Consider the following 57,671-nt stretch of genomic DNA (forward strand, 5'->3'; position numbering starts at 1 on the left):
GCGTTGTCCCGGTCAATCGCCTCGGCGCGCGGCGCGAGTTCCGCGTCGCACAGGCGCTTGACCGAGTTGCGCAGGGCGTCGATGTCGTCGTTGATGTGGGTATCAAAACTCATGTGTTCTCCGAAGCTGCGGGAGCGAAATGGGATAGGCAGATTATCGCGCGAAAGTCGTGGAGGCGAGATAGAGCGATCGATTGTTATTTTTTGGCGAAAACGTGAAACCAGCGTGTATGGTGGGCAAAGCGTAGCGTACCCACGCGTAACGTTGGCCGTGGGCACGCTTCGCTTTGCCCACCCTACGCCGCACAAAGACGCTGGAATCTCGTCCACTTGCCTTGATCAACCTCGGCTTGCTCCGAATCATCTCTCCTTGCCGGATCAAGGGGGCGGCACGCCTTTCAAGGCTCTCGGCGTCTTCGTTCTGGCTATTTCTTCGGTAGAGTGCTGCCAAATTCTCCAAGCTTTGTGCAACATCAGGGTGATCTATGCCGAGCGACTTCTCCCTGATCGACGGGGCAACTTTGAGAGGTTCGGCATCTGCATATTTTCCTTGAGCTTTGTACAGCATGCCGAGATTGTTCAAACTAGTCGCTACGTCAGGATGATTCGGCCCGAGTGAATTCTCCATGATTGCCAATGAACGCATGTAGAGAGGCTCGGCCAGCAAATACTGGCGTTGGTTCCGTCTGAAGCGCAAGATTGTTTAGACTCGTAGCCACGGAAGGATGATTTGGTCCCAAGCTCTTTTCCTCAATTGCGAGTGAGCGTTTGAAGAGTGGCTCCGCCAGCGCATATTGACGCTGGGCGCTGTATGTCGACCCAAGATTATTTAGACTTTTGGCAACTGCCGGATGGTCCGGGCCTAGGGCTTCCTCCCGGATCGCAAGTGCCCGCTTGTCGAGTGGCTCTGCGTCTGAGTATCTGCCTTGGACGCGGTACAGTTCGGCAAGATTCATAAGGCTATTGGCAACGCTTGGATGTGAGGGGCCAAGAGATTTCTCACGTATCGCCAGCGAACGCTTTTGGAGAGGCTCTGCCTTCGTATGATGTCCTTCCGTGACATATAGCGCAGCAAGATTACTTAAACTTGTTGCAACAGAAGGATCTTCAGGGCCGAGTACCTTTTCCTTAATAGAAAGTGAACGTGCGAGGAGGGGTTCGGCTTGCACATACTTACCTTGTTTCTCGTACGACATGCCAAGGTTATTCAAGGTCACAGCCAAAGAGGCATCTTCTTGGCCCAACTCCTTACTTTCCTAGATCGCGAGCGAGCGCTTGTAATGGGTCACAGCCAGCGAAAATTGGCCCAATGCTTCGTATTGCAATCCGAGATTGTTCAGCAGGATGCCAAAGTACGGATGCCGGTCGCCTAGTGCCACTTCCGCAAGTTGGAGGGCTTTTTTTTCCATGACAACCGCGCGATCATACTGACCCTTGTCGTAGAGGGCCATGGCTTCTTCATCCAAACTACGCCATGTATCTGACCCGACCACTTGCGTGCAGGCAGACATACCTGCGGTTAATGCAAGGTGGAGCAACAACAAAGCGATCGCTAGCTTGTTTGTATTCATCAGTTTTCGATCGCGCAGTTCAATTCGACAATCTGCTTGAGCGATTGTCACTTTGCCCCCATCCGAATCGCCCCATCGAGCCGAATCACTTCGCCGTTCAATACCTCGTTTTCCATGATGTGCTTGACCAGCGCCGCGTATTCGTCCGGTCGCCGGGCGGACGGGGAAACGGAATCTGCGCGCCGAGCGATGCACGGACCTCTTCCGACATGCCTTGCAGCATGGGCGTATCGAAAATGCCCGGTGCGATGGTCATGACGCGGATGCCGAGTTTCGCGAATTCACGCGCGATGGGCAGCGTCATGCCATTCACGCCGGCTTTCGAGGCGGAATAGGCGGCCTGACCGATCTGTCCCTCGAACGATGCGACAGATGACGTGTTGATGATCACGCCGCGTTCGCCGGAGGCGTTCGGTGTCTGAGTCGACATGGCATGCGCTGCGAGGCGAATGACGTTGAAGGTGCCGATCAGATTGATTTCCACCGCGCGGCGGAAATTCGCGAGCGAGTGGGGGCCATTTTACCGACCACGCGTTCCCCCGGCGCCACACCGGCGCAGTTCACCGCGCCGTGAAGTCCGCCGAATGCGGACAGGGCGAGATCAACCGCCGCCTGTACGCTTGCTTCGTCGCTGACATTGGTTTCCTGGAATCGCGCATGACTGCCGAGTTCGGTCGCCATTTTTCCGCCGGCGTCCTTGTTGATGTCGGCCAGAACCACATTGGCGCCATTGGCGACGAGCATGCGCGCGGTCGCGGCACCGAGGCCCGAGCCGCCACCGGTGATGAGGAAGGTTGAGTTTTGAATTTTCATTTTTAGGGGTGGGAAGTTGGTGAAGGAGAAGGAATGGTTGCGAGGGGGACGTCGTTTTCCTGCGCCCATTGGGCCCAGTGACTGACGCCGTACTGACGAAAGTATTCGACCAAGGCTGCGTGTGTGAATGCGACGCCGGACGCGGCTTCCACGCGCGCGACGAAATGTGGTTCCAAGGCCGCCAGCGCGACCCAGCCGTCGCTGGCTTCGTAGAAATTATAGCCGGGATGTCGACCCGCCAAGAGTCCGCCTTGGCACGTGAGTCCGTGTTGGTGCGGCCCGGCAAATGCGTTCGCTGCCGTCTCCAGCGATACGACAAGGCGATGGCCACGGCCGGTCTGTTGTGCAAGTCGTAGTGCGGCAAACGTTGCCGTGACGGCACGTTCGCTCCCCGCAAGATCGGCAATCAGCGTGGCCGGGAGCTGAGGCGGGGTTGCCAGCCCGGCGGCGGCAATGTAGGTGAGGTCGTGGCCGGCATCGTTTCCTGCGTCAGACCCTACGATCGCGATGTGGCAAAGACGCGGAAAGCGCGCCGACAGGGAGTCCCAGTTCAGTTTCAGGCGTTCGAGGGCCGCGTCGCGCTGTGATGTGAGGAGAATGTCCGCGTTTGCCAACAGTTCATCCAGCGTCGCGTGATCGGAAGCGGACTTCAGATTGAGCGCTCGAATTTCGATCCCCTGATGCAGTTCATCGTAGTAGCTGCGTGCGTACTGGCGCATGGGATCGCCGCCGAGCGCATCTGGTGGTTCAACCTTGATGACGGCCGCGCCAAAGTCTGCCAGGCGCCGCGCACAGGCTGGGCCGGGAAGATTGAGAGCGATGCTGACGACGCGAATTCCCGCAAGTGCCGCGGACAAAGTCGGAGTGCTAATATTTGTTTGTGTATTCATGAATGGATTATATGTCCGCGATCTTTCATCAGCTTGCCCCTGGCGTTACCGTTATTGAGCGCGGCTGGCTCAATTGCAATCAGATTGTCCTTGCGTCAAAAGATTGGAATGTCCTGATCGACAGTGGCTATGGACGTCATGCCGAGGCAACCCTTCGTCATGTGGCCGGTGCCTTGAGCGATGCGCCATTGCACTGGCTGATCAATACGCACTGTCACAGCGACCACATGGGGGGCAATCGCGCGCTGCGGGAGCATTACGACTGCCGCGTGACAATTCCCGCTGGCGAGGTGAAACATGTCGTGCCATGGACGGAACAGAGTTGCTGGTCCGAGGAGATGGATCAGTACGTGGAGGAATTCGAGTTTGACGACACCATGGTGGCGGGTGATACGTTTGAAGGCGGCGGCCAGCATTGGCAGGCCTACGCCGCACCGGGACACGACATGGATGCCCTGATGTTCTTTGCCAAGGGGCCGCGCATTCTCATCACCGGTGATGCGCTATGGGAGCGGGGACTGGGTTTCGTGTGGCCGGAAAAATATTACGTTGCCGATCCCAATCCCCATACGCGCGCCGCGCAAGCCGCGTTGAACACCATCGAGAAACTCAATCCGGCGATCGTGGTGCCAGGGCATGGTGCGCCATTTTCGGACGTGGCCAAGTCGCTTGCGGATGCTCGAAGCAAATTGACCGCTTTCGAGCGGGACCCGGTCAAAAATGCGCGCCACGTCGCCAAAAGCCTTTTCGTCTTCGCGCTTCTGGACAAGGGGGAGATAAAAGCGGCTGACGTGCCGGCGTATCTGCAATCGGTGCCGGTTTATCGACGGCTGCGTAATGAGTTTCTCAGCGGTACAAACGACGCGCTGGCGACACATATGATCAATGAACTGGTGGCAGCGAAGGCGCTGGCATTGGAAGATGGATTGGTCAGGCCGATGATGCGGGCGTAGGCGAAAGAAAATACAAACTCTAGCGCTGGTGCGGCGTTTCAGCCATTTGTGCCTTGAAAGGCGCGTCAGTGCTTGAGGTTTACCGGTCCGCCAGCATTCCGCAAAGGTACGAACACTTCAATCTGGCAAACCTCCGCGCGTGGCGCCGCGCGCGTTTTCCCGTGACCGTTACGCGCCGAATCGCTGTAAGCCCTGCAAATCAAGCACGGTCACGCTGCCGTAATCCACCCGCAGCATGCCGGCTTTTTCCAGCACCTGCAGTGCCTGATTCACGCGCTGGCGGGAGACGCCGGAGAGGAAACCGATTTCTTCCTGTGAGATCTGTATCTGACGGCCAATATCCGGGCAGAGTACCGGGTTGAACAAGACGGACAGCGATCGTGCCACGCGCGCGTCGGGTTCCAGCAATCGCTCGCTTTCAACCAGGGTGATGAACTGCCCCAGCCTTTCGTTCAACTGCGCCAGCAGGAAACGATTGAAGCCGAGATTGGTGTCCAGCAAGCGATTGAACGTGGCGCGCGGCATGTATGCGATGCGACTGGCGCGCAGCGCGAGGATGTCGTATTTGCGAAGTTCGTCTTTTAACAGCGAGCCCTCACCAAACCAGCCACCTGAAGGCACACCGGTAAGCGTGGTGAGCTTTCCGCTGGCAGAAAGATTGCTCATCTTCACCAGGCCGTCAATCACGCCGATCCAGCATCCGACCGGCTCGCCTTTGCGGCAAACATAGCCGCCAGCCGGCACATTGCGCTCGATCACTTCGCACGCAACGCGCTGCAGTTCTTCAGCCGATAAATTCTCCGCCCAGCGGCAACTCGAGAGGAAGGTTGCCATGTCAGGCGATGACGTGATTTTTGTGCGGTGCAATAGAGAACTTGACATGTTGCTGTCAACTATACACGTGCCGAATTGCGTCCGGATCATGGGCGTTTGAACGCGATAATTCGCGCGTATCCGGCGTGTGGCCCGCTGCAAACGCGACTTTCTGGCGCATTCAATTCAGTCTTGGCCGAGAGCACAATTTCCTGCATTTGTCAGCCGGGCCTGGAGTAACATGAAACAGGAATTGAAATGTCCGCCGATTGTCGTTTGGGCGACAACCGGGCACGTTGCAGCTGGCTACACTGCTTGAAACAAGGCCGCGTGTATCGACATATCGAATGCGACGGTCAAACAAAATAATAACAGCCGAATTGAGGAGAATGCGATGCCAGGCATGGCGCCGCCCGTTCCAGTCGCGAGTCCCACCACCTTTCCGCGTTTGCTGCTAAAGCACGCCGCGGAACGTGGTGATCGCCCCGCATTGCGCGAAAAGGACCTGGGCATCTGGCAGACGTTCAGCTGGAGCCAAAGTGCCGCGGAAATTCGCGCGCTTGCGGGCGGTCTGGCTTCACTCGGATTCCGGCGCGGCGATGCATTGGCTATCATCGGTGAAAATCGGCCGCGTCTTTACTGGTCTATTACCGCCGCCCAATCGCTCGGTGGCATTCCGGTTCCGCTCTATCAGGATGCGGTGGCACAAGAGATGGTATTCGTGTTCCAGAATGCCGACATTGCCTGCGCGATCGTCGAGGATCAGGAACAGGTCGACAAGTTGCTGGAAATCCTGCCGCAATGCCCGAAGCTGACGCACATCATCTACGACGATCCGCGCGGACTGCGGCGCTATGGGCAGATGGAAGGGCAGGCGGAGCTCATCGGTTTCGACGAACTGCAGCGGCGCGGGCGCGAATTCAACGATGCGCATCCAGATCATTTCGAACAGGAAATCGAGAAAGGCAGGCCGGAAGATATCGCCGCACTTTTCTACACCTCGGGAACGACCGGCAGCCCCAAAGGCGTGGTGCTAACCCATGAAGCGATGATTGCGACGGGGCGCACCTATTGCGAATTCGAGCACCTTGATGCCGACGAAGAATTGCTGGCCTATTTGCCCATGGCCTGGATTGGCCAGAACCTGTTTTCGTATACCCAGTCGATGGTCGCGGGCTTCTGTGTATCGTGCCCCGAATCCGCCGAGACCGTGATGAGCGACATGCGGGAGATCGGGCCAACATATTACTTCGCGCCGCCGCGCGTGCTCGAAGGCTTGCTCACGTCCGTGATGATTCGCATGGAAGACGCGAGCTATCTCAAGCGCAAGGCGTTTCATTACTTCATGGATCTGGCGCGACGGGTGGGATCAAGGATTCTCGATGGCGAGCCAGTCAGTCTCACCGATCGCATCATGTATGCGGTGGGCGGCTTCACGGTCTATGGGCCGTTGCGTAATGCGCTAGGCATGAGCCGCGTGAAAGTGGCGTACACGGCGGGTGAAGCAATCGGCCCCGACCTGTTTGTGTTTTACCGTTCCATTGGCATCAACCTCAAGCAAATATACGGACAGACCGAGACCACGGTATATGTGTGTGTGCAGCCTAATGGCGCGGTGAGATCGGACACGGTGGGCCCTCCATTGCCGGGGTGTGAAATCAAGCTGTCGGGCGACGGTGAGATTCTGGTCAAGACGCCAGGTCTGTTCAAAGGCTATTTCAAGAACGCCGAAGCGACTACCGAGGCGATCGATGCCGATGGCTGGTTCCGGACCGGCGACGCCGGTTACTTTGATCACGATGGCCATCTGAAAATCATCGACCGCGCCAAGGATGTGGGCAGGCTGACGGATGCAACAATGTTCGCGCCGAAGTATCTTGAGAACAAGCTGAAATTCTTTACGCACATCAAGGAGGCGGTGGCGTTTGGCAATGGCCGGGATCATGCCACGGCCATGATCAATATCGACGTCAATGCGGTGGGCGATTGGGCCGAGCGACGCAATCTCGGTTATGCGGGCTATACCGATCTTGCCGCCAAGCCGGAGGTATATGAACTCGTCCGCGAATGTATTGAAAAGGTAAATCTCGATCTCGCGTGCGACCCGAAGTTGGCTACGTCGCAGATCAGGCGCTTCGTCATCCTGCACAAGGAACTTGATGCCGACGATGGTGAATTGACCCGCACACGGAAGGTGCGCCGAAACATCATCGCCGACAAGTATGAAAAGATCATTGACGCTTTGTACGGGTCGGCGCCGAGCGTGCAAATTGACGCGCTGGTGAAGTTCGAGGATGGCCGCAGCGGCATGATCCGCGCGGAGCTGAAGGTTGCGGACGCGAAAACGTATGGGCCATCGGAAGCCGCGCAGATGAACCGGAAGGCGGCATGATGACCGCTAACTCGGCAATGGCCGCCATGAGCGCAGTGATTCCGCCAAAACCAGGGCGCAAAACAGGTGAAGTCATACTTGCCCTTGAGGACATTTCGCTCGCTTTCGGTGGCGTGCAAGCCTTGTCACACATCAGCTTCGATGTGCGCGAACACGAGATCCGCGCCATCATCGGCCCGAACGGCGCCGGCAAAAGCTCAATGCTCAACGTGATCAATGGCGTCTACCATCCGCAACAAGGCACGATCCATTTCAAGGGCGAAAAGCGCCACCAGATGAATCCACACAAGGTGGCTTCGCAAGGGGTGGCGCGCACGTTCCAGAACATCGCACTGTTCAAAGGCATGAGCGTGCTGGACAATTTGATGGCTGGACGCAACCTGATGATGAAGACGGGCATTCTTCAGCAGGCGTTTTACTGGGGTGCTACCCAGCGGGAAGAATTGGCCCATCGCGCGCGCGTCGAGGAGATCATTGATTTCCTCGAAATCCAGGCGATTCGCAAGACGCCTGTTGGGCGCTTGCCGTACGGGCTGCAAAAGCGCGTTGAACTCGGGCGCGCGCTCGCCGCGGAACCGACATTGCTGCTGCTGGACGAACCCATGGCCGGCATGAATGTGGAAGAGAAACAGGACATGTGCCGGTTCGTGCTGGATGTGAATGAAGAGTTCGGCACAACCATCGTGTTGATCGAACACGACATGGGAGTTGTGATGGATATTTCCGATCGGGTCGTGGTGCTGGACTACGGCAAGAAAATCGGTGATGGCGTGCCCGATGATGTACGCAACAATCAGGCCGTCATCAATGCTTATCTGGGTGTGGGGCACTAATGGGGCCGTTCATTGAAGTCATCCTGGGGGGCCTCATGGCGGGCGTCCTGTATTCGCTGGTCGCGCTGGGCTTTGTGCTGATTTACAAGGCGTCGGGCGTATTCAATTTCGCGCAGGGCGCAATGGTGTTGTTCGCCGCGCTGGCATTCGCACGATTGTCGGAAAAAATGCCGATGCCAGTGGCATTTGTTCTGGCGATGGGCATCATGGTGATTGTGGCATGGCTAATCGAGCGCCTCGTGCTGCGTTCTCTTGTCAATCAGGAAGGCATCATTCTTTTCCTTGCTACGTTTGGCGTGACATATTTTCTTGAGGGCCTTGGCCAGTTGATATTTGGCTCGGACATCTATCCGATTGACCTCGGTTTGCCGAAGGAGCCCAGGATCATCTTTGAGAGCACATTTCCCGGCGGCATTCTTATCAATATTGAAGACCTGGTTGCCGCAGCGGTCGCCGGTACGCTGGTATTGTTCCTGGCGCTGTTTTTCCAGAAAACGACCGTTGGCCGCGCATTGCGGGCGGTGGCAGACGATCATCAGGCCGCGCAATCCGTGGGAATCCCGCTCAACCGTATTTGGGTGATCGTGTGGAGTGTGTCCGGCTTCGTCGCGCTGGTGGCTGGCGTGATCTGGGGCTCCAAACTGGGTGTGCAGTTTTCACTCGCGTTGGTGGCGTTGAAGGCGATTCCGGTGGTGATCCTTGGTGGCTTCACCTCGGTGCCGGGCGCGATAGTCGGCGGCTTGATCATCGGCGTCGGCGAGAAAGTCGCCGAGGTTTATCTGGGGCCAATCATTGGCGGCGGCATTGAGAACTGGTTTGCCTACGGCTTGGCATTGGCATTTCTGATGGTGCGGCCCGAAGGTCTCTTCGGCGAACGCCATATTGATCGGGTCTGACGATGTTTTACAGAGAGAATGGCCAATTCAAGACCAGCTACGCCGACGACCAGGCGTTACTGTCCATCAAACAGGACAAGTGGTTTATCTGGCTGGTGCTGGCCGTTGCGTTTGCCGTGGTACCGATGTTCGCCTCGGAATATTTGTTTCGCGCGATTCTGATTCCGTTTCTGATTCTGGCGCTGGCGGCAATCGGGCTCAATTTGCTGGTTGGTTATTGCGGGCAGATTTCCCTTGGTACTGGTGCGTTCATGATGGTCGGCGCATACGCGGCTTACAACATCGCGGTGCGAATTCCGGAGCTGAACATTCTCGTTGTGTTCATTTTGGCGGGTTTAATTACGACCGTCGTCGGCATGGTTTTCGGCATTCCCAGCCTGCGCATCAAGGGGCTGTACCTCGCCGTGGCGACGCTTGCCGCGCAGTTTTTCATGGACTGGCTGTTCTCGCGCGTGAAGTGGCTTACCAACGATTCGTCGTCTGGCTCGGTAAGCGCACCAGTGGTGGAGATGTTCGGGTTCAAGTTGGATTCGCCCATTGCCAAGTACTGGTTTGTGTTGGCAATCGTGGTGCTGTTTGCATTGATCGCCAAGAATCTGGTTCGATCGAACATTGGCCGCAGCTGGATGGCCACACGGGACATGGACGTGGCCGCCGAAATTATCGGCATTCGACCGGTCTACGCCAAGTTGTCGGCATTCGCGGTCAGCTCATTTTTTGTTGGCGTTTCCGGTGCGTTGTGGGCGTTCGTTCACCTTGGCTCCTGGGAGCCTCTGGCGTTCGATATCAATCGATCCTTCACAATGATATTCATGATTATCATTGGCGGTTTGGGTTCGATCCTCGGCTCGTTTCTTGGCGCGGCGTTTATCGTCGTCCTGCCGCTGGTGCTGAATCAGGTACCGATCTGGTTCGGCATCCCGATATCGACGGCGACCGCGTCGCATCTGGAATTCATGATTTTCGGGGCGCTGATCGTTTTCTTCCTCATTGTCGAGCCGCATGGACTGGCGCGGCTATGGGCGATCGCCAAGGAAAAGCTGCGCATTTGGCCGTTCCCGCACTGATATCGCAATCGATGTCGATGACGTAGTTGCAGAAACCATGAGTCCCTGAATGTCATGTCAAAAAGAGCAGCAATGCCAAAGCAAGCAACGAGCGAAGTTACCCATATCAACAGGAGGACGGAAATGAAGACCAGGTGGAAAACAGCAGGCTTGGCATGCGCCATCGCCGCGGCATTTACGGCGGGCGGTGCGTTTGCGCAGGCGAACGAACAATTTGTCCCGGTTCTGGTATATCGAACCGGTGCCTACGCGCCTAACGGCGTGCCATGGGCGAATGGATTTGTCGATTACCTGAAATTGATCAACGAACGCGATGGCGGTATTGGCGGCGTCAAGCTGACGTATGAGGAGTGTGAGACCGGCTACGCGACCGATCGCGGAGTCGAGTGTTACGAGCGGCTGAAGGGTAAAGGTCCGACTGGCGCGACGGGATTCAATTCCCTTTCGACCGGCATTACATACGCGCTGACGGATAAGACGTTTGGCGACAAAATTCCGATGTTCACGACCGGCTACGGCCGCAGTGAATCGGCTGACGGCAGTGTCTTCAAATGGAACTTCCCGCTGCTCGGGACTTATTGGAGTGCCGCCGATATGCTCGTGCAGCACGTCGCCAAGAAAGGCAGCCTGAAAGGCAAGAAGATCGCGCTGGTCTATCACGATTCTCCTTTTGGCAAAGAGCCGATTCCCGTACTGGAAGAGCACGCCAAAAAGCATGGATTCGAATTGCTCAAGCTGCCCGTGACTCACCCGGGCGTCGAGCAAAAGGCAACCTGGCTGCAGGTTCGTCAGCAACGCCCCGACTACGTTTTCCTGTGGGGCTGGGGCGTGATGAATTCAACGGCAATTCGTGAAGCGATCAATGTTTCCTATCCGCGCCTGCAGATGTTCGGTGTGTGGTGGAGCGCGGCGGAGCCGGATGTGTTGCCGGCTGAAATGGCGGCAAAGGGCTACAACGGATTGTCTCTTGGACATTCCAACGAAAAAAATGCCGGCGTTCATAAGGACCTGATGAAGGTGCTTTACGATAAAAACAAAGGCACAGGCAAGAAAGAAGATGTCGGCCATGTTCTGTATAACCGCGGCATGATCAGCGCGATGCTATTGGTGGAATCGGTGGTGAAGGCCCAAACCAAGTTTGGCAAAAAACCTTTGACCGGTGAACAAGTGCGCTGGGGCGCCGAAAATCTCAATCTCGATGCCGCTCGCCTCAAGGCCCTTGGTTTTGATGGCATCGTCCAGCCGTTGAAAACGTCGTGCGCGGATCATGAGGGCACTCGCAAGGCACGCGTCCATACCTGGGACGGCACAACCTGGAGTTACACCTCTGACTGGTATGAAGCGGACAACAAGTTCTTGCGTCCGATGGTTGAGGCGCAGGCCAGGAAATATGCGGCCGAAAAGAAAGTGGAAGTGCGCGATTGCAAGAAGGAAAGCTGATTCGAGCTGAGGGTTAGTCTCTGGGCGTTTTGCGTAATTCTGCATAACGCCCAGCCGCGAACACTTAGACAATCTTCACTATTTTTCCATATGTCCACTGCCGCCATTTCTGCAAACACCGCCCGTCCATTGCTGTCGGTCAATGGCATCGAAGTCATCTACAACCACGTCATCCTGGTGCTGAAGGGCGTGTCACTCAATGTCCCTGAAGGTGGCATTGTGGCGCTGCTGGGTGCCAATGGCGCGGGCAAGACGACTACGCTGCGGGCCGTGTCGAATCTGCTCAAGAGTGAACGTGGTGACGTCACCAAAGGCTCGGTCGAATACCGTGGCGAAAAGGTCCATCAACTGTCACCGTCGGATCTTGTGAAGCGTGGCGTCATACAGGTTATGGAAGGCCGCCATTGTTTCGGGCATTTAACGGTAGAGGAAAATCTTCTTACCGGCGCGTATACCCGCAACGTGTCAAAAGCTGAAATCAACGCGGATCTCGAAAAGGTCTACGCCTATTTTCCGCGCCTCAAGACACGCCGCAAGGCGCAATCGGGTTACACGTCCGGAGGTGAACAGCAAATGACGGCGGTTGGCCGGGCGTTGATGTCGCGGCCAAACATGATATTGCTCGACGAGCCTTCGATGGGCCTCGCGCCGCAAATAGTCGAGGAGATTTTCGAGATCGTGCGTGACCTGAACCAGAAGGAGAAAGTGAGCTTTCTGCTTGCCGAACAAAACACCATGGTCGCGCTGCGATACGCGGATTTTGGCTACATCCTCGAAAACGGGCGGGTGGTGATGGAAGGCGCGGCAAAAAATCTTGCCGAAAACGAGGACGTGAAAGAGTTCTATCTGGGAATTTCGAAAGCGGGGCGGAAGTCGTTCCGCGATGTAAAACATTACCGCCGCCGGAAGCGTTGGCTGGCATGATGCAAGACCACTACGATGTACTCGAAGTCCGAGATCCGCAGCAGCGCGAGCGAGAGTTGTTCGCCGCATTGCCGGATCAGCTTGCCTATGCGAAATCGAATGCGCCATATTTCAGTGAGCGACTGGCAGCCATCGACGTGCGGGCCATCACCACGCGTAATGCGCTGGCCACGCTACCGGTGACGCGCAAATCCGATTTGCATGAGTTGCAGAAGCTGAACATGCCATTTGGTGGCCTGACGGCCGTTGCACCCGGAAGACTGGCGAGACTGTTTGTTTCCCCCGGTCCAATCTATGACCCCGAGGGACGAACCGCCGATTACTGGGGCACCGCGCGGCCCCTGTTCGCGGCTGGGTTTCGATCCGGCGATATTATCCACAATACTTTTTCGTATCACCTGACGCCGGCGGGATCGATGTTCGAAACCGGCGCGCATGCGCTGGGGTGTGCGGTCATTCCGGCCGGAACAGGGCAGACCGAAATGCAAGTGGCGACCATCTCGGCCTTGAGGCCCGTGGGCTATGTCGGCACGCCGTCGTTTCTCAAATTGTTGTTGGAAAAAGCCGACGAGTTACAAGCCGACGTGCGTTCGATTCGCCGGGCGCTGGTGTCGGGCGAAGCCTTCCTGCCACCGGTGCAAGCACTGCTGAAGGCGCGCGGCATCGAGGCATGCCAAGCCTATGGCACGGCGGATCTTGGCATGATCGCCTACGAATCGCCGGCCCGTGATGGCTTGATCGCCGGCGAGAATATCATTCTCGAAATTGTCCGGCCCGGTACCGGTGATCCGGTTGCCGCGGGGGAAGTTGGCGAAATCGTGATCACCACATTCAATCGCGACTACCCGTTGCTGCGTTTTGCGACCGGTGATCTGTCAGCGGTGCTGCCAGGTATTTCATCATGCGGCCGCACCAATATGCGCATCAGGGGTTGGATGGGGCGCGCCGACCAGACCACCAAAGTGCGTGGAATGTTTGTGCATCCGCATCAAGTGGCGGAAATAGTGAAGCGTCATCCGGAAGTCGCGAAGGCCCGACTGGTTGTAAGCCATATTGATGGCAATGATGCCATGCGACTGTTGTGCGAAAATGTTGCGGGATTGAATGTGGAAGGTGTTGCAGAGTCGATTCGCGAAATTACCAAGCTGCGCGGTGATGTGCTGGCGGTGAATCCTGGCACGTTGCCCAACGATGGAAAGGTCATTGAAGATATTCGCAGTTACGCTTGAGGTTGCGTGACGATCGCCCTGAAGAGCACGCTTCACATGAGCAGCGCAGGGCGCACACTGGCAACATGCAGCGATTGCAGATACGCCCGTGGGCGAAACCCTAGCATTGGTGGGCCTTCTGGGCCGAAAACGCCTGAAAAGCCGCCCCAAATGGCGTTCTACGTTTTGCCGATCAATCGCCCGCCGCTGGAAAGGCCACGACATGGTCAATTTCCAGTCTAATTCCGATTTTCTGTCCGATTTCGTGATTGTGGTGCGAGGGCACAAGTGAAAGGACATTGGCGCCGCTGGCCAGCTTGAGGGTATAGAGAATTTCCGCGCCGCGAAAAGCCTTGTGCAACACCTCTGCCTGCAACGGGCTCAAGTCATCGTGAAGTATGTCATCGGGACGCAACAGCACATCCGCATATTGGCTTTCCGCAATCTTGCCGGCAGGCAAGTTGGTGGGGCGCATGCCGCCGAGTTCCGTATCGACGCATCCATCAGCGAGCACCGTTCCCCGCAGCAAGACGCCCTGGCCCACGAAGTTCGCCACGAAACGCGATGCGGGCCGATGGTAGAGGTTGTATGCGGTGTCCCACTGCTCGATGCGGCCGCAGTTCATCACGCCGATTTTGTCGGCAATTGAAAACGCTTCATGTTGGTCGTGCGTGACCAGCAGCGCGGGGGTGGCGAGCTTGCGCAATAAGTCGCGGACTTCAAGTCCAAGGCTCTCTCGCAATTCCACATCCAGATTGGAAAACGGCTCATCGAGCAGTAGCAAGGCAGGCCGTGGCGCGAGCGCGCGCGCCAGTGCCACACGCTGTCGCTGACCGCCTGAAATCTCGTGCGGATATTTGTGCGCCTCGCCTGTCAAGCGCACGAGTGCGAGCATTTCACCCACGCGTGCGTTGGCGACTTTTGCAGCCATGCCGCGCAGTCCGAATTCGACATTGCTTGCCACAGACAAATGCGGAAAGAGCGCGTAATCCTGGAAAACCACGCCGACACGCCGGACTTCCGGTGGCAGTGATTGTTTGATGTCCGCCAGCAACCTGTCGCGCACGTGGATTTCGCCATTTGCAGGGCGCTCGAAGCCGGCAATCAATCGCAGAATAGTCGTTTTTCCACAGCCGCTTGGACCTAACAGACAGCCAATTTCACCTTCGTCCACACTGAAGGACAGATGCTCGCAGACCTGATGTCCATCCGGGTAGCTAAAGCTAACATCTTGTATCTGAAGAAACTTGCTCATGTTTTGAGTATAGAACATATGCTGCATTTGAAACTAATTTGACAAATGCGAATCGTTCGCATTAAGATTGAATGGCCAAGTACGAGAGCTGCTCACTCCAATAGATGTTGCAGGTGGCCAACGAGCAATCAACTTAATATTTTCCTGGGACCTAACGTGAAAAATCGATTTCTTGTAACACTGGTATTGGCAATTCTGACCATTGCCCCGAATGCGTCCGCAGAGCAAAAGGTGCTGAATTTATATTCGTCGAGGCACTACCAAACCGATGAGGCGCTATATGCCAATTTCGAAAAGGCCACGGGCATAAAAATCAATCGCATCGAAGGTCCCGAAGATCCGTTGATAGAGCGATTGAAAAGCGAGGGAGACAGAAGCCCGGCCGACGTCCTGATTACTGTTGACATGGGACGCCTGTTGAAAGCGCAGCAAATGGGATTGTTCCAGCCGGTGAAGTCCGCTCTGCTCGACAAATATATCCCCAACGAACTGAAGGCGCCCGATGGGTCTTGGTACGGATTCTCGGTACGTGCGCGCCCAATCTTCTATGCCAAGGCACGCGTTGATGCAAGCAAACTTCCGGACTATGAATCGCTGGCAGACCCAAAATGGAAGGGAAAAATCTGTGTGCGTTCTGGCATGCATCCGTACAACTTGTCGCTGATGTCGTCAATCATTGCCGCCAACGGACCTGACAGGGCCGAGGCTTGGGCGAGGGCAGTCGTCGCAAACATGGCGCGCACACCGAAAGGCGGTGATACCGACCAGATCAAAGCGGTAGCCGCCGGGGAATGCGATGTCGCCTTGGGTAATACATACTACTTCGCACGAATGATGAAATCCGACAAGCCAGAGGATCGTGCGATCGTCGAAAAGGTAGGCGTGATTTTTCCAAACCAGTCAAACCGGGGTACACATATCAATATCTCAGGTGCGGGTGTCGCCAAATACGCGCCGAACAGGGATGCAGCCATCAAGTTTCTTGAGTATTTGGCAAGTCCCGGTGCCCAATACTATTTTGCCAATGGCAACAATGAATACCCGGTGGTTGGCAAAGCCGAGAATCGCGAGCTCAAACTTCTTGGCGAATTCAAGCGTGACCCACTCGCGATGGACATGGTCGGAAAGAACTATGCCGCAGCGGCGCAAACATTTGACCGCGCGGGCTGGAAGTAAACTGCGCGCAATTGCGTTCCAAGTTGCGACCAGTTAAGGTTTGCGCTGTCGATGAGCAACTACCTTTTTGGTGGACAAAGAACTTGCGCTGGACGCGTGATCGCACGCGAGGCCAATATGACCGGAATGAGACCAACGCCTACTATTGCCAGTGATGCGGTCGACGCTTCGGCCAGGCGTTCGTCCATCGCGAGGCTATACGCCTGAACGGCCAACGTATCGAAATTAAACGGGCGCAAGACAAGCGTGGCGGGCAGTTCTTTCATCACATCCACAAATACCAGCAATGCGGCGGAAATCAGGCTGCTCCGAAGCAGGGGAACGTGTACCCGAATTGCCACGCCCGATGGGTTCGCGCCAAGTGATCGAGCGGCATCGTCCATGCTTGGTGTGATCTTGGCGAGACCCGCGTCGACACTCTGCAGTGCAATGCCGAGAAAGCGAATCAGGTAGGCATAGATCAGCAAAACGGCACTACCCGTCAGAAGCAAGGGTACGGCGTGCCCGGATATTCTTTCCATGAGGTCAGCCAGCCCATGGTCGAGATGCGCAATTGGAATGAGTATGCCTACAGCGATTACGGTTCCAGGTATGGCATAGCCCAGGCCAACGGCGCCATTTACCAGACGGCTCCAGCGACTTTTCAGCACCCGTGCCCCATAAGCCAACAGCAAGGCGACTGTGATTGCGATCAGCGCCGTAATTGCGGCCACGACGAAACTATTTCCGGCAAGCTGGACAAAGCGAGCCCCAAAACTCGTGTCGCCATCGCCAATCGATAGTTTCAGAAGAATTATTGTCGGCAATGCAAATCCGATAAATATCGGAATAGTGCAGGCCACTGTCGCGCTCCAGCCAGCCATTCCGTTGAGGGTGATCCGCGGACGCGTCTGGGTACCCCCTTGGTGGAAACGCGAACGCCGCCTGGACGCATGTTCAATCACTATCACCATCGAGACAAATAGCAGGAGAATGGCGGCAAGTTTGCTGGCAGATGCTCGGTCACCTTGCGAAAACCACGCATTGAAAATGCCCGTTGTAAATGTAGGCAAGCCAAAATAGGAGACGGTGCCGTAGTCTGCCAGCGTTTCCATTAATGCCAGGGCGGCGCCGGCCGCGATGGCGGGACGCGCTAGCGGAAGTGATATTCGCCAGAAGATGCCGAGGCGGCCATAGCCAAATGTGCGACCGGCTTCGGCGAGTGAAGAGGATTGATCGAGGAATGCCACACGCGCCAGTACGTAGACATAAGGGTAGAGCACGAAGGTGAACATGGCTGCCGCCCCTTCGAGCGAGCGAATCTCTGGAAACCAGTAGTCGGTTTTCGCCTGCCAGCCGAATGACTCTCGCAGAAATCCTTGTATGGGGCCTGCAAACTGAAGGACATCGGTGTAAGCGTACGCCATGACATAGGCTGGCATCGCCAGTGGCAGGATCAGCAGCCACTCAAACGCGGCGCGACCTGGGAAATCGTGTTGCGCGGTGATCCATGCGCACATTGTGCCGATCGACACAACGCCGATTGCCACCGCTGCCGCCAGCAAGAGGCTGTTGCTGATCAGTTCCGGCAAGGTGGTGCGAACGATATGTGTCCATGCGCCGCCGTCAGCGGCAAAAATGCTGAATACGAGACCTGCAATTGGAACGAGTATCAACAATGCCACCGCGGCACCGAGATAGCGCAAACTGTCTGTCCATTCGAGATTTGGTCGGCGGCTCACAGGGTGAAATTTCATTATTGGCAACGATCTCAAGATGTAAATTGTAACAAGAATCATTATTGATTGGTCTCAACGCGAACGCGCCAAGTTTGTGGCTGATCAATAACCGCTTTCACAAAAAGAATTACATTGAATTTGCCTCATGGTTTCAGTACACTTACGCGTTTTTCAAGTTCCGGGAGCTTTTCGCCGCATCCACTCTGGATATGGCCTAACTTCCGATAATCTGCAGGCAAATCGGACGATCTAGCACGTCGCCTCAGGAGAGTTGAAGTTGGTCACTGCAAAAGCAAAAACGAAATCAAAAGTTGGCAGCAAGGTTGCCAAGGTCGCGACCGCCAAGGTTGCCAAGGGCAAAGTAGCGAGTAAAGTGGTACCGAAGGCACCAAAGAAAGTGCCCCCAAAGCCGGCCCCCAAAGCCGTAAAGAAAACGGTGCCGAAGCCAGCCCCCACGGTCGCAAAGAAGACTGCTGTCAAGATGCCGGTTGGAGCGCATAAGATGCCCGCAGACAGGCATGTAGCTGTCGCGCCGCCACCCGCAAACAAATCGCTTCCGAAACCCAGCAATGTAAAGGTTGGCGGAGGAATGTCGGAAGCCGAAGTGGTCAAGCAGGCCAGGACCGACTACATGTCAAAGCAGCAGCTTGCGTTTTTCAAGCAGCGTCTTCTCGACTTGCAGAGTGAACTGCGTGAAAATGCGGGCGCGACCACGGAGCACTTGCGCGAGCTTTCAGTGGCACCCGATCCAGCCGATCGCGCAACACTCGAAGAAGAGCACGCGCTTGAACTACGTACGCGTGATCGGGAGCGCAAACTGCTGAAAAAAGTGCAGTCTGCGCTCATGCGAATCGAAGATGGAAGCTACGGATATTGTGAGGAAACCGGCGAACCCATCGGCATTCAGCGTCTGATGGCGCGTCCGACAGCGACGTTGACTATCGAAGCGCAGGAGCGTCGGGAATTGAAGCAAAAAATGTACGGTGAGTGATTCACCATTTTCGTCAGCTATCAAACGGCCACGCAAGTGGCCGTTTGCATTTCTGCGATTGGGATTTACTCGGGATCGACCAGTCTGCGTGCACCATTGAAGCGTTTTTTCCAGTAGGTGTCAGACATGTCCACGATTTCCACGCCTTTGCCGCGCGAGGGTGCATGCACGAATCGCCCCTCACCCAGATAAATGCCCACGTGCGAAAAGCGGCGCTTCAGCGTGTTGTAGAACAACAGATCGCCGGGAAGGAGTTCGCTTTGTTCCACAGGATTGCCGACTTTACTCATCTCAATTGAACTGCGCGGCAATTCCATTGCCAGCGCTTCGCCAAATACATGGCGGACGAATCCGGAACAGTCGAAACCCTGTTCCGGCCCGTTTCCGCCGAACTGGTAATTCACACCAATCGAGGAGAGCGCATGCATTAGGAGATTCTGCATCCGGCGTGAACCGACACTCGTTGTGACTACCGCTGTCTCAGCAGCTGAAGAGATGGCGGGAACATCCTTGATGGCCGGCCGGGCGTCCACGTTCGCTTGCACGGCACTTGCCGTGAAAATCAGTAACGCGGCGCATGACAAACTATTTTTCACGCGCCCATCTTACCGCGTACTACGATCCAGATTCCGCGTCTTTTCGCGACAAGCTGCATTCGATGATCGATGCTCACAAAAGCCGCCGAACATCGAGGCGCGGCAAACTAGCGGCGCTGCCAAACCTGCCATTTTTCTTTGCCCGCAAACACAGGAATCGAATCCGTTGGCACTTGAACGTCAATCAACTCAAAATCCTTCGCGAGCAGGGACGTGAGCATTTCCGGATCGATACCGAACGGTGGTCCTTTCACGGTCTGGTCGAAATAGAAAAAGCCGAAGAGCTTGCCGCCAGGTAACAACAGCCGGGAAACTCGCTCTGCCCATGCGGTTCGCAATTTGATCGGCAATGCGCACATGAAGGCCCGTTCGTAAATCATCTCAAATCGTTCCTTCGCCAGATCGTCGCCGAAAAAATCCGCTTCTCGCACGTGCGCGCCCAGCGGTCCGAGAATCTTGCGCGCTTGCGCGACGGCGACCGGCGAAAAATCAATCGCCGTGACAGGCCAGTTGGCGTCAAGCAGAAGGCGTGCCTCATGGGCCGAGCCGCAGCCTGGAATCAAGGTTTTTTTTGGTGCCGGATGGCGGGAGACATAGTCAGCCAGACATTGCGGCACCGCGCCCTGGTCCCATGGAATGAAATCAGCCTCGAAGCGTACATCCCAAAAGGCAGGCGTTGCCGGGTCATGGCGCGGAAAACTGGGATTGCCGGAAGATGAACTCATGCGCGAATTATAGGGCTCGTTTTCATGGGTTGATACTGGCAAACCGGCGGTTTGTCTCACTGTTTTTGACTTTGATCACCGTTGCCGATAAGGTGCGCCAAGTTTCAACAAGTCTGGGACGGTTGTGCCATGCAAAAAATAGCGAGAACGGCGTTGCACGCGATGGGGATCATTGTGGTATCTGTACTGGTGGCGGCATGTAGCGAGACGGCCAGCGTACCGGGTGCGACACTGACGTTGAATGGATGCCGCGCGGCCAACGTGGACAATGAAGTCCGATGCGCCACGCTCGATGTTTTTGAGAATCGGGAGACAAAGCAAGGTAGGAAGATCGCCATGAATATTGTGGTGCTGCCAGCCACCGCGCGCATCAAGGAAGCCGATCCGGTCTTTCTCTTTGCGGGTGGCCCCGGGCAGGCCGCGACCGAACTCGCGCGAGAGTCGCTGATAATCCTCGGTGGGCTCAATGGCAAGCGGGACATTGTGCTTGTCGATCAGCGCGGCACGGGAAAATCCAATGGCCTTGGCTGCAGGTTTAGCGACCGCAACACACCGGAAACAGTCGACCCGATCAAGCGTGACCAGGTAAACCGCAAGCTTCTCCTGGAATGCCGGGACAAGCTCGCAAAACGAGCCGACCTGACGCAATACACGACAACCATTGCCATGGCCGACATCGATGACGTGCGCGCCGCCCTTGGGTACGACAAGATAAACCTGTGGGGCGCCTCGTATGGGACGCGGGCGGCGCTGGAATACACGCGGCGCTATCCTGCCCACGTACGAAGTGTTGTCCTCGATGGCGTCGCTCCGCCGTCAATGATGATGCCGGTCACGTTTTCGCGTGACGCAGGCGCGGCCTACGACAAGATGCTGTCCGCGTGCGCCCAAGAGCGCGCATGCGTAAAGCAGTTTCCACAATTGAAATCGCAGGTCGATGAATTGCTGGCAAGCCTTGACAAGCAGCCGCAAAAAGTTTCCCTGCCAGATGCACTGACGGGCATTCTTCGCGAGGTGGCGGTTACAAAAGATGCCGTGTTAAGGGCGATTTTTTCCACCTTGTACGTGCCGGAGATGACCGCACTTCTGCCTGAACTACTGGTCAGCGCAAAAGAGGGCCGGTATGCACCGCTGCTGGCCATGACTTCTGCATTTGGCGAATTGGCGGAAGAAAAAATGTTCTTGGGCATGCAGTTTTCGGTTGTGTGTGCCGAGGATGTTCCGCGTATTGGCGCGGATAAAGGCGAGCTGGTTGCGGCGCCGTTCGGGGGGATGTTTGTGCGCGACTATTTAAAGGCCTGCAATGACTGGCCCCGGGGGGCGATGGCGAAGGACTTCCATCAACCGGTCGGATCGGACAAACCCGTGTTGATTCTGAGTGGAGGCCTCGATCCGGTCACACCGGCACTATTCGGCGAAGAGGTAAAGAAGTCCTTGACGAATGCCCTGCATCTGGTGGCAAACAACATTGGCCATGGCGTGAGTGGGCGCGGCTGTGCCCCAAAGCTGATCAAGAGGTTCATCGAGACCGCCAACGTGGCAAGTCTTGATGGCCAGTGCCTTGATCGTTTGCCGCGACCGATGTTCTTTGAGCCGATGCAAAAAAAAGCGGAGCATGGAATTGCCAGCCTGGAAAGAAGCCCGCCGCAACGACTGACGGAAGGGGCTGCGAAATGATTGAAGTCCGTGGTCTGAATAAACGATTTGGCGAGGTCAAGGCCGTTGACGGCGTTTCGTTTACGGCAAAAAGCGGTGCCATCACGGGGCTGCTTGGCCCGAACGGTGCCGGCAAGACGACAGCCATTCGTATGATCGGTACGTTGATTTCCATCGATGCCGGCACAGTGAATATCGATGGCATCAATGTGGCAGGCGACCCGGACGGCGCGCGCCGCGCTTGTGGGCTGCTTACCGACTCGCGGGGTGTTTATGTGCGAATGACCGCGCGAGAGAATATTCGCTATTACGCGGAACTGCGAGGCATGGATATCGCGCGGTCTGAGAAAGTGCTGGCCAGGTTTGTCGACTGGCTTGACATGAAATCGATATTGGACCGGCGCACGGACGGCTTCTCGCAAGGCGAACGCATGAAAGTCGCCATCACCCGGGCACTGATCCACGAGCCCGACAACGTGATCCTTGATGAGCCGACCAATGGGCTTGATGTCATGAGCACGCGGGCGCTGCGCGAATTGATCAGGCGCTTGAAGGCCGAAGGGCAGACTGTCATGTTCTCCAGCCATGTCATGCAGGAAGTGGCGGCTTTATGTGACGAGATAATTATCATTGCCAGGGGGCGCGTGACGGCACAGGGGACTACAGACCAGTTACTGGAAATGAGTCGCAAGGACAATCTGGAAGATGCTTTCGTCGCGCTCTCGGAAACGCATGAGTTGCGGCCGGAGGTTGCATGATGTTGGCGACAATTTTTACCGTCTGCAAGAAAGAGCTCACCGACCATTTGCGCGACAAGCGGACGGCGACGATGATCTTCCTGCTGTCGATTGCAATGGGGCCAATCATGCTGGCCGGAATGAGCTATTTTATTTCGAGCATCGAAAAGAAGGCCGAAGCCCGCGAGGTCTACGTGCAGGGCAAGGAAAACGCTCCGCAACTCGCCAATTTTCTGGCACGTCAGGACATCACCATTCTGGAGCCAAAGCCGGATTTCCGTGAATTGATCAAAACCGGCAAGCACGATCCAGCGCTGGTTATCCCAAAGGACTTCCAGGAAAAATTCTTGACCGGCGCCGCAAATGTGGAGCTGATCTTCGATGACACCCGCCAGGACTCCGGAAATGTGTCGATTGGCGTGCTGCGCCGTCTGATCTCCGGTTTTAACGGCGAAGTCACCAACCAGCGGCTGATTGCGCGTGGCGTTTCGCCGCTAATCGGCCGTCCCGTTGAAGTACGCAATGTCAATATGGGTACGCCATCGCAACGCGCGGCACAAATACTCTTCATGATCCCGTTCATCACGCTGATCGTCTGTGTCACGGGCTGTACCGCGATCGCCATTGATATGACCGCAGGCGAGCGCGAGCGCGGATCGCTCGAACCTCTGTTGATGAATCCAGTCAGTCGTGGTGCCCTGACCACTGGTAAATGGCTTGCCGTCGGTGTCTATGGTGTCGGCGTTGTAGCGCTCACGCTGACCGGATTCTGGTTGACGCTGAGGTTCATGCCGATGCCCAAGCTTGAAACGGTCATGTCGATCACCGGCATGCAGTTTCTCGGCTTTGGGTTGACCATGTTGTCCTTTGCGCCGGCCATGGGCGCGCTGCAAATGCTTATCGCCACTTATGGCCGCACGTTCAAGGAAGCGCAGACCTACGTGAGTTATCTCATTACCGCCGTCTCGATGATTCCCATGGTGACGATATTTGGGCAACTGAAGGATGCTACGTGGCAGCTTTTCGTGCCGATGCTCGGGCAACTGATGGTCATAACCCGTATCTTGCGAGGTGACCCGGTGGATGCGATGCATTTCCTGGTTCCGCTGGCAATCAATACGGTTATTACCGCTTTCGCAATCCTGCTGATTTCGAAACTCCTGACAAAGGAGAAAATAATTTTCGGGCGGGCATAGCGAATTCGGTGATGCACGCCGTGAGAAGCCGTTGCCGCACGGTATGATCGTGGCATGTCTGAATTGAGAGAATTGTTCGGCCCCGCGGGCCCCTTGGCGAAACGCATTGAGGGATTTCGCCACCGCGAGAGTCAAATCGAAATGGCGGAAAAGATCGGTGAGGCCATCGATCGTGCGGGAGTCCTGATCGCCGAAGCAGGCACAGGTACTGGCAAGACCTTCGCCTACCTGGTACCGGCATTGCGTTCTGGCGGCAAGGTCATTATTTCCACCGGCACCAAGACTTTGCAGGACCAGCTCTTTCACCGTGACATTCCGACGGTAAAAGGCGCGATGAATATTCCTGTCAGCACGGCCTTGCTGAAGGGGCGCGCCAACTATGTATGCCTTCATCACCTGGACAATGCTGTCGCCGATGGCCGTTTCCTGAATCGTGACGACACGAGGCATATCCAGGTCATTCGCCGCTTCGCGGATCGCTGCCTCAACGGTGGCGGTACCGGCGACAAATCCGAACTACCGGATGTGCCGGAGCGATCAGGCGCCTGGTCGATGGCGGTATCCACGCGCGAAAATTGTCTTGGTTCGCAATGCAGCCAGGTGGAAGCCTGCTTCGTCATGAAAGCGCGCAAGGCCGCCATGGAGGCGGAGGTGGTCGTGGTCAATCACCATCTTTTCTTTGCGGATCTGGTACTAAAAGACGACGGTGCGCAGGATTTGTTGCCGGCATGCAATACCGTGATCTTCGATGAGGCCCATCAATTACCGGAAACGGCAACGATGTTCTTCGGTGATGTCGTGACGACTTCGCAACTGACTGAACTTGCGCGCGACGCGCGCCTGATGGGCATCGCGCATGCCGCGGATTTCAAGGACTTACAGGAAGCGGCGCTCGTGCTTGACAAATCTGCACGCGATCTGCGTCTGGTGATGACCGAGGACTCCGCGAGGTTGCCTGGGCAGGCGGTAACCGAGCGCGAAGGTTTCGACTTGGCTTTTACCGATACGCAAGAAAAGCTCGCGGAACTGCGGGAAATGCTCGAGAGTCAAGCGGGCCGTGCGCAGGAACTGGGAAACTGCCTTGAACGCGCGGATGAGTTTGCCGCACGCATGGCGGGCTGGCGCGGTGACGGCAAGCAGGGACCGGTTGAAGGGTATATCCGGTGGGCGGAAGTATTTGGTCATTCGCTCGCGTTTCACCTCACGCCACTGTCGGTGGCGAGTATTTTCCACGAACAGGTTTTCGCCCAAAAGCGCGCATGGATATTTACCTCCGCCACCCTTGCCGTGAAGGGCGAATTCGCGCATTACCAACGAGAACTGGGGTTGGTGGACGACGAACGTGCCGACGACTTTGAAGGCGATGCCTTCAATGAACGGCGGGTGGTGACGGCGACCTGGCCTTCGCCGTTTGACTATCCGCAACAGGCGTTGCTCTATGTCCCCGAGAAAATGCCTGCACCCAATACGCCCGATCATACCGAGGCGGTGGTTGCCGCGTCCCTGCCGCTGATTGAGGCGGCCGAGGGCCGCGCGTTTCTATTGTTCACTTCGCTACGGGCGATGGATCGTGCCTACGAGTTTCTAAAGGACCACTGGGCGCGCAAAGGCTGGGATTACCCGCTAATGGTGCAGGGCGAAGGAACCCGAACTGAGCTTCTGGATCGTTTCCGCAAACTCGGCAATGCCGTTCTGGTGGCCAGCCAGTCTTTCTGGGAAGGCGTAGATGTAAAGGGCGAATCATTATCGCTGGTGGTGATCGACAAGCTGCCGTTCGCGCCGCCAGACGATCCGGTGCTGGCCGCGCGCATTGATGCTATCACCCAGTCCGGCGGAAATGCCTTCATGCAGTATCAGGTGCCGCATGCCGCCATCAAGTTGAAGCAAGGTGCGGGCCGGCTGATTCGCGATGAGACCGACCGCGGCGTGCTGATGATTTGTGATCCACGGCTGGTTGAAAAGCCCTATGGCAAGCGCATCTGGCAGAGTCTGCCGCCGATGAAACGCACGCGCCACGAAGCCGAGGCAGTGCAGTTTTTTCGAAGCAACGCATCCGGCGACGCGTAACAGGATCAGCAGAAAACTCAATTTCAGGAATTCGTCAGCTGGAAATGGCCGGACGCGAGTGAAAAGCTCACCGAAAACGCCGGAACGGCGCTGCCGACAAGCCTGCATGCGAGCACAGGCTCGGCACCCAATCGGGGTGCCATAGCGGAAGTCCGATTTCTCAAAGTCTTGAACTTCTGGTCGGAATATCCTGTATAATCAACAGGTTTTGTTGATTGCAGCGCGACTTGATGTTGCTGAACAACAAATCATTTTGCAATGTCGTGGGGGCGCAGTTCATTTCTCACGTATGTGTAGTAGCGAAAATCGCCTTAAATAATATCCGCTACGGCATGCGTCAACCGTTTCATGAGGCCATCGTTTTAACGATAGCGGTTCTGTCACAGGTTGTATCGATGGGCAAAAAGGAACCGCTTCGAACGTATGCGCCAATTGTATTGGGCGCGCCGATCGGGGCAAGAAGTGTCTCGTTTAACTTACTCACTCAAGGAACACAAATGAAGAAAATCATCGCAATCGTCGCCGCGTTCTTCGCGTCGATCTCGATCGCGTTCGCAGCCGTGAACGTAAATACCGCGACCAAAGAAGAGCTGATGAGCCTGAACGGCATCGGCGAAGTGAAGGCGCAAGCGATCATCGATCATCGCACCAAGAATGGCCCGTTCAAGTCACTCGCTGACGTGGACAAGGTGCCCGGTATTGGTGAAGGCACGTTGAAGAAAATTGAAAAAGACGTGAGCCTTTCCGGCAAGACCACCGTCGCTGCTCCCGCGGCCGCTGCGGTTGCGCCAGCCAAGGCTGAAGCCAAAGCTGAAAAGAAAGAAATCGCCGCCACCAAGAAAGACGAAAAAGCCGCAGTCGCTGCTGACGTCAAGAAGGCCGACGCAAAGGCCGACGCTAAAGCCGTCAAGAAAGAAGTCGCTGCCGACAAAAAGGAAGTAAAAGCCGTTGCCGCTGCCGATGCCAAGAAAGTTGACGCCAAGGCCGATGCCAAAGCCGCGAAGCTGGAAGCCGCCGCCGCGAAAAAAGAAGCCGCTGCTGCCAAGAAAGCAGAAAAAGCTGCTGCCGCCGCGGAAGCAAAGAAGGGCAACGCGAAGGCTGACGCCAAGGCTGTCAAGAAAGACGCTGCTGTCACGGCGAAGGAAGAAAAAGCAGTTGCTGCCGAAGCCAAGAAAGCTGACAAGAAGGAAGCGAAAGTAGAAAAAGCCAAGGCAGACAAGAAAGCTGACGAAGTAAAAGAGGCTGCCAAGAAGTAATCGAGCCGTTCTGATATAAAAACCCGCGAATGATCGCGGGTTTTTTTTCGGCCCTTTCCGCCGCCGCGCTCAACTCGACAGCAACGTCGCTTCAATTTCCGCGAACGTCGTCGCCACGCCAGACGACGGAATCATCATTCCCAATTGGCGCTCGATCTGCGTGAGTGAAAAAATACCGCAGATGTCAGTCATGCCATGCGCACCGGTTTCCATGACCAGCGCGTGCTGGCGTCCACTATGGCGCAGGCTGGCGATGACCTCGCCAACCTTGGCGAGCTTTACATCGGCGATCGGAATGGCGCCAAGCTTGTCCAGCGGGGTCATGATGTCCGATACCAGGATTTCGCTGTGCTTCACGCGATGTTCCTGGCTGAATCGCAGGAGCTTTTCGCCGAGAATATCGGGCGCCGAGATGATGCCCGCAAGGTTTCTTTCCTCGCTCATCACGAGCAATAGACGTACGCCACGTTGCACCATGTACGCATGCGCCGCGTCCACGCTGGTTTGCGGTTCAACCAGCGCCGAATGCGTATGGCGCAGGTCGGTCATCGCGTCCAAGGCTGGCGATTCTGGCGCAATGGATTTCGGCGGGGCCGGGCGGGCGATAAAGACCTGGCCGCTTAGAGGTTGCTCGATCAAGGGATGATAGTTGCGCATTGCGAAATGCCTCCTGCGGCAATTGATGACATCCGGGCCAGGTGGCACCCGGGCAAACAACCGGCGGCCGTGTTATCCAGCTTGATCGGCAGATGAATGTCATCGGGGTCGTGCCGGAATGCCATGACTGCTTCCACAATGTTGGCAAATCAGCACTTGGCGCCGATTGCCTTTGCCCGCTGCGTCGAAAGTTCGCCTTCGCGTTTGGCAGCGTCCCGATCCCAGCTTTCATCTACCCAGCCGACCAGATGCTCCCGCGCAATTTCCGTCAATGCACCGACAAACGCCTGCGTGTCATTGGCGACGGGGATGTACTGGAATTCACTGCCACCAGCCTTCAGGAAAGTGGTTTTGCCTTCATCGGCGATTTCTTCCAGCGTCTCCAGGCAATCCGCGCCGAAGCCCGGGCAGATGACATCTATGCGTTTTGTACCTTGTTTCCCTAGAGCTTCAAGCGTCTTGTCCGTGTAGGGCTGCAGCCATTCCGCGCGCCCGAAGCGTGACTGAAAGGTGACGATGAACTGGTCTTTCGACAAGCCCAGTTCATCAGCGATGAGGCGCGCGGTTTTGTGGCACTGGCAATGATAAGGGTCGCCCTTGTCGAGATGAAATTTCGGCAGTCCGTGAAACGTCATGAGCAACTTGTCCGTCGCGAAATTGGGCCGGCCGATCTTCATCCACTCGGCCTTCACATTTTCGGCGACGGCTTTGATATACGCGGGATGATCGTGATAGCTACGTACCATGCGGATTCCCGGCACGTTGCGTTTTTGCATCAGCACGCGGGCGAGTTGGTCAAAGGTCGCGCCGGTCGTGCTCGACGCATATTGCGGATAGAGCGGGAGGATCAGGAGGTTTTCGCAGTTGGCACTCTTGAGTTTGTCGATGCCGGTTTCAATCGAGGGATTGCCGTAACGCATCGCGTATTCGACCTTCAGCGGGCTCTTGACGATCTCGCCCAAGTACCCGCGCAACATTTGTGCCTGCCGGGCCGTATACACCCGCAGCGGCGAACCTTCCTTCATCCAGATGCCGGCGTATTTCTTGGCGGTTTTCTTCGGCCGCGTATTGAGGATGATGCCGTTCAGGATCAGCCACCAGATCGCCTTGGGAATTTCTACGACGCGCGTATCGGAAAGAAATTCCTTGAGATAGCGGCGCACCGCCGGTGCGGTCGGTTCGTCCGGCGTGCCAAGATTTACCAGCAAGATGCCGGTCGCGGATGGGGTGCCGTGGGTAAAAGCGGGCTCGGGTTGGTAGGCCATTTTTGATCAGTAAAGTCTAGCACTGGCGAGGTATGCAGGCCGAAAATGCTCCGAAAGGCTCGCCAGTGCTAGTGTTTAATAGTAATGCCATGTCAAAGTTCGTCATTCCCGCACAGGCGGGAATGACGAAAAAGCTGGCGACGAGATTACCCTTAATGCTGACTCAGCGCCGACGACAATAATTTCGCCGTCACGTCTACAATCGGGATGACCCGCTCATACGCCATGCGTGTCGGGCCGATGACTCCGACGGTGCCGACAATCTGCCCGTCAACTTCATAGGGAGCCGTCACCACCGAGAATTCATCCAGCGGCACGAGTGTTGATTCGCCGCCGATGAAAATGGTCACACCTTCGGCGCGCTGACTTACGTCCAGCAATTCCATCAACTGCGTTTTTTCGTCAAATACATTGAACAACCGGCGAATGCTCTTCATGTTCACGGAAACATCGTCAACGTCCAGCAGATTGCGCTCGCCCGAGACCACCACGCCCGACGAATCCGATCCCTGGCCGCGCGCATCGACCACGGCTGACATCAGCGTCGAAATGTCGCGATGCAATTGCGAGAGCTCGAACTTCACCTTGTCGCGCAGTTGATCGAAATCGTAGCCGGTGTAATGGGCGTTGATGAAATTGGCGGCTTCGGTCAATTGCGAAGGCAAAAAGGCTTTTTCGGTAATCAGGATACGGTTCTGCACGTCGCCATCCGAGGCGACGATGATCAGCAGGACACGCTTTTCCGACAGCGGCATGAATTCGACATGTTTGAGCCCGACGCCGCGGCGGCGCGGCGTGATCACGATACCGGCAAAATGGGTGAGATCGGAAAGCAGTTGCGAGACGGATGCGACCACCTGTCGCGGATCATCCGGCCGGATATTGTGTTCAAGCTGCTGGCGATCAATTTGTTCCAGCGGCTGGATGGTCAGCAGCGTATCGACGAACAGGCGATAGCCCTTCGGCGTCGGAATGCGACCGGCGGAAGTGTGCGGACTGGCGATGTATCCCATCTCTTCAAGATCCGCCATGACGTTGCGAATCGATGCGGGGAAAGTTCCATGCCTGAATACTTGGAAAGCGCGCGCGAGCCGACCGGCTGTCCGTCGACGATATAGCGTTCGACGAGAATTTTGAGCAGGGTTTGGGCGCGTTCGGACAACATGGGACTATTGTGGCAAAAAAAGAGACGGTTGTGTGCGGCCTTTATTAATGCCATGCGTTTTGTGTTTTTGCGCGGTGAATCATCGCTGCCAAATGTGCTTTGAAACGCTGCGCCGCAGTTTCAATGCGCAATCCTGTGATTTAATTCGGCTAAATGATAAACAAGTTCAAAACGATCGCGATCATCGCCAAGCCTGATGGCAACGGCGTGACCGCGCCCCTCAACACCCTGATCGATGTGCTGAAACGCCGTGGAATAGTGGTGCAGCTCGATACGCGCACCGCTAGTTTCGCGACCGTGCAACCGGACAAGGTCATGCCACGCGATCCCCTGGATGCATTGATCGAGGACGCTGACCTGGCCATCGCCGTGGGGGGAGATGGGACCATGCTAGGCGTGGCACGCATCGTGGCGCGCCACGGTGTGCCGCTGGTGGGCATCAACCTTGGGCACCTGGGTTTCCTGACGGATATTTCCGCGGACGGCGCCGCCGAGGCGCTTTCAGACCTGCTCGATGGCAAATTTCATGAAGAACAGCGCACCCTGCTTGAGGCCGAAATCATCCGTGACAACGAATCGATATTCCGCTCGGTCGCGCTGAATGATGTGGTGGTCAGCCGCGGTGCGATGGGCACGATGATTGAGTTTGCCGTGGAAGTGAATGGTGAGTTCGTCTATTCCGCGCGCGCCGATGGCCTGATTATCGCCACGCCGACCGGGTCCACCGCCTATGCCTTGTCCGCCGGCGGGCCGATCCTGCAGCCGGGCCTGCCGGCCATCTCGCTGGTGCCTATCTCTCCTCACACGCTTTCCAATCGGCCGATCGCCATTTCCTCCACCTCGGAAGTTCGCGTGAAATTGCTGCACGGGATCAACGCGCGGGTAAATTTTGACGTTCAATCGTATTTCGATCCGACCACGGATGATGTGGTCGCGGTGCGCGCTCACCCCAAACCACTAAGGCTGCTGCATCCGCTTGGTTATTCATACTTTGCGATGTTGCGCACCAAGTTGCACTGGAATGAGCGAACTTCCTGATACATGCTGCGCTCCCTGACCATCCGCGATTTCGTCATCGTCGATCGCCTTGAACTCGATTTCGAGAGCGGATTCACCACGCTCACCGGCGAAACCGGCGCCGGCAAATCGATCATGATCGACGCGCTGTCGCTCGCGCTGGGCGCACGCGCCGAAGCCAATGTAGTGAGAGTCGGCCAGACCCGTGCGGAAATCGCCGCCGAGTTTGATCTTTCCTCTGTTAAGTCCGCGCGCAAATGGCTTGCCGAAAACGAACTCGCGGCAGCAGGGGAGGGGAACGATGAGGACAATGCGGACGACGCAAATGTCTGCCTGTTTCGCCGTGTGCTTGACGTCGGCGGGCGCTCGAAGTCCTTCATCAATGGCAACTCGGTCACGCTTTCGCAGATGCGCGATCTGGCCGGGCGTCTGATCGACATACACGGCCAGCACGAACACCAGACCTTGCTGCGGCGCGACGCACAACTCGCGCTGCTCGACGATTTTGCGCAAAACGACGCGCTGCTGGCTGACGTGCGCGAGCGGCATGGCGCATGGTCGCAACTCGCCAACATCCGCGCGGCGCGCGAAGCCAACGAAGCGGCCATCGCACGCGAATTCGAGGATCTGACCTGGCAAATCGGCGAAGTGGAAAAATTCAATTTCACCGTTTTGCGCTGGGAAGATACGCAGGCCGACCAGCGCCGGCTCGCCAATGCCGCGAGCCTGATTGCCGCCGCCGAAGCCGCGGTAAACGGCTTGTCTGAAGCGGACAACGACGTGCTCTCGCGAATCGATGAACTGTCCGGTGATCTCGGCGACGCGGCCGAAACCGATCCCGCCCTGTCGGACTCCGTTGCGCTCATCAATAGCGCCGCCGTGGAATTGCGCGAGGCGGTGACCGGTCTGCGGCATTATCTGCGCAAACTCGATGTCGATCCCGGTCGCCTTGCCGATCTCGATCGTGAAATTGCCGACGTGCAGGAAATCGCCCGCAAGTTCCGCATTGAGCCCGCGCGCATTCCTGAATTCCTGGCGCAAAAGCGCGACCGGCTGGCTGCCTTGGGCGGTGGACAATCACTTGATGCGCTGATCGAACAGGAACGCGCCGCGTTGAACGCATTCATGGACGTCGCAAAAAAACTCACCCGTTCACGCCAGGCAGCCGCAAAGAAATTCGCATCGGATGTGACCAGGTCGCTGCAGCAACTCGCGATGGCCGGTGGTAAGTTCGCCGTGGAATTCTCCGCGCGTGAGCCCTCCGCAAATGGCCTGGAAGGCTGCGAATTCCAGGTCTCCGCGCACGAAGGCCAGCCGCTCGGACCGCTGGCGAAGATCGCCTCGGGCGGCGAACTCTCGCGCATTTCGCTCGCGATCCAGATGATGGCCTCGGCCAAAGGCGGCGTCGGCACGATGATCTTTGACGAAGTAGACGCCGGCATTGGCGGACGCGTGGCGGAAGTCGTGGGCCGATTGCTGCGCGCGCTCGGCCAAAACCATCAGGTGCTGGCGGTCACGCATCTGCCGCAGGTGGCGGCGTGTGCGCAGCATCAGTTCCAGGTGGCAAAAGCAGCGAAAGAGGGCGTGGTGACCACGTCGATTGTGCCGCTCACCGACGCGAGCCGCGTCGATGAGATCGCGCGCATGCTGGGTGGCATCACGATTACGGTGGCGACCAAGCGTGCGGCAGCAGAGATGCTGGAAAACGCGGCGCGCCTGGAATCAAAAGACTAGTATTGGCGCAGCTTTACAGAGGTTTTCGTTCTGTCAGCCGCACCAGTGCTTGAGTGTTAATGTCTCTCGCTACTTTCCCCGCTTCGCCAGAATCGCCTCAATCTCATCCATGATCCGATTCATCCGCGTGGCGACGGCTTTGTACGGCGCCGGTGAGGCAAGGTCGACGCCCGCGGCTTTCACCATCTCGTACGGATAGTCAGAGCTGCCGGCACTCAGCAGTTTCATATACCGGTCCTTGGCACCCGGCTCGTTTTTCAGCACCGACTCCGCAAACAGTGAACTCGCGGCAATCGAGGTCGCGTATTGATAAACGTAGTAGCCGTAATAGAAATGCGGGATGTAGGCCCACTCGATGGCGTATTGGTCGTCGATCTTTACCACGCCTTCCTTGTCGCCGTGATAACGGCGCAGGATCTCGCCATAGAGTTTGGTGAGCGCCTCGCCCGTGACCGGTTCGCCACGATCGACGCGGGCGTGTGCTTCGCGCTCGAATTCGGCGAACATCGCCTGACGGAAGTAGGTTGCGCGCAATCCTTCGAGTGCGGCGCCCAGATACAGCATGCGTTCATCGTCGGTTTTAGCGATTTTTAGGACGTGGTCAAGCAACAGCGCCTCCTGGAAGGTCGAGGCAATCTCGGCCACGAAAGTGGCGTAGTCGGCCGTCACGAACGGTTGCGCGGCGTTGGAATGGTACGAATGCATCGCGTGGCCCCACTCATGGGAGAGGGTGGTGACGGATTCGTAATTGTCGTTGTAGTTCATCAGCACGAAGGGGTGAACGTCGTAGGCTGCACCGGCCATATGCGCGCCCGAGGCTTTACGCGGACGCGGGTACACGTCCATCCAGCGATCCTTCAGACCCTTGTTCACGGCGGCCACGTAGTCCGGTCCCATTGGCTTCAATGAATCGAGCATCAATTGCTTGGCGGCGTCGATCGGGTATTTAAAGTCGCTTTTCACCAGCGGCGGATAAATATCGTAGTAGCGCATTTCGGCAACGCCGAGCATGCGGCCACGCAGTTTAAAGTAGCGATGCAGCGTCGGCAGGTTGGCGTTGGTCTGGGCGATCAGCGTGTCGTAGACCGCCGCGGGAATCTTGTTGCCATCGAGCGCCCGCGCAAGGCTATCGGGATATTTGCGTACTTTGGATAGCGCGGTGTCCTCTTTCAGCTTTTCGTAAAAGGTCACGCCAAAGGTTCGTTCGAATTCCTTCCAGCTACCGAAGAACGCGTCGAAGACTTTCTTGCGATCGTCGCGACTCGCGGATTCGCGATATTTTTCGTAGGCTGGTTTGTCCAGCTTTACGCTGCTGCCATCGGCGAGTTTCACGGTGGCCCATGGCAACTCGGCATTGGTGAAAATGTTATAGACGGATCCGGTCGCGTTCGCCGACAAACCGAGCGTGGCGATGAGTGCTTCGCCCTTCGTATCGAGCGTATGCGGTGCGGCACGCAGGATCTGGTCAAGCGGCTGGCGGTAGATTTTCAGGCCGGGTTCCTGTTTGATGAATGCGGCAACTTTGCTTTTGCCGAGCGCCAGGATTTCCGGGCTGATGAAAGAATTGGCCTCATTCGCCCGCGTACCCAGCACTTGCGATTTCTGGCTCAGTTCCAGACTGGCGGCGGCGCCGGTGTCTTCGGAGAGCAGTTCATTGGAATACACGTCGAGACGCAAATAACGCTTGGTTGCATCGCTTTGGAGATCAAGACACGCCTTCAGGCGCTTGGCGGATTCACCCAGCTTGCCACGGCATGCGCCGAATTCTTTTAGCTGCGCGTCGAGTTTGGCGGCGTCCGCATGCCACGCCTGCACGGTGGGGTAGAGGTCGGCGAGATTCCAGCGATCTTCAGGGGCGTTCGGCGGCAAGCGCGAAGGTGGGAAGCGAAGGCGAGGACGCCGAGTATTGGGAGCGGTATCTGCAACGTACGAAAAGATTTCTTCATGATCGGTGATAATCCTGGCTGGTTTTGAAAAGTGTGGCGCAATTATGCAGCAGATCGCCATCTGGCGCGGTGCGCAGGCAGGAAACGGACTGGAAGGCGCGCCGGTGCTTGAGTCTACTGGTGGAGCATCACCCAAACAATCCCTTCCATACCCGCACGACGGCTTGCCGCTCCTCGCTAAATTCGTCGAGTCCCACCCAGGTTTTCAGCTCATTGTTATTGCGCGCACGATGCTGCCTTTCGCGATAAGTGAGGTAAGCCTTGGCAACGATCGCGGCGGGGCCTTCATCGATGATGCCCAGCGCGGCGGCGCGGGTGAGCAGCGCAAAGTTGCCGAGGTTGCCGAGGAACTCAGGATGCTCGTGCGAGTAGGCAAGAATCAGGTATTGCACGATGAACTCCACGTCGACAATGCCGCCAAGCGTGTGCTTCAGGTCCAGCTGATCGGCGCGATCGCGTTTTTCGGCGCGCATTTTGTCGCGCATGTCAGTGATCTCACCGCGCAGCACCAGTTTGTCGCGCGGCGCGGCGAGCACCTCCCGGCGTATCGACTCGAAAGGCGCGGCCATTGATGCATCGCCGGCGCAAAAGCGCGCACGGGTGAGCGCCTGATGTTCCCACGTCCACGCGCGCTTCAGTTGGTAATCATGAAAAGCATCCAGGCTCGATACGAGCCGGCCAGAATCGCCATCGGGACGCAGCCGCAAGTCGGTTTCATACAGCACACCACCGGCCGTCATGGTGTTGAGCCAACTGGTCAGGCGCTGCGCGAGCTTGGCGTAGCGATCGGGTTCGATCCCGGCTGCGGGATCGTAGAGGAACACCAGGTCGAGGTCGGAGGCGTAGCCAAGCTCCTTGCTGCCGAGTTTGCCGTAGCCGATGATCGCGAAACCGGCCGGGGATTGCCAGTCGTTTTTATCCGATTGAGGGACGGCTTTTTTGGGGGGCCGAGCGTCGGCGGGCAGCGCATTTGTCTGGCGTGAATTGAGCGCCCGCCAAGCGAGTACCAGCGCCACATCCAGCAACATGTCGGCGAGCGCCGATAGCTCGTCGGACAATGCCATCACGCTCAGCCGGCCTTCGATATCCGCCACATTGAGTTTCAGCGTGGCGACTTGCTTGGCATGCCGCAGCAATTCGTACTGTTTCTCGATATCGCCATCAGCAGCGTCGCAGGCTGCCTGTAGCGCACGCCGCTCGGCCCGCCAGTCGAGCGCCGCGCTTTTATCTGCCGGCGTAATGAGTTCATCGAGCAAGATCGGATGCCGCCGCAGGAAATCGGCCGCCCACGCGCTGTTTGCCGCGATGCGCGCCACCCGTTCCAGCACCTGCGGATACTCGACCAGCAAGGCAAGATAGGTCTCCCGTTTGTCGATCGCTTCGATGAGATCAAACAATCGAAAGAATGCTTTTACCGCAGTCGCGGGCGCGTGGTCTTCATGCAGTGCCGCTTTTAATGCAAAGGGAATCAGCGTTTCCATGCGTGCGCGCGACCTGGCGGAAAGCGTCACTGTGCGTGAAGAGGAAAACCAGGCGTCAATGCGGGCGCCGATCGTCTCGGCAATCTCGGGTCCCAAGGCGGCCGCGATGCCTCTTACCTCCTGACCGAGCGCCTCGGCGCCTGGTGTCGCCGCTGAAGCCGATCTGACCTTTCCTGCCGGTGCGGAAAACAGCGCCTCGAACTCGCCGGTAACGATGTCACGGTGCCTGTTTAGCGCCACGAGAAATGACTCCCAGTCCGGGTAATTCATCGCCTCGGCGATGCGCTGCCGGTCATCTTCGCCACCCGGAAGGGATTGCGTTTGCTGGTCATCCAGGTATTGCAGGCGGTGCTCGAGATTGCGCAGGAACGTGTATGCGAGCTGCAACGCGGTGACTCGTTCGGCGGTGAGGATACGGTGCGCGTCCAATTGCGCCAACGCTTCGCGGGTCGAACGCGTTTGCAGCGATGCCTCGCGTCCGCCGCGGATAAGCTGGAACAATTGGGCGATGAATTCGATTTCCCGAATGCCGCCTACGCCCACCTTGATGTCGTCGAGGCGGTTGCGTTTGGTGGCTTCGGCGCGAATTTGGCCGTGTAAATCACGCATCTCTTCGATGGCGGCGTAGTCGTGGTAGCGCCTATAGACGAAAGATCGCACCAGCGTCTCAAGGGCCGCAATGGTCGGCGCCGCGCCGGTGATTGCGCGCCCCTTCAGCCACGCGTAGCGTTCCCAAGCGCGCGCCTGGGTAATGAAGTAGGTTTCGAGGGCAGCCAGGCTGGAGACGAGAGGGCCGCTGTCGCCGAACGGTCGCAGCCGCATGTCGACGCGGAACACGAAACCATCGGCATCGACATGATCGATGGCGCGGATGATGCGTTTGCCCAGCTCAGCGTGAAATTCGTGCCAGGAGCGATGGCTGTTGGCCTCGCCGTTTTCGGCATGGACAAAGATCAGGTCGATATCCGACGAGACGTTAAGTTCGCGCCCACCCAGCTTTCCCATGCCGACGATGAGCAACTGGGCGTGCTCGCCTTCCGGGTCATCGAGCGAAAAGCGTTCCGCCATTGCGCGCGCGTGGAACCGTTGCGCGGCGGTGAGCGTGACATCGGCCAGCGCCGATATGGTCCCGACGACTTCCGCAAATGTGCCCAGCCCGTTGATATCCCTGAAGATGGTGTGAACCATGGCGTAGCGCCGCAGAGAACGCAGACGCGCGTGGAATGCCGCCTCGTCGCGTTCATCGCCCTTGTCGCCATTCAGCCAGGCGAGCATCGTTTCGGCCGATAGCGGCACCGCGATGCCTTCGCTGATCCGCCCGGTCAAGCCGGCATCTGCATTGCACATTCGTTCCGCATAGCGCGAGGCGCGAAACGTTTTGGCAAGTTGTGCGTCAAAGGTTAGTGCAGTCATGACAAAATAAGTTGTCGTCCAGAGTGGACGGGGCACCGTTAAAATAGCACGTAAGCATCTTCACTTCGCTAACCGATCACGCTGACAACCAGGAAGCCGAAAAATCAAAAAGTTAGTGTTCCACGTCGGAAAGACCGGTACGAAGGCCATATTCTGGATCTGCGTGGTGGCGTCGATGCTGCTGGTGGTGCTGGTGTTGACCGTCAAGTACGTCGTCATGCCGAACATCGAGCGCTATCAAGGCGATATCGTCAGCCGGGCGGCGTCCGCGACCGGCATGGATGTGTCGGCATCCGCCATTCGGGGCGGCTGGGCGGGATTCCGGCCCTATGTGGAGCTGGAAAATGTGGTTCTGCGGGAGCCCGCCAACGCCACCAAGCGCGAAGCCGGGTCCGAGGCGTTGCGATTACCGCGAGTTCAGGCCGCGCTTTCGTGGTGGTCACTGTTTGTTGGCCAGATCCGCTTTGCCGATGTCGCGCTTACCGGGCCGGAGCTGGCGCTCTCGCGAGGCAAGGATGGCCTCATCTATTTCGCCGGACGCGCGCTGAACCAGCCGCAAGATGTTGAAGATGATGGCCGGCTTCTCGAAGCCCTGCTCGAGCAACCAGGCGTATCGATTCACAATGCAACACTGACATGGACCGATGAACTGACCCCGGGTCAGCCGGTGAAATTTACGGATGTGGGGCTGTTGCTGGAAAAACGCACTGGTGGCCACGCTTTTGGTGTCGTGGCCATACCACCCGCGGGTCAAGCCAGAAACGTGGAAATGCGCGGCACTGTCAATATCGGCCGGGAAAGCGGGCGCTGGAAAGTCGCGGGTTCGCTATACACGGTGCTGAACGAAGCCAATCTTGCCGAAATCCGTCAACACATTACGCTTCCCGATGCGCTGCAATCGGGTTTTGGCAATGTGCGCGCCTGGATTGATATCGATAGCACCGCTGCCCCGTTGTCCAGCGTGCCGGTCGCTACGGTCGCCGCGGACACCACAGACGGCAAAGCGGTCGCTGCGTTCAATCCCATCCGCGGCATTACGGCCGATGTAAACCTCGTCAATGCCCGCGCGCAACTAGCCAACGATCTGGCGCCGTTGCAGATCGCGAAGCTCGCAGGACGGATCGAATATGTCGCCCTGGATGGCGGATTTACCGTCCGCAGCAAGGCGCTGGAATTTCGTACCCGCGAAGGCGTGACGTCACCCGCCGCCGATTTCTCGGTGACGCTGCAGCATCAGTCGGAGGTCGCGAGGGCGACGGGTGAAATCACGGCGAATGGCATCGATCTCAAGGTCATGACCGCGCTGCTGGAATATTTTCCGATTGGCAAGGAAATGCGCGCGGGTTTCGCGCGCTTCAGTCCGCGCGGCGTGGTGCAGCAGTCCGTGTTTTCGTGGACTGGCGCGCCCGGTAATCCGATCACCTACAAGATCAAAGGCAAGCTCACCGAATTCGGTTCACTCACGGCCGATAGCGTGCCTGGCGTGTCCGGATTCTCCGGCACCGTGGACGGCAACGAGCAAGGCGGCCGATTTGCCGTGACGTCCAAGGATTTGCGTCTGGATGCGCCGCGGGTCTTTCGCGTGCCATTGACTTTCTCCAGCCTTGAAACGGAAGGCGAATGGAAAGTCACCCCCGAATTGGTGGAACTAACGCTGAGTGGCGTGAAATTCGCCAATGACGATCTTTCCGGTGAGTTTTCCGGGCGCTACTGGCGCTATCGCGCGGATGGCCCGCGTGCGGCCGAGGAAAAAGGCCCGGGCTCGCTGGATCTCAAGGGCAAGTTTGAGCGCATCAAGGCAATTCGCGTCCCTGACTATCTGCCGAATGGCATCGCCGATACGCGGGCCTACATCGAGAGTGCGACCCGCGACGGCGACGTGACGTCGGTCGATTTCATCCTCAAAGGTGCGTTGTACGATTTCCCCTATCAACACGGCAAGGGTGGGCAGTTCCGCATTGACGCCAAGGTAAAGGACATCGACTTCCGATACCTAGAAGGCTGGCCGGATGCGAACGATATCAACGGTACACTCACCTTCGAGAACACGCGTTTTGAAGCGAAAGTCGACACCGCGAAGATTTTCAACGCGCCACTGAGGCAAACCACTGTCGCCATCGATGATTTTTCCGGTTCCCCCCCCGTGCTGACTATCCACGGAACCGCCGATGTGCGCGCCGAAGATATGACGCGGTACCTGAAGGAAAGTCCACTGATCGAGAACATTGGCGCCTTCACGCGGCACGTTGCGCTGGAAGGTCCCGGCAAGCTGGAACTTGGGCTGATGTTTTTCCTGGGTTCAAAGCAGCAGGCCAGGGTAAATGGCAAATACGCGGTCACGCGCAGCCGCGCAAAGGTGCTTGCGCTGGGTGAACGCGGCGTCGATATCACCGGCCTCAATGGCAGCGTGGCGTTCACGGAGTCAAGCGTGAAGAGCATGGGCCTCGCCGGCGTGGCGTTCGAGAATCCGCTCACGGTGAGTATCGCCGGCGCAGGCGAAACGCCGGTGACGGTCGATTTCAATGCGCGTGCGGACGTGACGCAGCTGGGCGATATCCTGCCTTTCCGTTTGCCGCAGCAGGTTGCCGGCACGACGGATTTCACCGGACGCGTCCTGCCGAAAGGGGCGGACAATGTCGAGGTGGTCATCGAATCGACAATGGCAGGCATCGCATCAACCTTGCCCGCGCCCCTGGCGAAACGTCAGGACGAAACCCGCAAGTTACGCGTGGTGTTCAGCAATACCGGACACGCCAGCGAAAAAATCCGCGTCACGATGGCGGGCAACGCTCCGGCGGCGACGCCAGCGGCCGACAATTCTGACACTCGCATCGACGCGCGCTTTCAGCGGCGATTCGATGCCCGCGGGATGGCCAAAGGCGGCCTGTTTGGCGGCATCGCCAGCGTCGGCGATCCCGTCGGAGATAGCGCGTTGCCGGAGGGAATGTGGTTAGCGGGCACCATGGCATATTTTGATTTTGATGGGTGGCGTGCTGCCTTTGACACTTTTTCGCAAGCACCGATTACCGGCGTTAGTCCGAAAGTTGACAGTGCTGGCGCAAGAAACGAATCGCCGATTGCAGGATTCGACTTCAAGCTCGGCGGCTTGCTGGCATACGGGCGCCCGTTCAAAGCCATGACGCTGAAGGGCCGCCACGGCTCCAGCGGCTGGCACATGAATGTCGACAGCGTTGAGGCGAGTGGTGATTTCACGTGGCGCCCGGCCGCGTTCAGCGATCGTGGTTTAGTGAGGGCGCGACTGCAACGATTCACGTTGACCGATGAAACACCGGCCTTGGCAGCAAGTTCAGCGTCCCCGGCTGTACCGCCGCCTGCACCCATTGAACCGGGCAAGGAGCCGGATTTTCCGGCGTTGGATATCGTCGCCGAGAAATTTACCTTCAAGGATCGTGAACTCGGCAAGCTCGAATTGCGTGCCACGCCGCAGGGCGTCAACTGGAAAATAGACCAGCTGAATATCACGAACGGACACGCCAAACTCGAGATGCAGGGACTGTGGCAACGCTACGGCGATCCGCAGGGCGGGTCGGGCAAGTCGCAAACGTCAATGAACTTGAAAATGGAAACGTCGAATCTGAACGCACTGTTCAATCAGTTCGGTTACGGCGATTACCTGAAGGGTGGCCACGCCAGGCTTGAGGGGCAGCTCTCGTGGCCTGGCCATGTCAATCAATTTCAGACAGGCATCCTGTCGGGTAATTTCAAGATCAGTGCCAGCGATGGCAGATTTGCCAAGATGGATCCGGGCGCCGGCAAGCTGCTCGGACTGATGAGCCTGCAGTCGTTACCACGCCGCATCACGCTCGATTTCAGGGACATTTTTTCCGAAGGCCTCGCGTTCAACAAAATCGAGGGCGACGTAAAGATCGCCAATGGCATCATGTCCACGGATAACTTCGAGATCAAGGGGCCGGCCGCGTACATCAAGACATCCGGCGAGGTCTCGTTGCCGACGGAGCTGGTCAATCTGAAGACAAAAGTGTCACCGCTGGTGGGTGAGGGCGCGGCGCTCGGCGCGGCAGTATTTCTGACGCCGGTCGTCGGTGCCGGCGTGTATGCGGTGTCGAAATTGCTTGAGGGCGTGCTTTCCTATGAGTTGTCGATCACGGGGCCGTGGGATAATCCCCAATCCGAACCGATCAAGAAGAACGCGCCCGTCACACCTGTTACACCGTCGGCCGATACCGCCAGGAAAACGCCATGATCATTACGCGAAGCACCGCCGAGATTCCCGACGCGCTCCAAAAGATGAGCCAGTCGACGCAATCCTTCTTTCGCGTGGCGGCGATCCAGATGGCGAGCGGCCCAAAGGTCGCGGGAAATCTTGAAGAGGCCACGCGGCTCATCGACATGGCGGTGAGCATCGGTGCGCGCATTGTTGTTTTGCCCGAGTATTTCGCCATCATGGGCATGAAGGAAACCGACAAGGTTGCGGTACGCGAAAAACCCGGCGACGGTCCGATCCAGCAATGGATGTCCGAGATTGCCGCAAAGCATCGCATCTGGCTGATCGGCGGGACGATTCCCATGGAATCCAGCGTTCCCGGCAAGGTGCGAAATACCTGCCTCGTCTACGACAAGGAAGGCAGACAGGTGGCGCGCTACGACAAGATTCATCTGTTCAATCTGGCACTGGGCGCGGAGAATTTCTCGGAAGACCGCACCATCGAAGCCGGCGACAAAGTGGTGGTGGTTGAATCCCCGTATGGCCGCATCGGCCTGTCGATCTGCTATGACCTGCGCTTCCCTGAACTTTATCGGGCGATGGGAGATGTCAACATCATCGTCGTTCCGTCGGCCTTTACCGCCACCACCGGCAAGGCGCATTGGGAGGCGCTGATTCGCGCCCGCGCGATTGAAAACCTGGCCTACGTGATTGCACCCGCGCAGGGCGGTTTTCACGTCAATGGACGTGAAACACACGGAGACTCGATGATCGTCGATCCATGGGGTGTCATCCTTGATCGCCTGCCGCGCGGGTCAGGCGTGGTCGTGGCGGGCATCAATCCGCATTATCAGCAGACGATTCGCAAAAGCCTGCCGGCGCTGACGCATCGGACGTTGGGGCTGAAGTAGCGGATTCCCGTCCCACTCTAATCGTGGACTAAACTCAAGCACTGGCGCGACTTTCAGGCCATTTGTGCTCGGAAAGTCGCGCCAGTGCTTGAGTTTAATTCTTTAGCGATTCGCGATGCAGAGCGCCCCGCAATTCAACAACTCCCGGATGCCAAGGAAATGTCATGACCGTGCTCGTCCCCATCACTGCCGAAGCCTTCAGCGAATACCTGGAGACCGCCATTGCCGGCTACGCAAAGGATAACGTCGATGCCGGTCGCTGGCCCGAGGAGGGCGCCTTGTCGCGATCCCACGCGGATTTTCGCAGTTCGCTCCCGCAGGGACTGGACACACCAGACAATTATCTATTCGAGATCAAAACCGCGCAAAGTGGCCCAACGGTCGGATTCATCTGGTTCGCTATCGAGGAAACGCACGGGCTCCGTCACGCTTTTGTCTACGACGTTGAGGTCAAGCCCGCGTTTCGCAGGAAAGGACATGCCATGGCCGCACTGAAGGCGATCGAGCCACGGGTTCGGGACCTTGGCGTATCGAGTATTGGCCTGCACGTATTTGCCCATAACCCGGGCGCGCAGGCCCTGTATGCGAAGCTCGGATATGGCGTCACGAGTATCAATATGCGCAAGAATCTGAACGCCGGGCGCGAGTGATTTGAACCGAAAAGATTTCGTGTGACCTCGCGTGACCCCCTTGATGCGGCGGTCCAGGCAATCAATCGCACCACACCTCCCCCCAAGCGAAGGTCATTCACGCACTGTTGACCTGCATCAACACATGTGGATGTTTAGGCGGTACTACTGTGATAAATGACACATCCATGCGCGCCATTCAGGTGCAGGATGGTGGCGAAGGAATTGTCCCGCCAACCGCGGCGGAAAGTCAGCATGAACTGGAATATCTTTCAGACCCGGTCGCTAAAAACGAGAGTGACGCTTTTCACGCTGGCTATTTTCGTGATCAGTGCCTTGTCGATGGCTTTCCTTTCCTCCTGGATACTGCGTCAGGATATGCAGCGGCTGTTGGGCGAACAGCAGCTTTCCGCTGTCACCTCCGTTGCGGCGGAGGTCAATCAAGAGTTGGAGGACCGCGTCAAGGCCCTTGAACTGATTGCGCACGCGATCGACCCATCGCTGCTGGGGAATCCGGTCGCGCTACAGAAGTTCCTCGATCAGCGTGTTGTGCTTCACACGCTATTCAATGCGGGAGTCTTTGCGCTGTCCCAGGATTGGACGGCGATTGCGGATTCGCCAGTCCCGACCGGACGCGTCGGCGTCAATTACATCGACCGGGATTACATCATTGCGCCGCTCAAGGAAGGCAAGACGGCCATTGGCCGGCCAATCATTGGCAGAGCGTTGCAAGCACCGGTTTTCGTTATTGCGGCGCCCATTCGCAACGCACAAGGCGGCGTCATCGGCGCCATGGCGGGGGTGACAAGCCTCGGGCTGCCCAATTTCCTCGACAGAATAACGGAGAGACGAAACGGCAAGGCGGGTGGCTATTTTATCGTCGCGCCGCACTACCGGCTAATTGTCACTGCGTCGGATAAAAGCCGCGTCATGGCGACGCTCCCTGAACCGGGCGTCGTCCCGGCAATCGACCGCTTTGTTACCGGCTATGAGGGCTACGCTGTTTACACCAATCAGTTTGGCGTCGAGGTGCTGGCTTCGGCAAAGAGCGTTCCAGTCGCGGGTTGGGCGGTATCGACATCGATGCCGGCGTCCGTCGTGTTTGCCCCCGTGCGCGCGATGCTGATGCAAAGACTGGCCGCCACGATATTCCTGACACTGCTTGCCGGTGTACTTATATGGTGGATGTTGCGCCGTGAACTCGCGCCGATTGCCGCAACATTGAAATCGATGGCGACGATGTCCGATACCGCCAAACCCTTGCAGCCATTGCCGGTGGCTCATAACGACGAGATCGGCCAACTGATTGCGGGTTTTAACCGCCTGCTTGAAATCGTTAAGCAACGCGATGCAGCCCTGCGGCAAAAGGACCTTTACCAGCGGGCGGTGCTCGACAATTTTCCGTTCAGGGTGTGGCTGAAGGACCGGGAAAGTAACTTCCTCGCCGTGAATCAGGCGTTTGCGACCGGTTTCGGATGGCCGACGCCGGATTCGCTGATCGGCAAGAACGATCTGGATATTGCGATACCGGAATTGGCGGAAGGCTACCGCGCGGATGACCGGGCAGTATTGGCAAGCGGGGTCAGCAAGCAGGTCGACGAATTGATTGTCGCAGACGGACAGCATAGATGGTTTGAAACTTACAAGTCACCGGTGGTGGTTGATGGAGAGGTGTTTGGCACGGTCGGTTTTGCACGCGACATCAGCGAACGCAAAGCCGCGGAGGCCGCGATAACCGAATCGCGCAATCTCCTGAGAACGGTCATTGATACCGCGCCCATGCGGGTTTTCTGGAAGGATCTCGACCTGCGTTATCTCGGTTGCAACATGGCGTTCGCCAGGGATGCCGGCGTGACGCATCCGAAAGAACTGCTTGGAAAGGATGACTTCGAATTGGGCTGGGCTGCACAAGCGGAAAGTTATCGTGCCGATGATCGCGCGGTCATGGCATCCGGTGCCGCCAAGCTGTCCTATGATGAACAACAGACAACGCCCGATGGCGGCGTGATCTGGCTTCGAACGTCAAAGGTGCCACTGCGGGATCAGCACAACGACGTCATTGGAATCCTCGGGGTTTATGAGGACATCACGGCGCGCAAACACGCCGAGGAAACGATCGCCAGGTCCGCCGAGCTTCTGCGCCGCACGGGTGAACTCGCAATGGTGGGAGGATGGGAGCTGGATCTGCGGACCATGAAGTCATTCTGGTCACCGGAAACCTGTCGGATTCTCGAATCGGCGGCGCCCGTGACGCCAAAGCAAGCTCCCGACGTCAGTTTTTATGCCCCCGAATTCCGTTCCATCGTCCAGGCCGCGGCGCAGATTACGATTGAGCGCGGTACGCCATTCGATCTTGAGCTGCAGATGATCACCGGGACGGGGCGGCGCATCTGGGTACGGGATCAGGGCTCCGTCGTAATGGAGGGCGGCAGGGCGATCAAGCTGATCGGTGCATTGCAGGACATCACTGAACGCAAGCGGGCCGAGGAAGCGCTTCGTACCAGCGAGGAGCGGCACCGCATGCTGGCGGACAACGCGACCGATGTGATCTGGACGATGAACCTTGAAGGCCGTTTCACTTACGTCAGCCCCTCGGTTGAAAAGCTTCGTGGCTACACCATCGCCGAAGTGATGCAACAGTCGCTGGAGCAGGCACTGTCGCCCTCATCCGTCCCCATCGCGAAAGCAGGGCTGGAGCGGGCCATCGTTGCCGTACGCGAGGGCCTGCCCTTCCCGGAGTTCCGCGGCGAACTCCAGCAGCCTTGCAAGGATGGGACGACGGTATGGACCGAGGCGACTATTTCTCCCGTGCGAAATAACGCGGGGGAATTCATCTGCATCCTTGGCGTCAGCCGGGACATCAGCGAACGCAAGCGCCTCGAAGAGTCGCTGCAACGGATCAACGAAGAACTGGAGATCATCGTCAGCGAACGCACCCGCAACCTGGTCGAGGCCAACGCCGAGCTGCAAACCATCACCTACACGCTCGCGCACGACCTGCGCGCGCCGGCACGCCTCGTAGCCGGCTTCGCCGTGCGGCTGACCGACGCCTACGGTGCCACCATCCCCGAACAAGGCAAACGCTGGCTCAGCCTGATGACCGCCTCGGCCAACCGCCAGGCACAACTGGTCGAAGACATGCTCTCGTACATGAAACTCGGCTTCAAACCGGTCGAGCGCGAACCGATCGACATGAACGCGCTGGTCGCGGAGTTGACGGAAGCCGCCTCCGCCGATGCCGCCCGCCATGGCCCCATTGAATGGCGTCTCGGCCCACTCCCGCCGTCGAAGGCGACCGCGCCCTGATCCGGGTAATACTCACCAACCTCATCAGCAACGCCATCAAATACAGCGCCCGAGCCGCCCATCCCGCCATCGAGATCGGCCGCCACGCCCGGGAAGACCAAGTCACCGCCTACTATATTCGCGACAACGGCGTCGGCTTCGACCAGGCCCGGGCCAGCAAACTCTTCGGACTATTCCAGCGCTTTCACGACCCCGGCGAATACCCCGGCACCGGCATCGGGCTCGCCATCGTCAAGCGCCTGGTGGAAAAGCACGGCGGCCGCGTCTGGGCCGAATCGACCCCGGGGGCCGGCGCCACGTTCACTTTCACCCTGCAAGCGGAGGCCTCCAGCGATGAACACAATCCTGCCTGACAGCGCCATCCTCGTGGTCGACGACGACGAAGGCGAGGTCGAACTGATCTCGATGGCCATCGACGACCTGAAGCTGCCGTACCGCATCGACGTCGCCCGCCAGGGCTTCGCGGTGCTCGATCACCTGCACCGGCGGGGCAAATATGCCGACCGGCCGGCGGGATTGCCGGCGCTGGTGATCCTCGACAACAAGATGCCGATGATGAGCGGCGTGGAGGCGATGCGCGAGATCGCCAAAGTGAAAGCCTTTCAGGCCGTCCCGATCGTCATGTTCTCGGCCTCGGCCAGCGACACCGACATGGCCGAGGCGTATGAGGCGGGCGTGAACTCGTATGTGATCAAGCCGATGGGGGCCAAGCAGTTCAAGGAGGCGGTCCATGCGATCGTCACCTACTGGACCAGGATCAATTCGGCAGGGAGTTCGCTGGATATTTGACGCCGAATACAACGCAGCGAAGCATGCAGGCTGCTAGCGGTTAAATTCTTCGATGCAACTCTTCAGGGCAGAAAAATTGCCGCCTTCCAGCTTGCAATCGCCGGTCTTGACCTCACCCGCCTTGACTTGGCCAGTAATGCGGCTGGTTTTGCTGGTACTGCTTGCCACGACCGTGTTACGGTGATGTGCTGGCGATTCCAGCGGTGACTGGGGGCCACGTTCGCTGGCGAGTGTCAGATTGAGCCGTTTTTCCATGGCATCGATCTTCTGCTGTTTTTCGGTAGTGGCGACCTTGTATTCGGCGATGGTTACCGCGAGCTTTTTCTCCGCTTCCGTGCGCTTTGTTTGCGCTTCAGTGAGTTTCTTCTGGATGGTCTCGGTGGACTTGGCGTGCTTGGTAATCTTTTCTTCCAGGCGCCGGGTTTCCGCAAACTGGTGATCGAGCAATTTTGCAAACAGATTGTAGGCAAGCATTCCGCCGCTCCCGATGCTGACCAGCAATACGCTGGAATAGACCAGAAAGTTGCGGAAGCGGCGTCTGGGTTTCGGCGCGACCAGCATTGCCTCGGCGGGGGCCGCCGCGGCCTCGTGGCGACTGTTCAGTCGATCCCTGGGCCGGCCGTCATCGGGTGCCTCCTGTACCCCTCCGGCACCTTTGCGCAGTCGCAAAAGCAGAGCGATGCCCGGATCGAGAATGGCCATGGCGGCAGCGCTCAGACGGGACCGCAGCACTCGCATGGCGTGTCCCCATAGGCTTTCCACCACCACCGGTTCTTCGGTGGCGGATCGGGAACTGCGCGGCTTCGCTCGCGAGTCCGGCGTTCCCCCGCGAACTGCGGCGGTGGATTGGGGTGTGCTCAACAAAACCTCGTATCGGAAACATGACAGTTAGATAAATATCGGCGCGAACCGCGAAATATTGAGGCCGCATGGTGCGAAGGCTATTGAAGTGTCGTTTGCGCCTGCGCGTACACAGTGAAGCAAGTGCGCGCCCGCGCGACTGCTTTTCAGATGTTCAGAATTGGACTGTCATGGGAACTTTCTAAAACCTCGTCGTCCCAGCGGAGGCTGGGACCCAGCCCCGTCCAAGTATTTGACAACACGAACGGACTGGATTCCAGCCTACGCCGGAATGACGGATTCCAAAGAGTGTCGAAATCGTATCAAAACACCAGCACTGGCGGGGCTTTCCAGGCAAAATGTCCCGGAAAGGCGCACCGGTGCTGGTGTTGTGTGCTTTTTTACGGATACGTCAGTTCCACTTTCCGGTAGAAATCGTGCAATGTGAAAAATGCCTTCTTCTTCACGCCGCGATTGGAGATCAGCCCCTTGCGGTTGTAGCCGTCCTGAATATTGGGCAACACCCGTCGCGGTGAACGGAAATCGGCCAGGATCCACGGACTTAGCCCGCGGAAGTTGCGGATCTTCTCCATCATCGCCAGATTTTGCACATACAGATACTCCTGATATTCCTCGGTCCAGCGATCCTCACGCGGCCCATGCAACCCTTGCAGCGCGTCACCGCCGAATTCCGAAATCACCACCGGCTTGTCAAAGCGAATATCCCATTTTGCGTCCGGCGCGTCATGCAGCGCGCCGCCATACCAGCCGCGGTATTGATTGAACGCGACGATATCCAGGTGCACACCGATCTTGTCGTCGACGATTGAGACGCCGTTTTCCTGGCGTGTTTCCAGCGCGGCGCTGATGAGTCGCGTTGTATCGAGGCTTTTCGAATGCGCGATCAGGTTCAGCAGGAATGTGTTTCGCGTTTCCGATGGAGGCGTCTCATTGGCCATTGACCAGATGATTACGGAGGCGCGATTGCGGTCACGGATGATGACTTCCGATAGTTGGTTTTTCGCGTTGGCGAGTGTGGCCGGATTGGCGAAATCAACAGTCCAGTAAACAGGAATTTCCTCCCATACCAGCATGCCCATTTTGTCCGCCAGCCTGATGATGTGTTCATTGTGAGGATAGTGAGCCAGACGCACGTAGTTGCAGCCGAGTTCCCTGGCCCAGGTTAGTGCGATGAGGGCGTCGGCCTCGCTATGCGCCCTCGAACCTTTCTGTGCATTTTCTTCGTGGATGGAAATGCCGCGGAGAAATATGGGCTTGCCGTTCAACACGATATCGGCACCGCGGGTTTCGATGGTTCTGAAGCCGATGTTGTCCTTGAGCGTTTGCCCGGAAGTCTTGATGAAAACCTCATAGAGCTTCGGTGAAAGCGGCGACCAGTGTTTGATGTTTCTGGCTTCGAATTCAAATTGGGCGATACCCTCCGCATTCACCGCGGCCGCGCGTTCAATCTTCAGTTCCGGAATGACGATTGAAACTTTTTCATTCGCGTGCGCGCCGTTCAGCCGCACGAAGCCGGCGACGGTATTGGGTGCGCCTTTCTTCAACTGGATGCCGTAATCGTGAATAAAGAACCCGGGTTCCTCGATCAGTACCACATCCCGGGTAATGCCCCCGTAGTTCCACCAATCCGTGCTGATGGTGGGCACGGCCTCCTTGCGGCGTGTGTTGTCCACCTTGACGACGAGGTAGTTATTCGTCGGCTTGACGATGCGAGTGACTTCGAAATTGAAAGGCGTGAAACCACCTTCGTGCGTGCCCAGCTTAATGCCGTTCAAATAGACTTCGGCCAAATAGTTGACGGCACCGAAATGCACGAACAGTCGATTGGACGCTTTGGCAAGATTAAAATCGAAGGAACGTTTCAGCCAAATCGTTCCCTCGTAGTAGAAGAGTTTTTCCTGCTGAGAATTCCAGTCGCCTGGAACGGCCAGCGTCGGCGATAAATCGAAATCGTATTCGACGAGTTCCGCTTTATTCTTCGCGTGATAGTTGTTGTAGAAGGCCGAAGTCGAACTCTCTTTCTGCTGGTCGTAGGGCTGACGGCGGTAGTTGTAATAGCCCGTTTCATACGGGTCGACGATGTAGTGCCACGGACCATTGAGCGGGGTGAGCTTGCGGTTCATCACGTTGGTGAGAAGATCTTCCGCCTCGGCCGCTGCGGGCAACAGCAGTACTAACCACAGCAGGAATCCGGATTTCAGCAGCCTCATCATGGCGCTACTCGACCAACTCGAAAGTCGTTCGCAGCCGAATATCGGCCGACGATGCGCCGATCATCAATTCAAACTCGCCGGGTTCCGCCTGCCATTGCAGTTTTTCATTGTAAAAGGAGAGCTTCTCCCTGTCGACGACAAACGTGACCGCCCGGGTTTCGCCTGGTCGCAGGTAAATCTTCTGGAAGTCCTTCAATTCCTTGACGGGGCGCACCACGGAACTGACCAGGTCTCGCAAATACAATTGCACGATTTCCTCGCCTTGAATCTTGCCGGTGTTAGTAACGCTCAGCGTGACATTCAGGGTTTCCTTCCCACGGACCTTGGGCTTGTCGAGTTTCAAATCGGCATATTGGTATTCGGCGTAACTCAGGCCATGGCCGAATGGAAATCTCGGTGAGTTAGGCAAGTCGGTATAGGCGCTGGTGTATTGCGTCGCCATTTCGGTCTTCGACGGGCGACCGGTGTTGAAGTGGTTGTAGTAGATGGGGATCTGGCCCTCGCTACGCGGAAACGTGATCGGCAACTTGGCGGACGGATTGATGTCGCCGAATAAAACGTCGGCGATGGCGTTGCCGGCCTCGCTGCCAAGCCACCATGTGTATAGGATGGCCGGCACATTGTCGGCGGTCCAGTTGAAGATCAGCGGTCGGCCCGCATTGATCAGAACCACAACGGGTTTTCCGGTAGCGTGAATTGCCTTGACGAGTTCTTCCTGGACACCCGGCAAATGGATGTTGCTGCGGCTCTTCGCTTCGCCGCTCATGCCAGCATTTTCGCCGATGCTCATGATGACCACATCCGCCTGCTTCGCGATCTCGATGGCCTCGGCGAAACCGTCACGGTTTTCGCCTTCGACTTCGCTACCTTTCGCGTACAACAGCCGGGTGCCGTTGCCCAGTTTGTTTTTCAGGCCATCCCATTGCGTAACGATGAAATTTGAATAGTCCAATCCCGGAAACGTGACTGACCAGCCACCGTGATTGTCCTTGACCGTTTTCACCAGGGGGCCAATGAAAGCGATGGTCTTCACATTCCGTGAGAGCGGCAGAATGCGATCGGTATTTTTCAGCAGGACGATGCTCTTTGCCGCCATTTCTCGCGCGAACTTGCGATGCGCGGGGTTGTCGAGTACCGATTTTTCCCTTGCCGGATCGCTGAAGCGATAGGGGTCATCGAAAAGTCCCAGTTCAAATTTTTTTCGCAGCACGCGGCGCACGGCATCGTCCACCAGCGCCATTGGCACTTTGTTTTCCGCGACTAACTGGCCCAGATGGTTGCGATAGGCGTTGCTTTCCATGTCGATGTCGCTGCCGGCCGTGATCGCGGCGAGGGCGGCCCCTTTGCTGTCTTTCACATAACCGTGATTGATCATTTCGCCAATGGAGCCCCAGTCGGAAACCACAAATCCCGTGAACCCCCATTTGCCTTTTAGAATGTCGCGCTGCAAATATTTGCTGCCGGTCGCTGGAATGCCATTCAGGTCATTGAACGAGTTCATGAAGGTCGCGGCACCGGCATCCAGCGCGGCCTTGAACGGCGGCAGGTAGGTTTCCCGGAGCATTCGCTCGCTCATGTCCACTGAGTTGTAATCGCGCCCGCCGACCGCCGCGCCATAGGCCGCAAAGTGCTTGGCGCAGGCCATCACGGCATTGATGTCGCCGAGCTTGTCACCCTGAAATCCCTTCACGCGTGCATAGGCGATGCGCGAGGCGAGATAGGTATCCTCACCGGCGCCTTCCATGACGCGCCCCCAGCGCGGGTCGCGAGCGATATCCACCATCGGCGCGAAGGTCCAGTGGATACCGCTTGCCGCGGCTTCCGTGGCCGCGATCCTCGCCGATTTCCTGATCGCGTCCATATCCCAGCTGGCTGCTTCGGCAAGCGGAATGGGAAAGGTGGTCTTGTAGCCGTGGATCACGTCCTGTCCGAACAACAACGGGATTTTCAGCCGCGATTGCATCGCGGCTTCCTGGTGCTGGCGTGTATAGGTCGTTCCCATCACGTTCAGCATCGTGCCGATGTGGCCAGCGCGAATTCCATCTTTGTGGTTGCCTTTGAAGTTCACCGGGCCGGTGACATTCCAGTCGGCTGAATACTGGTTGAGCTGGCCAACTTTTTCTTCCATGGTCATTTGCGCGAGCAGGGCCTCGACTTTTTCGTTCACCCTTCTTTCCGTGGATGCGAACGAAAGCGATGGCGCGAGCGGCAGCACGAGCACGAATGAAGTGAGAAATGCTCTAGCGAAGTCTTTGGTGATTTGACACATTTGGCAGGGCTTTCAGGCAATCGGGAATGACCAGCTCAATTGAAGTTGATGACGTGATTCCCGCCAATACTGTATCAAATTCGCTGGAATTGGAAACGATTACCATTTTGGAAAGGGATCCAAGCCCGAGCGCACTGGTTCACACGATTTATCTGCGTACTGTTGTAAATGCATGACCCGGAAGGCGCCGGGGCAGGGCCGCATTTCATTCCGATATTGGCGTGATGTTCCGTCCCGCCAGGGTTGGAAAGACGATAGGTGGCCAATATGCAAGGCATGTCTCAGCACAATACGCTAGCACTGGAGCGGCTCGCAGGCCGAAAATGCCGAAAAAACCGCACCAATGCTGGACATTGACATGAGACTTGTTACTTGCGGGCTTGTGGCCGCACCTGAGACGTATGCCACACGCTTCGCGGCAAGGTGAACAGGCTCTTTTCTGATTCGTGAATTTCGCCCCACATTCGGTCCGGCGTGGAACCGGTGCTCCCCATTTTTCACTGGGATTCCCTCGTCATTCCGCGGTGCCCCAGCCCTTGGCTGGGTGTGCGTTGTTGCGAAAAAGCACCATTTTTTTGCGTTCGTGCAAGTTCGATTGACATTGAAAATCGTTGGGTGATATATTGCGCCAGATCAAGTGGGAACGTTTCCAATCACGAGTGGGACAGCGTTGAAACTTGTTTCCAGAGAGCCAGCAACACTGGCCGCGAACGTAACGCTTATTTCAACCGAGGAGAGTATTGATGAATCGCCAAGCCCAATCGCGCCGCCAGAAATCAGACCAGCGCATGCCATCCCTAGCCATGCGTCCCATTGCCGCCGCGGTATCCAGCGTGCTCTTTGCCGCAAGTGCCGCATATGCCCAACAAGCGCCGTTACCAGTCGATGCGAAGAAAAAGACGGATGAAGTCGCCGACACCATTGTGGTCACCGGTATCCGCCTGTCCGTTGAGACTTCGGTAAATACGAAGAGAAATTCCGATTCCATCGTCGAGGCGATCTCGGCTGAAGACATCGGCAAACTACCAGACGTCAGCATCGCCGAGTCACTGGCCCGCTTGCCTGGCTTGGCGGGACAGCGCGTGGGTGGCCGCGCCCAGGTGATCGCCATTCGTGGCTTGTCGCCTGACTTTGCGGGCACCCTGCTAAATGGGCGCGAACAGGTCACCACTGGCGACAACCGCTCGGTTGAGTACGATCAGTTTCCGTCGGAACTGATCAACGCCGCCACGGTTTACAAGACGTCGGATGCTTCGTTGATCGGCCAAGGACTGTCAGGTACCGTGGACCTGAAGACGATACGTCCGCTCGATGTCAGCGGTCGGAGGGTATCGCTGAATGCCCGCGTTGAATCCAACTCCAATGGTTCGGTCAACGACAATACGGACAGCAAGGGCAATCGCTTCAGCGCCTCCTATGTCGACCAGTTCGCCAACCGTACCGTCGGCGTGGCCGTGGGCTTTGCGCACCTGGATTCGCCAGGTCAGGAACTGCATTACAAGGCATGGGGCTACCAGGACGAGGCCAACTGCCTGGCACACATCGCTGATTGGGGTTGCAGCCCGCTAAAGGGCCTGCCACCCGGCGTCACCTACCTAAACGGTTTCGAAGCGACGGCCATCTCGCGTTCGCAGAAACGCGACGGCCTGATGGGCGTGCTGGAATTCAAGCCCAACAATAACTTGCACAGCACGGTTGACCTGTATTACTCCAAATTCAAGAAGAACGAAACCATGCGCGGCCTGATGGGCAGCATGGGTGACGGTTGGGGCGGAACCCCGGGCGCCACACTTAGCAACGTAAAAACCGCGCCGGTGGGTAACTCGACCACATTTGTGACCGCAGCCACGTTCCCGGGTGTGGAAAACATGGTGGTGCGCAATGACCTCAACACGCGCGAAGATGTGCTGAAGTCAGTGGGCTGGAACACGATGTTCAAGGTCGCCGACGGCTGGTCCGCTGTGGCGGACCTGAGTTACTCCAGCGCCACGCGCAAGGAAAACGTCATCGAAACCTACGCGACCGCTTTCGACGGTACGTCGAAAGCGAAGACCACGTTCAACTACGTTGTGAATCCTGACGGTGGCTTCCCGTCGATGTCACCTAACGTTAACTTTGCGAATGTCTCCACAGTCAAGTTGACTGATCCGGCCGGCTGGGGTCACGACGGTCTTTGGAAGATGCCCAAGGTCAAGGATGAGATCAAGGCGATGCGTCTCGAGGGCAAGAAAGATCTGTCAGGCGCCTTCAGTGGGCTGGATTTCGGTGCCAATTACACGGTCCGCACCAAAGACCGCGAGATGAATGAGCTGGCAGCCGACTTGAAGAATGGCCGTGCGCCCATTGCGGTGCCGTCCAACCTGTTGCAGCCCGCTACTTCACTGGGTTTTGCCGGAATTCCCGGCGTGCTGGCTTATGACGTAATGGGCGCATTGACCTCGCTCTATGACCTTAAGCCGCAGGCCGTCGACCAGATCATCAACCGCAATTACGAAGTCAGCGAAAAAGTCACCACTGCCTTTGCCAAGCTGGGCATTGACACCGTCGTCGGCGGATTGCCGTTGACCGGTAACATCGGTCTGCAAGTTATTCGTACCGACCAAAGCTCGCATGGCTGGTCCAAACTCAGTGGTGTATTCTCCGAAGTCACCCGCGGCACCACCTACAATGACGTACTGCCCAGCCTGAACCTGAAGCTCGGACTTGGCGATGACCGCATTGTTCGCTTTGGCCTTGGTAAAACACTTGCCCGTGCCCGCATGGATGACATGAAGGCAGGTGCCGATGTGAACATCACGAAGAACACCGATGGCACAACGAAATGGGGTGGCAGCGGTGGCAATCCGGAGTTGCAGCCCTGGCGCGCCAAGTATATCGACCTGTCGTTCGAGCAATACATCGGCAAGCGTAGCTATGTGGCGTTCGCCGGGTTCTACAAAGAACTGGGCACTTACATTTACACCCAGCAAATCATCGGCAACTTCTCGGCGTTCCCGAACACCAGCAATCCGCCGCTGCCTACGCCGCAGAACCCATTGGGTATCTTCACCCGGCCGGCAAATGGTGAAGGCGGCCACGTAAATGGGGTGGAACTGAGCACGTCGCTTGATGCCAGTTTGGTGTCTGCGGCGCTGGAAGGCTTCGGCATGGTGGCCAGTAGTTCGTATACCGAAAGCAGTGTTTCGCCTGACGGGCCGGGGTCGAAAGCTAAACTGCCTGGTTTGTCCGGTGTTGTATCCAACCTGACCTTGTATTACGAGAAGAGTGGATTTTCTGCCCGTGTCAGCCAACGATATCGCTCGGCATTCCGCGGCGAAATCAACGGGCTGCACAACGCGCGTGAATTCACGGAAATCCTGGCCGACAAGCAAATTGACATGCAGACCGGATACGAGTTTACGTCGGGAAGCTTGAAGGGGCTTTCAGTGCTGCTGCAAGTCAATAACCTGACAAACTCAGCCTATGCGACCAAGCTGGGTAACGGTCTTGGCGATGCTATTGCTCCCGCGGAGTACAACAAATACGGTCGGCAATATTTGCTGGGCGTGAACTACAAGTATTAACCAGTCGTACCATGAAAAAGTCCCCCACCCAGTGATTTGGGCTGGGGGATTTTTTTATTTCCGACCCGCTTGAAGAACCTGACGCAGGTTGGATCTGCGTTTCTGCGGAAGTGCATATATCTTCGGGCAAAGCCTCTCGACGGACGAATTGATGCAGTTGAATCCGTCAGACAAAGTCCATTGCGCACAAAGTTTGTCGCCCCAGCTGCCTAGGCCGACAGGCTCATTTAGCCAATTTAATTTGAGAAAAAAATGCCTGAAATCAATCTAGTACCTTGTTGTACAAATCTCCGCCAAATGCGCAACGCGGTTGCATCGATCCTGTGTATAGCAGTCGTGATGCACGCGACGTTGGCAAAAGCAGCCACCGCCGGGGCGAAGCACGGTCAGGGGCTGGAGAAAGCAGAATTGATGCTTTCTGATTGGCCGCGAATCAAGAGTGCTATCGCGCCCGACGCGCAATTGGAAGCGAAGATAAAGACAATCGTTGACGGAATGACCCTGGCGCAAAAAATTGGACAGATGACCCAGCCCGAGATCAAAAATGTCACCCCCTCGCAGGTCAAGGAGTTCTATCTTGGTTCAGTCTTGAATGGGGGCGGGAGCTGGCCTGGTGGAAACAAACATGCGGGAATCAATGATTGGCTGAAACTTGCGGACCAATATTACGACGCTTCGATGTCAACTGACATGAAGATCAAGGTTCCGGTGATTTGGGGCACGGACGCAGTCCATGGACACAACAACGTATTTGGCGCGACGATTTTCCCGCACAACATTGGGCTTGGTGCCGCGCGGGATCCTGAGTTGATACGCGAGATCGGCGTTTCTGTCGGCAAGGCGGTGCGCGCGACGGGCATCAACTGGGTTTTCGCGCCAACGCTTGCGGTTGTGCAGGATAGCCGCTGGGGACGAACCTATGAGAGCTTTTCGGATGATGGCGCCTTGGTGAAAGCCTATGGATACGCCTATACGAAGGGTCTGCAAGGCCAATTCGGGGATGACGGCAATGTCGTTGCAACGGCAAAACATTTCATTGGTGACGGCGGTACGGTGCAGGGAAAGGACCAGGGTCTCAATACATCCACCGTGTC

Annotated in this window: 42 protein-coding genes and 2 pseudogenes (1 of these 44 running past the window's edge); 26 read left to right on the forward strand and 18 right to left on the reverse strand. The window is 57.2% G+C overall.

Translation table 11 applies throughout. The features are described 5' to 3' along the window. Nucleotides 1-153: 153 nt before the first annotated feature. From IPP88_11835 to IPP88_11855, 5 genes and pseudogenes are all read right to left on the reverse strand, one after another. Nucleotides 154-645 (reverse strand): tetratricopeptide repeat protein, encoded by a 492-nt coding sequence (locus IPP88_11835; GenBank protein MBL0123381.1) that lies wholly within the window; start codon nt 643-645, stop codon nt 154-156. Continuing rightward, a complete protein-coding gene (locus IPP88_11840; protein ID MBL0123382.1) occupies nt 596-1,210 on the reverse strand; it encodes a tetratricopeptide repeat protein in 615 nt (204 codons plus the stop codon). Before IPP88_11840 ends, IPP88_11835 begins: the two co-directional genes overlap by 50 nt. A 45-nt stretch (nt 1,211-1,255) precedes the next feature. Further along, on the reverse strand, nt 1,256-1,621 hold the full coding sequence (locus tag IPP88_11845) for a tetratricopeptide repeat protein (protein ID MBL0123383.1): 366 nt from the start codon (nt 1,619-1,621) through the stop codon (nt 1,256-1,258). Beyond that, nucleotides 1,618-2,383, reverse strand: a pseudogene (locus IPP88_11850) (3-hydroxyacyl-CoA dehydrogenase). The gene IPP88_11845 and the pseudogene IPP88_11850 overlap by 4 nt, the downstream one beginning before the upstream one ends. A 2-nt stretch (nt 2,384-2,385) precedes the next feature. Then, a complete protein-coding gene (locus IPP88_11855; protein MBL0123384.1) occupies nt 2,386-3,273 on the reverse strand; it encodes a CoA transferase in 888 nt (295 codons plus the stop codon). 11 nt (nt 3,274-3,284) lie between these two features. Between IPP88_11855 and IPP88_11860 the strand changes: the two genes are divergently transcribed. Next, the gene (locus IPP88_11860) at nt 3,285-4,226 is read left to right on the forward strand and encodes an MBL fold metallo-hydrolase (protein ID MBL0123385.1); all 942 of its coding nucleotides are present in this window, start codon (nt 3,285-3,287) and stop codon (nt 4,224-4,226) included. Between the two features lie 168 nt (nt 4,227-4,394). Here the strand turns inward: IPP88_11860 and IPP88_11865 are convergent, their stop codons facing one another. Further along, entirely contained in the window at nt 4,395-5,060 is a 666-nt protein-coding gene (locus IPP88_11865) for a Crp/Fnr family transcriptional regulator (GenBank protein MBL0123386.1), read from the reverse strand. Nucleotides 5,061-5,433: 373 nt separating this feature from the next. Between IPP88_11865 and IPP88_11870 the strand changes: the two genes are divergently transcribed. From IPP88_11870 to IPP88_11900, 7 genes are all read left to right on the forward strand, one after another. Then, nucleotides 5,434-7,431, forward strand: coding sequence for an AMP-binding protein (locus tag IPP88_11870; GenBank protein ID MBL0123387.1), 1,998 nt, complete (start codon nt 5,434-5,436; stop codon nt 7,429-7,431). A 17-nt stretch (nt 7,432-7,448) separates the two neighbouring features. After that, nucleotides 7,449-8,264 carry an ABC transporter ATP-binding protein gene (locus tag IPP88_11875; protein MBL0123388.1) on the forward strand — a complete coding sequence of 272 codons (816 nt, stop codon included), beginning with the start codon at nt 7,449-7,451 and terminating at the stop codon, nt 8,262-8,264. Beyond that, nucleotides 8,264-9,160 (forward strand): branched-chain amino acid ABC transporter permease, encoded by an 897-nt coding sequence (locus IPP88_11880; GenBank protein ID MBL0123389.1) that lies wholly within the window; start codon nt 8,264-8,266, stop codon nt 9,158-9,160. The genes IPP88_11875 and IPP88_11880 overlap by 1 nt, the downstream gene beginning before the upstream one ends. Before the next feature lie 2 nt (nt 9,161-9,162). After that, on the forward strand, nt 9,163-10,227 hold the full coding sequence (locus tag IPP88_11885) for a branched-chain amino acid ABC transporter permease (GenBank protein ID MBL0123390.1): 1,065 nt from the start codon (nt 9,163-9,165) through the stop codon (nt 10,225-10,227). Between the two features lie 123 nt (nt 10,228-10,350). After that, nucleotides 10,351-11,667 (forward strand): ABC transporter substrate-binding protein, encoded by a 1,317-nt coding sequence (locus tag IPP88_11890; protein MBL0123391.1) that lies wholly within the window; start codon nt 10,351-10,353, stop codon nt 11,665-11,667. Between the two features lie 90 nt (nt 11,668-11,757). After that, nucleotides 11,758-12,591 (forward strand): ABC transporter ATP-binding protein, encoded by an 834-nt coding sequence (locus tag IPP88_11895; GenBank protein ID MBL0123392.1) that lies wholly within the window; start codon nt 11,758-11,760, stop codon nt 12,589-12,591. Next, nucleotides 12,591-13,820 carry an AMP-binding protein gene (locus IPP88_11900; protein MBL0123393.1) on the forward strand — a complete coding sequence of 410 codons (1,230 nt, stop codon included), beginning with the start codon at nt 12,591-12,593 and terminating at the stop codon, nt 13,818-13,820. The genes IPP88_11895 and IPP88_11900 overlap by 1 nt, the downstream gene beginning before the upstream one ends. Before the next feature lie 172 nt (nt 13,821-13,992). Here IPP88_11900 and IPP88_11905 read toward each other — a convergent pair whose 3' ends face one another. Beyond that, nucleotides 13,993-15,054, reverse strand: a complete 1,062-nt coding sequence (locus IPP88_11905) for an ABC transporter ATP-binding protein (GenBank protein ID MBL0123394.1) — start codon at nt 15,052-15,054, stop codon at nt 13,993-13,995. 45 nt (nt 15,055-15,099) lie between these two features. Here IPP88_11905 and IPP88_11910 point away from each other — a divergent pair, with 45 nt between their 5' ends. Continuing rightward, on the forward strand, nt 15,100-16,230 hold the full coding sequence (locus tag IPP88_11910; protein MBL0123395.1) for a Fe(3+) ABC transporter substrate-binding protein: 1,131 nt from the start codon (nt 15,100-15,102) through the stop codon (nt 16,228-16,230). A gap of 59 nt (nt 16,231-16,289) precedes the next feature. Here IPP88_11910 and IPP88_11915 read toward each other — a convergent pair whose 3' ends face one another. Beyond that, nucleotides 16,290-17,966, reverse strand: coding sequence for an iron ABC transporter permease (locus IPP88_11915; protein ID MBL0123396.1), 1,677 nt, complete (start codon nt 17,964-17,966; stop codon nt 16,290-16,292). Nucleotides 17,967-18,429: 463 nt separating this feature from the next. On the opposite strand from IPP88_11915, the gene dksA reads away from it, so the two are divergent. Beyond that, entirely contained in the window at nt 18,430-18,939 is a 510-nt protein-coding gene (gene dksA / locus IPP88_11920) for an RNA polymerase-binding protein DksA (protein ID MBL0123397.1), read from the forward strand. 65 nt (nt 18,940-19,004) lie between these two features. Here the strand turns inward: dksA and IPP88_11925 are convergent, their stop codons facing one another. Then, entirely contained in the window at nt 19,005-19,382 is a 378-nt protein-coding gene (locus tag IPP88_11925) for a C40 family peptidase (protein ID MBL0123398.1), read from the reverse strand. A 260-nt stretch (nt 19,383-19,642) separates the two neighbouring features. Next, nucleotides 19,643-20,260 carry a methyltransferase domain-containing protein gene (locus tag IPP88_11930; protein MBL0123399.1) on the reverse strand — a complete coding sequence of 206 codons (618 nt, stop codon included), beginning with the start codon at nt 20,258-20,260 and terminating at the stop codon, nt 19,643-19,645. 129 nt (nt 20,261-20,389) lie between these two features. Between IPP88_11930 and IPP88_11935 the strand changes: the two genes are divergently transcribed. The 5 genes from IPP88_11935 (at nt 20,390) to IPP88_11955 (ending at nt 27,172) form a co-directional block, all read left to right on the forward strand. Then, nucleotides 20,390-21,937, forward strand: coding sequence for an alpha/beta fold hydrolase (locus IPP88_11935; protein MBL0123400.1), 1,548 nt, complete (start codon nt 20,390-20,392; stop codon nt 21,935-21,937). Then, nucleotides 21,934-22,674: an ATP-binding cassette domain-containing protein gene (locus IPP88_11940; protein MBL0123401.1), complete on the forward strand. Its 741-nt coding sequence runs from the start codon at nt 21,934-21,936 to the stop codon at nt 22,672-22,674. Before IPP88_11935 ends, IPP88_11940 begins: the two co-directional genes overlap by 4 nt. Then, nucleotides 22,671-23,849, forward strand: coding sequence for an ABC transporter permease (locus IPP88_11945; GenBank protein ID MBL0123402.1), 1,179 nt, complete (start codon nt 22,671-22,673; stop codon nt 23,847-23,849). Before IPP88_11940 ends, IPP88_11945 begins: the two co-directional genes overlap by 4 nt. A gap of 54 nt (nt 23,850-23,903) precedes the next feature. After that, nucleotides 23,904-25,916 carry an ATP-dependent DNA helicase gene (locus tag IPP88_11950; protein ID MBL0123403.1) on the forward strand — a complete coding sequence of 671 codons (2,013 nt, stop codon included), beginning with the start codon at nt 23,904-23,906 and terminating at the stop codon, nt 25,914-25,916. A 497-nt stretch (nt 25,917-26,413) separates the two neighbouring features. Then, the gene (locus IPP88_11955) at nt 26,414-27,172 is read left to right on the forward strand and encodes a helix-hairpin-helix domain-containing protein (GenBank protein ID MBL0123404.1); all 759 of its coding nucleotides are present in this window, start codon (nt 26,414-26,416) and stop codon (nt 27,170-27,172) included. A gap of 69 nt (nt 27,173-27,241) precedes the next feature. On the opposite strand, the gene IPP88_11960 is transcribed toward IPP88_11955, so the two are convergent. The 3 genes and pseudogenes from IPP88_11960 to hrcA all read right to left on the reverse strand — a co-directional run bounded on the left by IPP88_11960 (nt 27,242) and on the right by hrcA (nt 30,259). Next, the gene (locus IPP88_11960) at nt 27,242-27,829 is read right to left on the reverse strand and encodes a CBS domain-containing protein (GenBank protein MBL0123405.1); all 588 of its coding nucleotides are present in this window, start codon (nt 27,827-27,829) and stop codon (nt 27,242-27,244) included. A 149-nt stretch (nt 27,830-27,978) separates the two neighbouring features. Beyond that, nucleotides 27,979-29,094, reverse strand: a complete 1,116-nt coding sequence (locus IPP88_11965; protein MBL0123406.1) for a ferrochelatase — start codon at nt 29,092-29,094, stop codon at nt 27,979-27,981. Nucleotides 29,095-29,246: 152 nt separating this feature from the next. After that, a pseudogene (gene hrcA, locus IPP88_11970) lies at nt 29,247-30,259 on the reverse strand (heat-inducible transcriptional repressor HrcA). 153 nt (nt 30,260-30,412) lie between these two features. Between hrcA and IPP88_11975 the strand changes: the two are divergent. Next, nucleotides 30,413-31,297, forward strand: a complete 885-nt coding sequence (locus IPP88_11975; GenBank protein ID MBL0123407.1) for an NAD(+) kinase — start codon at nt 30,413-30,415, stop codon at nt 31,295-31,297. 3 nt (nt 31,298-31,300) lie between these two features. Beyond that, complete coding sequence (recN, locus tag IPP88_11980; GenBank protein MBL0123408.1) at nt 31,301-33,010, forward strand: DNA repair protein RecN; 1,710 nt, start codon at nt 31,301-31,303, stop codon at nt 33,008-33,010. Between the two features lie 69 nt (nt 33,011-33,079). On the opposite strand, the gene pepF is transcribed toward recN, so the two are convergent. Both pepF and glnE read right to left on the reverse strand, forming a co-directional pair. Continuing rightward, a complete protein-coding gene (gene pepF, locus IPP88_11985; GenBank protein ID MBL0123409.1) occupies nt 33,080-35,017 on the reverse strand; it encodes an oligoendopeptidase F in 1,938 nt (645 codons plus the stop codon). Nucleotides 35,018-35,084: 67 nt separating this feature from the next. Next, nucleotides 35,085-37,850 (reverse strand): bifunctional [glutamate--ammonia ligase]-adenylyl-L-tyrosine phosphorylase/[glutamate--ammonia-ligase] adenylyltransferase, encoded by a 2,766-nt coding sequence (glnE, locus tag IPP88_11990; protein ID MBL0123410.1) that lies wholly within the window; start codon nt 37,848-37,850, stop codon nt 35,085-35,087. Nucleotides 37,851-37,965: 115 nt separating this feature from the next. Between glnE and IPP88_11995 the strand changes: the two genes are divergently transcribed. The 6 genes from IPP88_11995 to IPP88_12020 all read left to right on the forward strand — a co-directional run bounded on the left by IPP88_11995 (nt 37,966) and on the right by IPP88_12020 (nt 47,671). After that, nucleotides 37,966-42,075, forward strand: coding sequence for a TIGR02099 family protein (locus tag IPP88_11995; GenBank protein MBL0123411.1), 4,110 nt, complete (start codon nt 37,966-37,968; stop codon nt 42,073-42,075). A gap of 44 nt (nt 42,076-42,119) precedes the next feature. After that, nucleotides 42,120-42,947, forward strand: a complete 828-nt coding sequence (locus IPP88_12000; protein MBL0123412.1) for a carbon-nitrogen hydrolase family protein — start codon at nt 42,120-42,122, stop codon at nt 42,945-42,947. A gap of 164 nt (nt 42,948-43,111) precedes the next feature. Beyond that, nucleotides 43,112-43,597 carry a GNAT family N-acetyltransferase gene (locus IPP88_12005; protein ID MBL0123413.1) on the forward strand — a complete coding sequence of 162 codons (486 nt, stop codon included), beginning with the start codon at nt 43,112-43,114 and terminating at the stop codon, nt 43,595-43,597. Nucleotides 43,598-43,831: 234 nt separating this feature from the next. After that, complete coding sequence (locus IPP88_12010) at nt 43,832-46,882, forward strand: PAS domain S-box protein (protein MBL0123414.1); 3,051 nt, start codon at nt 43,832-43,834, stop codon at nt 46,880-46,882. Next, complete coding sequence (locus IPP88_12015; protein ID MBL0123415.1) at nt 46,837-47,235, forward strand: GHKL domain-containing protein; 399 nt, start codon at nt 46,837-46,839, stop codon at nt 47,233-47,235. The genes IPP88_12010 and IPP88_12015 overlap by 46 nt, the downstream gene beginning before the upstream one ends. Further along, on the forward strand, nt 47,216-47,671 hold the full coding sequence (locus tag IPP88_12020) for a response regulator (protein MBL0123416.1): 456 nt from the start codon (nt 47,216-47,218) through the stop codon (nt 47,669-47,671). The genes IPP88_12015 and IPP88_12020 overlap by 20 nt, the downstream gene beginning before the upstream one ends. A gap of 33 nt (nt 47,672-47,704) precedes the next feature. Here the strand turns inward: IPP88_12020 and IPP88_12025 are convergent, their stop codons facing one another. The 3 genes from IPP88_12025 to IPP88_12035 form a co-directional block, all read right to left on the reverse strand. Continuing rightward, nucleotides 47,705-48,532 carry a hypothetical protein gene (locus IPP88_12025; protein MBL0123417.1) on the reverse strand — a complete coding sequence of 276 codons (828 nt, stop codon included), beginning with the start codon at nt 48,530-48,532 and terminating at the stop codon, nt 47,705-47,707. 380 nt (nt 48,533-48,912) lie between these two features. Further along, on the reverse strand, nt 48,913-50,742 hold the full coding sequence (locus IPP88_12030; protein ID MBL0123418.1) for a beta-glucuronidase: 1,830 nt from the start codon (nt 50,740-50,742) through the stop codon (nt 48,913-48,915). Between the two features lie 7 nt (nt 50,743-50,749). Continuing rightward, complete coding sequence (locus IPP88_12035) at nt 50,750-53,014, reverse strand: glycoside hydrolase family 3 C-terminal domain-containing protein (protein MBL0123419.1); 2,265 nt, start codon at nt 53,012-53,014, stop codon at nt 50,750-50,752. 26 nt (nt 53,015-53,040) lie between these two features. On the opposite strand from IPP88_12035, the gene IPP88_12040 reads away from it, so the two are divergent. The 3 genes from IPP88_12040 to IPP88_12050 form a co-directional block, all read left to right on the forward strand. After that, a complete protein-coding gene (locus IPP88_12040; GenBank protein MBL0123420.1) occupies nt 53,041-53,190 on the forward strand; it encodes a hypothetical protein in 150 nt (49 codons plus the stop codon). A 612-nt stretch (nt 53,191-53,802) separates the two neighbouring features. Beyond that, entirely contained in the window at nt 53,803-56,577 is a 2,775-nt protein-coding gene (locus tag IPP88_12045; protein ID MBL0123421.1) for a TonB-dependent receptor, read from the forward strand. A 297-nt stretch (nt 56,578-56,874) separates the two neighbouring features. After that, on the forward strand, nt 56,875-57,671 hold the 5' portion of the coding sequence (locus tag IPP88_12050) for a glycoside hydrolase family 3 C-terminal domain-containing protein (GenBank protein ID MBL0123422.1). The gene runs 1,771 nt beyond the window's last position; the window shows 797 of its 2,568 coding nt (coding positions 1-797); it begins with the start codon at nt 56,875-56,877; its stop codon lies off the right edge, out of view.

This window comes from Betaproteobacteria bacterium (assembly GCA_016720925.1).
Taxonomy (GTDB): domain Bacteria; phylum Pseudomonadota; class Gammaproteobacteria; order Burkholderiales; family Usitatibacteraceae; genus UKL13-2.

Bases quoted from the DNA above. Each gene is read 5' to 3' on its own strand.
- IPP88_11835 (MBL0123381.1), bottom strand. From the start codon at position 645: ATGCGTTCATTGGCAATCATGGAGAATTCACTCGGGCCGAATCATCCT.
- IPP88_11855 (MBL0123384.1), bottom strand. From the start codon at position 3,273: ATGAATACACAAACAAATATTAGCACTCCGACTTTGTCCGCGGCACTT.
- IPP88_11860 (MBL0123385.1), top strand. From the start codon at position 3,285: ATGTCCGCGATCTTTCATCAGCTTGCCCCTGGCGTTACCGTTATTGAG.
- IPP88_11865 (MBL0123386.1), bottom strand. From the start codon at position 5,060: ATGGCAACCTTCCTCTCGAGTTGCCGCTGGGCGGAGAATTTATCGGCT.
- IPP88_11870 (MBL0123387.1), top strand. From the start codon at position 5,434: ATGCCAGGCATGGCGCCGCCCGTTCCAGTCGCGAGTCCCACCACCTTT.
- IPP88_11875 (MBL0123388.1), top strand. From the start codon at position 7,449: ATGGCCGCCATGAGCGCAGTGATTCCGCCAAAACCAGGGCGCAAAACA.
- IPP88_11880 (MBL0123389.1), top strand. From the start codon at position 8,264: ATGGGGCCGTTCATTGAAGTCATCCTGGGGGGCCTCATGGCGGGCGTC.
- IPP88_11885 (MBL0123390.1), top strand. From the start codon at position 9,163: ATGTTTTACAGAGAGAATGGCCAATTCAAGACCAGCTACGCCGACGAC.
- IPP88_11890 (MBL0123391.1), top strand. From the start codon at position 10,351: ATGAAGACCAGGTGGAAAACAGCAGGCTTGGCATGCGCCATCGCCGCG.
- IPP88_11895 (MBL0123392.1), top strand. From the start codon at position 11,758: ATGTCCACTGCCGCCATTTCTGCAAACACCGCCCGTCCATTGCTGTCG.
- IPP88_11900 (MBL0123393.1), top strand. From the start codon at position 12,591: ATGCAAGACCACTACGATGTACTCGAAGTCCGAGATCCGCAGCAGCGC.
- IPP88_11905 (MBL0123394.1), bottom strand. From the start codon at position 15,054: ATGAGCAAGTTTCTTCAGATACAAGATGTTAGCTTTAGCTACCCGGAT.
- IPP88_11910 (MBL0123395.1), top strand. From the start codon at position 15,100: ATGCGAATCGTTCGCATTAAGATTGAATGGCCAAGTACGAGAGCTGCT.
- IPP88_11915 (MBL0123396.1), bottom strand. From the start codon at position 17,966: ATGAAATTTCACCCTGTGAGCCGCCGACCAAATCTCGAATGGACAGAC.
- dksA (MBL0123397.1), top strand. From the start codon at position 18,430: ATGCCGGTTGGAGCGCATAAGATGCCCGCAGACAGGCATGTAGCTGTC.
- IPP88_11925 (MBL0123398.1), bottom strand. From the start codon at position 19,382: ATGCAGAATCTCCTAATGCATGCGCTCTCCTCGATTGGTGTGAATTAC.
- IPP88_11930 (MBL0123399.1), bottom strand. From the start codon at position 20,260: ATGAGTTCATCTTCCGGCAATCCCAGTTTTCCGCGCCATGACCCGGCA.
- IPP88_11935 (MBL0123400.1), top strand. From the start codon at position 20,390: ATGCAAAAAATAGCGAGAACGGCGTTGCACGCGATGGGGATCATTGTG.
- IPP88_11940 (MBL0123401.1), top strand. From the start codon at position 21,934: ATGATTGAAGTCCGTGGTCTGAATAAACGATTTGGCGAGGTCAAGGCC.
- IPP88_11945 (MBL0123402.1), top strand. From the start codon at position 22,671: ATGATGTTGGCGACAATTTTTACCGTCTGCAAGAAAGAGCTCACCGAC.
- IPP88_11950 (MBL0123403.1), top strand. From the start codon at position 23,904: ATGTCTGAATTGAGAGAATTGTTCGGCCCCGCGGGCCCCTTGGCGAAA.
- IPP88_11955 (MBL0123404.1), top strand. From the start codon at position 26,414: ATGAAGAAAATCATCGCAATCGTCGCCGCGTTCTTCGCGTCGATCTCG.
- IPP88_11960 (MBL0123405.1), bottom strand. From the start codon at position 27,829: ATGCGCAACTATCATCCCTTGATCGAGCAACCTCTAAGCGGCCAGGTC.
- IPP88_11965 (MBL0123406.1), bottom strand. From the start codon at position 29,094: ATGGCCTACCAACCCGAGCCCGCTTTTACCCACGGCACCCCATCCGCG.
- IPP88_11975 (MBL0123407.1), top strand. From the start codon at position 30,413: ATGATAAACAAGTTCAAAACGATCGCGATCATCGCCAAGCCTGATGGC.
- recN (MBL0123408.1), top strand. From the start codon at position 31,301: ATGCTGCGCTCCCTGACCATCCGCGATTTCGTCATCGTCGATCGCCTT.
- pepF (MBL0123409.1), bottom strand. From the start codon at position 35,017: ATGGCGATCTGCTGCATAATTGCGCCACACTTTTCAAAACCAGCCAGG.
- glnE (MBL0123410.1), bottom strand. From the start codon at position 37,850: ATGACTGCACTAACCTTTGACGCACAACTTGCCAAAACGTTTCGCGCC.
- IPP88_12000 (MBL0123412.1), top strand. From the start codon at position 42,120: ATGAGCCAGTCGACGCAATCCTTCTTTCGCGTGGCGGCGATCCAGATG.
- IPP88_12005 (MBL0123413.1), top strand. From the start codon at position 43,112: ATGACCGTGCTCGTCCCCATCACTGCCGAAGCCTTCAGCGAATACCTG.
- IPP88_12010 (MBL0123414.1), top strand. From the start codon at position 43,832: ATGAACTGGAATATCTTTCAGACCCGGTCGCTAAAAACGAGAGTGACG.
- IPP88_12015 (MBL0123415.1), top strand. From the start codon at position 46,837: ATGGCGTCTCGGCCCACTCCCGCCGTCGAAGGCGACCGCGCCCTGATC.
- IPP88_12020 (MBL0123416.1), top strand. From the start codon at position 47,216: ATGAACACAATCCTGCCTGACAGCGCCATCCTCGTGGTCGACGACGAC.
- IPP88_12030 (MBL0123418.1), bottom strand. From the start codon at position 50,742: ATGAGGCTGCTGAAATCCGGATTCCTGCTGTGGTTAGTACTGCTGTTG.
- IPP88_12035 (MBL0123419.1), bottom strand. From the start codon at position 53,014: ATGTGTCAAATCACCAAAGACTTCGCTAGAGCATTTCTCACTTCATTC.
- IPP88_12040 (MBL0123420.1), top strand. From the start codon at position 53,041: ATGACCAGCTCAATTGAAGTTGATGACGTGATTCCCGCCAATACTGTA.
- IPP88_12045 (MBL0123421.1), top strand. From the start codon at position 53,803: ATGCCATCCCTAGCCATGCGTCCCATTGCCGCCGCGGTATCCAGCGTG.